Raw genomic sequence first — 57,671 nt, 5'->3', positions numbered from 1 at the left:
GCAGGTATGACTGCCTCTTCACGACCCACTTTGGGTCCTCAATCCGGCACGACCGCAATCAAGGTACAACGGTCACAGGAACGAGCCAGCAGTGCGTTGCGCGCCGTAGCGTGGTGATCGCTGATGCCGACGCTCTTGCGCCGCCGTTGCGCGATATCTAGGTGGATCGGATACAAGTCGCCTTGAGCAACGCTTCGAGCCAATCGGCGAACACGTGGAAGCGCCGCGACAGATGCTGCCGATGAGGATAAAGCAGCGTCATCGGCATGGACGCCGCCCGATATAAAGGCAAGACCTCGACAAGTTCGCCGGCGCGCAGATGCGCTTGCACGTCATAGGCGGGAATCTGAATCAGGCCGATGCCCGAGAGACAGCACGCGATGTACGCCTCCACGTTATTCACGCCCACCCGTTTCTTGAGCGGCATCGTTTGCCGCGCGCCGTTTTCCATCCATTCCCATGGAGCAACCCGTGCGTTGGACGGCGACGTATAGCCGACCATCCAGTGATCATCAAGGTCGCCGGGGCTCTGCGGCACGCCATGGCGTGCGAGATATGCCGGGCTGGCCACGTTGATGAGAGGCAAATCCCCCACCGCCCGCGCAAACAACTCCGAGTCGCTTAGCGCACCCACGCGTAACGCGCAGTCGACACGCTCCTCGACAAGATCGACGGCCCGATCCGTCACGCCGATCTCGATATCTATCTGGGGATAGCGGTCCAGAAAATCGGGCAACGCGGGCGCGACGATCAAGCGACCGATGCGACCGGGCATGTCGACCCGTAGTTTGCCGCCAGGCGTACCGCTTGCAAGGCGAAAAAGGTTCTCGGTGTCCTCCATATCCGCGATCAGAGGCAAGCAGCGTTCGTAGAGTGCAGAGCCGTCATGCGTGGTCGAGACCTTCCGTGTCGTCCGATGTAGCAAGCGCGTGCCGAGCCGGCCCTCGAGTTCCTGGACCGCGGCTGACACCGAGGAGCGCGGCATGCCTAAGGTATCCGCGGCGCGCGTGAAGTTGGCGCACTCGACAACCCGCGCGAAGATTCGAAAGAGATCGATACGGTCCATGCTCGGAAAAGCCCAGGCGCTCATGCGCAATGATGCGCAACCGTCGCTCGTGAATTAGTCGGGAATTCTGTCTAGTGCTGTCAGGATAAGGTGCTTTATACGATTTTTCTGCACTGTACCATTAGCTGAAGACGCGGCTGCAATTCGCAACCGCGAGAACGGAGAAATGTCATGGCAGACCACAGCATTGCGGGCAAAACTGTTCTGATTGCGGGTGGGGCAAAGAATCTTGGCGGGTTGGTCGCGCGCGATCTGGCCAGGCACGGCGCAAGAGCGGTAGCAATTCACTACAACAGCGCAAACTCCAAGTCCGACGCGGACAACACGATCGCCGCGATCAAGGCAGCCGGCGCGGAAGGCGTCGCGTTCCAAGCGGATCTCACGCAGGCGAAGGCGATGGAGCAGTTGTTTTCTGAGGTCGTTGCCGCCGTGGGACGGCCGGATATCGCGATCAACACGGTGGGCAAGGTTCTGAAGAAGCCGTTCACGGAAATCAGCGAAGCCGAATACGATGCGATGAGTGCCGTAAATTCTAAAGCCGCGTTCTTTTTCCTGCGCGAGGCTGGCAAGCACGTCAACGACAACGGTAAGGTCGTGACGCTCGTAACCTCGCTGCTTGGCGCGTTCACGCCCTTCTATGCAGCGTACGCGGGCACCAAGGCGCCCGTCGAGCACTTCACTCGCGCAGCGGCAAAGGAGTTCGGCGAACGCGGCATATCGGTGACGGCCGTTGGGCCGGGTCCCATGGACACGCCTTTCTTTTATCCCGCGGAAGGTGCCGATGCCGTGGCGTATCACAGGACGGCCGCGGCGCTGTCGAAATTCTCTAAAACGGGTCTCACCGATATCGAAGACGTGGTGCCCTTCATTCGTCATCTGGTGAGCGATGGATGGTGGATCACTGGGCAGACCATCTTGGTCAACGGCGGCTATACGACGAAATGAACGCGCGGTAATTCCACCAGTGCGCGAGCCGGGCGCTGTCCCACGCCTCAAGCCGCTCAACTGTCTTTTTGTTTGCGGGCGTCCGCTCTGCACTAGTCCCGATAGTCATAAGTCGAGCGTTGCGAATGCGTCCGGATGTCCGCTGCAACTGGAGAATACGCCATTCAATTACGGTCATCGATGGCCCGGCGAATGACCGAGAGCCGCGGTTCCCAACGTTCGCCAAAAGCGCGCGCCTGGTCAAGCCGCGCATGTCGGTGAAGGGCAGCTTTCCGGCATCAGTGCCCGCAGGTAGCCGTCGGCCACTTTCCGCTGCTCATCCCCTAGTGATTGAACGTCCGCTCCTCCACGGTGACGAGTCGTTCGCTCGTTTCCTTAAACGACTGGAAGGACTAAGAGAGCCCCTTAGCGATGTATCAGCACGCCTCAACGAGAAGGGCGATCGTTCGCATGCTTTTTCTTTGTCGGTCGTTTGCGGCGTTCTTTGTGAAAGCACAACTCTCGGGGCCGGGTTGCCCCCCAAATCTGAAAACTCATTTGCGCCAACGGGTCTACCGAAGCGGCGGCTCCAGCCGTAAATTTCGGTCACTGCTTCGCGGCTTAAACAACACAGCGAAGCGAATCCAGTCACTTCACAGGAGCAGACCATGCTTGATCATACCGATGCGGCCACCCTGGCGGACGACACGAGCGTCACCGCCGATGCGCAATACTTTGAATACACGAAGGCAGCGAATCCGATTGGCGCGAAACTGATTTCGCGCGTCCCATTCAAAACATTTCCGGCTGAACTCTATTCGGACGGGCCGACGCGCGTCGTGCCTTTGGACCTCTCTGGCGAACTTGGTTGCCCGGCGCCCGCGACGGGCCCCGGACTTATCGCGAACTTTGTGCGAGTCCTCGCAGGGGACTGTCTTCGTCTTGACCCATTGGCCACCTCGCAAATCTTCTATGTTATTCGTGGGTCGGGTGCGGCTGTACAAGGCGAGCACAAGATTCCATTCACGAAAGGCGCCTTTTTTTCCTTGCCCGGTGGTCTCGAATCCGCCATTACCGCCAGCGAAGACGTGGCGATGTACTACGTGAGCGACGCACCGTTGATGACCTATTTGGGCGTTGACTCCGTTTCTCCGCGATTTGAACCGACTTTGTATCCCGCTGATCGCGCCGAGGCCGAGCTTCAAAAAATTGCGAATGAAGCTAATGCGGGCCTTCGCAGCCGGATATCCGTGCTGCTGGCCAATGCGCACTTTCCCCAAACCCGCACCGTGACGCACGTTCTTTGGGCCATGTTCGGTCTGCTGCCAGGGAATTCGATTCAAAAGCCACACCGCCATCAGTCAATTGCGCTCGATTTTATTATCGACTGCCCTAAGGGATGCTACTCGCTAGTCGGCACGGAGTTGGACGCCGAGGGCAACATCGCCGATGCCACGCGCGTTGACTGGGCTCCGGGCCTGGCCTTCGTTACGCCGCCCGGGTATTGGCACGCACACATCAACGAGTCCGGAGAGGACGCAAGACTGATTCCTATCCAGGATGCCGGCCTGCAAACCTATCTCCGTGCTCTTGACATCCGCTTCGCGAAGTAACGCGGCTCACAGCTGCATTGGCCCCTCGGTACTGGGGGGCATGAAGGCCCGTCCGCGCGCCCAAGCCGCGGCGGGCGGCAGTGCGCTGGCTTGCTGACCATTCCTGGTCATTCATCGCCATACAGCGACGAGCAACGCAATGAGCGATCGGGGGGGGCCCGCAGCGAGCTTTAGTCCTGGTAAGGGATACGGATATCATTGGGTCGCGTGCCCTCATCGGCAAGAAGGTTTCGCCGCAGTGAAGGCGTCGCTCGTCCCCCTATCCTTACCTTGGATTTCTTCAATGGATTATTTTGCAGCGGTTCGGACATTCGTGCGTGCGGCCGAGTTGGGCAGTCTTACCCGTGCTGCCCAGGAACTATCCATCAAGACATCAACCGCTTCACGACACCTTAGCGAACTTGAGGCGGATCTCCGAATTGCGCTGTTCAACAGATCGACCAGAGGTTTGTCTCTAACCGAAGGGGGCAAGGTCTTCTATGCGAAAATTTCAGAGGTGTTGACGCAATTGAAAGATGCGAGAGAGGCGACTTCGTCCCTCAATCTCAGCCCTTCTGGCGTATTGCGCGTGACAATGCCATTGTCTTTCGGTCGAAAGCATGTGATGCCTCACCTTGGCGAATTCATGGAGCGGTTTAGAGATATCGACGTGGATGCAATCCTCACCGACGATGTACTCAACCTCATCGAGTCGCAGATCGATCTCGGCATTCGGATAGGTGAACTGGAAGACTCGTCACTGATGGGTCGCCGCCTTGCCGCGCAGAGGCACGTGGCGTGTGCGGCGCCTGCATACATTAAAGCAAACGGAATGCCGACCGCTCCTGCTGCATTAAAGGCCCACACATGCCTACTGTTCTCGCGATCCGCGAGTCATTCCTGGTATGCCAGGCAGCGGGGCGGTCCGCCTGCGGATTGGCAAAAGACCTTGGTCACTGGACGCCTCACCCTCAACGATATTGATGCGCTGATGTCGGCAACAGAGAGCGGCCTTGGCGTCGCTGTCTTGCCCACATGGCTCGCGTATGAGCCACTCGATGAGGGTCGTCTCACGAACGTGTGCCCGGCTTGGGACGTTCAACCCACGCCGCAAGAAGCCTCCATATGGGCCGTCTATCCCAGGAAGAAGACCGTTTCGTCGAAAGTCCGGTTGTTCATAGATTTCTTTGCCGAGAAGTTCGGCGAACTGCCGTACTGGGATGCGCAGGGCGCCGTCTCTTCCGGGATTCCACGGACGTGAGTCGGGCGAACGCCTCGTGTATTCACGTCTCGAAGAAGGTGATTATTTCTCTTGATTCGGCACTTGTCCGTTGCTTGAGCGACCGTTGCATGCTCGGAGGCCGTCGTTAAAACGGACTTGGGCGATGGCTCTTCGGGGGCGGAGGACATTCGTTGAAGCGAGAACCGGACGTTCGCGGACGATGCGTGGTGAATGGCAGTTCAGCGGCGCATGGCGGCCACCCCAAAGGTCAATGAGCGACTGCCGGCTTAGGCCGAACTTGAGTCAGTCAGGGTGTTAGGTCATTCACCGCACGATCATCAACATGAGTTTCCATGTCCGCTCTCGCGCAGTCAGCGCACGTTTGCGCGACGCTCGCAGGCGTTGCCTCTCAAGCACATGCACCTTATTTTGCGCGGCCATGAGTGCCGGCAGCAGACCCACCGAACACACTCCAACACCCCATCGACCGGGACAACGCGAACCGCTCGTCAAGCTGCTGCGTTGCACAAAAGTTGACTCTCGACGCCCTACGGACTTACCCGAATGCAAATTAGTATCAGTTTTCGGTTTCAATTTCAGTGGTGAAATATCGGCGACAGGGCTAACTTGCACACATGGCGTGGCGCAATGCGGTTTATGCGAACGCTCCAAAAAAAAGTGGGTCAGGAGGAGGACAGATGGACACCATTCCGAGTGCCACGGAGTGCCGATGCGGAACATGCGACTATTGCCGCGCGGCGCGCACGGACGCCCGGCGCGCCAACATTGTCCAGCCGGACCTGGAACTGGTCGCCGTCCCGCGCGATGAGTCGTTCAAGGTCTGGTCGCACGGTTATCCGTATCGCACGGTGCGCTGGCACTTCCATCCCGAATACGAAATTCAGGTCATTACATCGACGACGGGTAAATACTTCGTAGGCGATTACATCGGCAATTTCGCGCCCGGCAATCTCGTGATGACAGGGACGAATCTGCCGCATAACTGGGTCAGCAATGTGTCGCCGGGCGAACGTGTAGATGAACGCTGTCTTATCCTCCAATTCGATGCCGAGGTCGTCGCTAACGCCATCAAGGTCTTCCCGGAACTCAAGTGCGTGGAGTCCTTACTCGATGCATCGCGTTGGGGCGTGCTGTTCACACCGAAAACGGGTGCAGCCGCCGAACCGATCATGCGCGAGATGCTGGGCGCGCAAGGCATGCGGCGCGTCACGTTGTTTCTTGAATTGCTCGACTTGCTCGTGCACAGCGCAGAACAAGTCAAGCTCGCGAGCGCCGCTTATCGTGCGGACCCGGCGCGCTATGCCGAGACGCGCATCAATCATGTGCTTTCTTATATTGGCAAGAACCTGTCGCAAGAGTTGCGCGAAACGGAGTTGGCCGAACTCGCGGGACAAAGCGCCAGCGCTTTTTCGCGATATTTCCGGCGCCATACCGGCGTTCCATTTGTGCAATACGTGAACCGGCTGCGCATTAACCTCGCATGCCAATTGCTGATGTCGGGCGAACTGACCATCACCGATATCTGCTATCAGGTCGGCTTTAATAATCTCTCTAATTTTAATCGTCAGTTCCTGTTGCTCAAGGACATGTCGCCGTCGCGATGGAGGGCATATCAACAGCTCAACGCTGCCAGCGCGACTGAATCGCCTGACGCTGAGCACGCCCTGGAAGCGTTCGGTTAGCGCGTGGTTTCGCCGGTGATCGCTGAAAGCGGCGCCAACGCAGCATCCCGCGACGCAAGCTCGTCTTTGTAGTTTGCCAAGGATTTAACAGGTTCTTCCATGACGTAGCCAACGTTTTTGCGCGGACTGAACGAATGTATTGTGTAGTACAAAGTATATGGATTGCCACGAAACGAGTGCCCTGTATCTGCGCTAAGGAAGTAGAAGCGCACGCGCACGCTCTGCACTTAGAAGCCTCACCCGAAGCCCAAGCACGGCAGCATCTGCGCCGGAATTTTTTAAAAAAACGGAGACATTCGATGACCAGACTTTCGAACCAACTGATCGGCGCCAGCGTGCTGAGCCTGAGCTTGAACTTAATAAGCAGCACGGCGGCGCTGGCCGCACCCAGTGGCACGGTCGCCTTTCTGATGCCTGACCAGGCATCGACGCGCTATGAACAGCACGACTTTCCCGGCTTCAAGGCCGAGATGGCCAAGCTCTGTCCCGACTGCAAGGTGCTCTACCAGAACGCTAATGCCGACGTCGCGACGCAGCAGCAGCAGTTCAACTCGGTGATCGCGCAAGGCGCGAAGGTGATCGTCCTCGATCCAGTGGACTCCACTGCTGCCGCGTCTTTGGTTCATATGGCGCAGGGCCAGGGTATCAAGGTGATCGCCTATGACCGGCCCGTGCCTTCGACGCCGGCCAACTACTACGTGTCGTTCGACAACGAAGGTATTGGCAAGTCCATCGCGCAGTCGCTTGTCCAGCATCTCAAAGACACGGGCGTACCGACAGCCAAGGGCGGTGTGCTCGAGGTCAACGGTTCGCCGACCGACGCGGCTGCGGGGCTGATCAAGAAGGGCATCCACGCCGGCTTGGCGGGCAGCGGCTACAAGACGCTGGCCGAGTACGACACGCCGGACTGGGCGCCGCCGAAGGCCCAGCAGTGGGTCAGCGGGCAGATCACGCGTTTCGGGTCGCAGATTGTGGGTGTCGTGGCCGCCAACGACGGCACGGGCGGCGGGGCCGTCGCGGCCTTCAAGGCAGCCGGCGTCAACCCGGTGCCGCCAGTGACCGGCAATGACGCGACGCTTGCGGGACTCCAGTTGATCATCGCGGGCGACGAGTACAACACGATCCTGAAGCCGAGCGAGATCGTCGCGGCCGCAGCGGCGAAGGTGGCTGTCGGCTTCCTGTCGGGCCAATCCCCGAAGGCTGAAACGACGCTCTTCAACACACCGTCGCAGCTCTTCAAGCCGGCGGTCATCACGGCGAAGAACCTCAAGGCGGAGGTCGTCGACAAGGGGTTCGCGAGCGCCAAGGAGCTGTGCACCGACCGCTATGCCGACGGGTGCAAGAAACTGGGCATCACGAACTGAACCGGCGCGAACTGGTCCGGCAGCGATGCTGGACGGGATCCGGCTCGTGCCGGGTCCATCCACTTTTAACGAGGTATCCGTCCCATGACTGACAACTCCACAACCCGGTCCACGCGCGGCGAACTGGTGCTCAGCCTGCGCAGCGTCTCGAAGCACTTCGGAGCGGTCTCGGCCCTGACGGACATCGAGCTCGACGTGCACGCCGGCGAAGTGGTCGCCCTGGTGGGCGACAACGGGGCCGGAAAATCAACGTTGGTGAAGGTGCTCGCCGGCGTCCATCAACCCAGCACCGGCACGATCACTTTCGGCGGCAAGGAGGTCACGCTGTCCAATCCGGCCGCGGCGCTCGATCTCGGCATCGCCACGGTGTTCCAGGACCTTGCTCTGTGCGAAAACCTCGATGTCGTCGCGAACATCTACCTCGGGCGCGAGCTGAATCCGCTGCGTCTCGACGAGGTCGCCATGGAGGTCAAGGCCTGGACGCTGCTGAACGAGCTGTCAGCCCGCATTCCGAGCGTGCGCGACGTGGTCGCCTCGCTGTCGGGCGGGCAGCGCCAGACCGTGGCGATCGCCCGCTCGCTGCTGCTCGACCCAAAGCTGATCATGCTCGATGAGCCGACGGCGGCGCTGGGCGTGGCCCAGACCGCCGAGGTGCTGAACCTGATCGAGCGGGTGCGCGACCGCGGTCACGCGGTGATCATGATCAGCCACAACATGGAGGACGTGCGCGCCGTGGCGGACCGGATCGTAGTGCTGCGGCTCGGCCGCAATAACGGCGTTTTCTATCCCGACTCCTCGAATCAAGAGCTGGTCGCGGCGATCACCGGCGCCACCGAGAACGCGGTGTCGCGCCGCGCCGGCCGCCGCCAGGCCGAACAGAGCGCCTAGACCCAAGGAACGATCATGAGCAATGAAATGCAAGGCGCCCCGCAACGCGAAACGCAAGACCCGCCGCCGTCCGCGCTGCTCGACCGGGGCGATGTCCGCGTCAAGCACGCCGCCGGAGTCGGCGGCGCCGTTTCCGCCTTCGTCGAACGGGTGCGCTCGGGCGACCTGGGATCTTTGCCGGTCATCGCGGGCCTGATCATCATCTGGACCGTGTTCACCAGCCTGAACCCGGTGTTCCTCTCGGCCAACAACCTGGTGAATTTGCTATTCGACTGCTCGACGGTCGGCGTGATCTCGCTGGGCATTGTCTGCGTGCTGATGGTCGGGCAGATCGACCTGTCAGTGGGTTCGATGAGCGGCTTCGCGTCGGCCCTGGTAGGTATGCTCTGGGTCAATCACGGCTGGCCGGTGTTGCTCGCCATTGTCGTTGCCATCGCGGTGGGCGCGCTGGTCGGCGCCCTATACGCGCTGCTGCTCAACCGGCTCGGCATGCCGAGCTTCGTCGCGACGCTGGCAGGGCTGCTCGCGATTCTAGGGATGCAGTTATACGTCCTGGGCGCCACCGGGTCGATCAACTTGCCCTACGACGCGACGCTGGTGAACCTCGGCCAACTCATCATCATCCCCGCCGCCGTTTCATATCTCCTCGCGCTGGCGCCGGGCGCCGTGATGATGCTGCTCGGGTTGCGCACGCGTGAGCGCCGCCGGGCGTCCAATCTCTCTGCGCCCTCGGTGGGTAGCTTGCTCGTGCGCAGCCTTGCCATCACCGTGCTTTTGGAGCTTGTAGTTGCCTACCTTAACCAGGGACGAGGCGTGCCTCTGATGTTCGGTGTATTCCTTGGCCTCGCGGTCGCGATGGACTATGCGCTCAAGAGGACGCGATGGGGCCGGTCGATGAACGCGGTCGGCGGCAACCACGAGGCCGCGAGGCGCGCAGGCATCAATGTCAGTGCCATCTACACCAGCGCCTTTGTGCTGTGCGCCAGTTTCGCCGCGCTCGGCGGCGTGCTGACTGCGGCACGCCTTGCCTCGGCCAGCCAGCAGGCCGGCAGCGGCGACGTGAACCTGAACGCCATTGCAGCGGCGGTGATCGGCGGGACCAGCCTCTTCGGCGGCCGCGGCAGCGCGTATTCGGCGGTGCTGGGGATTATCGTGATCCAGTCGATTGCCAGCGGCCTGACGCTGCTGAACCTGTCGTCGTCGCTGCGCTTCATGATTACCGGCGCGGTGCTGGCGATCGCGGTGATCGTCGACTCGCTCGCCCGCCAGTCTCGCGTCTCGCATGGCCGTGCGTAATTTACAGCAACTTAGGATTACAAAATGACTGACATGATGAAGGGAAAGGTCGCCGCCATCACGGGCGCAGCATCGGGTATCGGCCTTGAGTGCGCGCGCACACTGCTGGCGGAAGGTGCGAAGGTCGTTCTGATCGACCGCGCCGAGGACAGGCTCGCCCAACTCTGCGCGGAACTGGGGCCAAACGCCTCGCCACTGACCGTGGATCTGCTGCAGCCGGCGGAAGTTTCCGCACTGTTGCCAAAGATCCTGGACCTCGCCGGCGGCCTCGATATCTTCCATGCCAATGCCGGCGCGTACGTGGGCGGTGACGTGCTGGACGGAAATCCGGACGAGTGGGATCGCATGTTGAACCTCAACATCAACGCCGCGTTCCGATCGGTCCACGCCGTGCTGCCGCACATGGTCGCGCAGAAATCGGGCGACATTATTTTCACCAGTTCCATCGCGGGCATCGTCCCCGTCGTGTGGGAGCCGGTCTACACCGCCTCCAAATTCGCGGTGCAGGCCTTCGTCCACACGATCCGGCGCCAGCTCTCCAAACATGGCGTGCGGGTGGGCGCAGTGGCCCCAGGCCCGGTCGTAACAGCGCTGCTTGACGACTGGCCGAAGGCGAAGATGGACGAAGCGCTCGCCTCGGGCAGCCTGATGCAGCCCAAGGAGGTCGCCGACGCGGTACTCTTCATGCTGACGCGGCCGCGCAACGTGACCATCCGCGATCTCGTGATCCTTCCAAACAGCGTTGATCTCTGAAACGCGTGACAGGGGCGAGTCCGGTTTGTACCCGATGCAGTTCGCCTTCTATCAGAAACGCCTTCTATAACAGGCATTGAGCAGGCAGTGAGCCATGACCTTAGAAAACCCGACTTCCCTAGCGACAGACAGCACACGCGATGTGCGTTATGTCGTCGGCGTGGACGTGGGCACGGGCAGCGCCCGGGCCGGAATCTTCGATCTTGCCGGCCGCATGATGGCCTCGGCCAAGCGCGACATTACCCTGTTCCATGCAAGCGGCTCCATCGTCGAACAGTCGAGCAGCGAGATCTGGAACGCCGTCTGCCAATCCGTGAAGGACGCGCTGTCGCAGGCCGCGGTATCGCCCGATCAGGTCGCGGGTATCGGGTTCGACGCCACCTGCTCGCTCGTCGTGCTGGGTGAGGGCGGACGGCCGTTGCCCGTGGGGCCCTCCGACCAGGCCGAACGCGACATCATCGTCTGGATGGATCACCGCGCCGTGGCGCAGGCGGAGCGCATCAACGCCACGGGCCACGAGGTGCTGAAATTTGTCGGCGGCAAGATCTCGCCGGAAATGGAGACACCGAAACTGCTGTGGCTCCTTGAGAACAGGCCGAGCGTCTTCGCGGCGGCATGGCAGTTCTTCGATCTGACCGACTTCCTGACCTGGCGTGCGACCGGGGATCTGTCCCGCTCTACCTGCACGGTCACCTGCAAATGGACCTATCTGGCGCACGAACGGCGCTGGGACGAAAGTTACTTCCGCAGCGTCGGTCTCGGTGTGCTGGCGGACGAGGCGTTTGCGCGCATCGGCCAGTCTGTTGTCGACCCGGGAACGCCGTTGGGGAGCGGGCTAACAGCGCATGCGGCCGCCGAGCTCGGCCTGCGAGCCGGTACGCCGGTCGCAACAGGCGCGATCGATGCCCATGCCGGCGGAATAGGCACGGTTGGCGCCGATGGTGACCCCGAGTCCAACCTCGCGTACGTCTTCGGCACCTCATCGTGCACGATGACCACGACCCGGAGTCCGGTCTTCGTACCCGGCGTGTGGGGACCTTATTTTTCGGCGATGGTGCCGGATGCATGGCTCAACGAGGGTGGGCAATCGGTGGCGGGCGCCGCGATCGAACAACTCCTTTCGATGCATCCCGCGACGCCCGATGCCCGAGAACAAGCGGAGCAAGCGGGCCAATCCCTGGCCGTCATGCTCGCCGGTCTCGCGGTGGAGACGGCAGACAGTTTGTCGGGGGCCGTGTTGTTGGCCAAGGGCTTGCATATTGTTCCGGAGTTCCTGGGCAACCGTGCGCCGCTGGCCGACCCCCACGCACGAGCCGTGATTGCGGGCCTTGGAATGGAGAATGACCTGAATAGTCTGGTCGCGCTTTACGTTGCCGGCATCTGCAGTATCGGTTACGGCCTTCGCCAGATCATCGAAGCGCAGACCCTGGCCGGCGCCCCGATCGAGCGGGTGGTCATCAGCGGCGGCGCGGGGCGGCTCGATCTTGTTCGGCAACTGCTCGCCGACGCAACGGGAAAGCCCGTGCTTGCCACGCAGGCGGAAGAGCCCGTCCTGCTGGGCGCCGCGATGCTGGGTGGCGTGGCCGGCGGCCTGTTCGACAACGTGCGCTCGGCGATGACCACGATGTCGCACATCAGCAAGACCTACGAGCCGGACGCAGGCAACATAGCGGCACTGCACGAGGCGCGGTATCGCGCTTTCAAGCAGTTGCAGAGCGTGGCCAGGGAAATCCGATAGGCTCACGCGTTAGGCTCACGCGTTAGACCCACGATTCGTGCCGGCAATGCATAGCACCACCTCGCAGCTTCGCATCTGGGCCGCCGTGCATTGCCAATGCGGCGCCATTACCTCGCTCCAATCAATTTTCGGATTGCCCGGAAAACAATAGGCTCCGACGTTTCACCCCAGCTATCGCAAGCGCCCCGAATGCTCTTGCTCGGCTTCGCCGCCAGGCGCTTCAACAATGCCTTCGCTCGTTGATCCAGTCTCGGATCGCCTAGATCCAACGCTTCAAATTCCTCTTCTACCCTAGACCCCGACTTGTCGTTTACGTGTACCCGAAATTCGAGAGTAAATGCGAGTCCGTCATCGTTTACACAACCCCTGGCATCGCAATTCCTGCAACGTACCTGTCTTACGTGCTTCGGTACGAGTTTGCGACTTCTGTGTAACGAGATGGGTTGACAGGGGACCTCTCCAAAGACAAACTCGGCAAGCATTTTAAAGCGCTTATGCGGTTACAACGTGCATCGCACGAGCCGTTCTCATTTGTCCAGCAGGAGCGTCATTATGAAGTTCATTTCTATAAAAATCCTTAAGCAAGCCATTGTTGAAATCGCGTATACGATGGCGTTATCGAGTGCTTTCGCGGCTACCATTTTCAATGCAACCACTACGGTTCAAGTTAGCGGCAAGGTTCAGTCAGTCAACACAAATACGCGTACTGTTACCGTTATTAACGACGCGGGGATCAGGGAGTCGTTCCAGGTCGGCGCGAATGTGCAGGGCCTCGATAAACTGAAGGCCGGTACCAAAGTAGTCGGCAGTGCAAACCGATCGGTTCGTCTCACTGTACTGGATTCATCCCCGCCTGTTGTTCCGCCTTCGCCCAATGGCGACCAGACCATCGCGCGCGTAGCGCATGTCGATAACCAAAACGGCTTTATCACTTTGGTCGATACAACCGGCGCGTCGTTTATCGTACAGACAAATCCGCCTGAGGCGTCCGCTTCGGTCATTCCGGGCACACGCGTTTTGGTCGACCTGATCAGCGCTGCTCCGGCAGCTCAATAAGCAGGGCAATTGCATGAAACGTGGCGTGTGGGGTTCTTTTGCTGCGCAAGGGTTTCTGATTCCGCTCGCCGCTTGGGATTTGGAGCCAGGGTTCGTGATCTTTACGATGGTTCCGGAGAGCTCATTGCGTTATACGCAACTTTCACCTATTCATTGAGCAACGCGCCGGGAAGCCCATAACCAAAGGCGTTCCGTACAAAGGTCGGTCAGAAGCCAGGCTGAAGGTCTCCAAAACGAGCGTTCATAAGTCATTGATTATTCAAGACTCAGTTGACTTGTGTATAACGCAATGCGCTAAACCCTCCCGCGAGGATGCCAGTCGACGAGAGGTCGGAAAAAATCCTCGCAGTGCATATGTCTCATTTCGCGACAGGTACGGTCGCCGCCGCGCGATCAAGCGTCCGATTCTGCGACAGTGGTCGAATTCCCAAATCGGCCGGGGCTGCTACCAATCCACTCAATTCCTTTTGTCCGTCAGGCGCCAAGGGCCCGTTCTGAAGGAGTGCGTGTCATCGGCATGGAGATTGCATAAACGAAAGCGATAAAAACGCGTTGGAAGAACTGGCATGCCTGCCCGTACCATCCAAGGCCGGCAAGTTCCCATGCAAGCCACGATAAGGAGACGAAACGTGAAAGCTGCCGTGCTGCATCAGTACGATGAATCATTGAGCCGTGACGAGTTCGTGCGTTATGAGGAGGTCCCTGATCCGAAGATCGGGCGGCCCACCGACGTGATCGTGCGGATTGGCGGTGCGGGTGTCTGCCGCACGGACCTGCACGTTGTCGAAGGCATTTGGCGCAGCAAGGTCGACGTGGTCTTGCCGTACATCATGGGCCACGAAAACGCCGGCTGGGTCGAGGCGGTCGGCTCGGCCGTCGAGAGCGTCAAGGTGGGCGACGCGGTGATCTGCCATCCGCTCGTGACAAGCGGTTACTGCCTGGCGTGCCGGCGTGGCGACGACATGCATTCAACCGACAGCAGTTTCCCGGGCATCAATGCCAATGGCGGTTATGCCGAATACCTGCTGACCGGCGAACGGTCGCTGATCAAGCTGCCCAAGTCGCTGGCGCCCAAGGATGTCGCGCCCTATACCGATGCCGGATTAACCGCTTACCGTGCTGCCAAGAAGGCGTCGCGCCACTTGCTACCCGGCCAGTTCGCCGTCGTGATCGGCGCCGGCGGCCTGGGACATATCGGCATCCAGGTATTGAAGGCTCTTTGCGCTGCCGAAATCATCGTGGTCGACCGCTCGGAAACCGCGTTGCAACTGGCTAAGGAATGCGGTGCGGATCATACGGTCAAGGGCGGCGGCGACGAAGTGCAAAGCGTGCTCGAGTTGACCAGCGGTAATGGCGCGGAGGCAGTCATCGACTTTGTCGGCGAAGGCGACGCGGTCGCCAACGGCCTTGCCATGACGCGCAACGCGGGGTTCTATTACATCGTCGGTTATGGCGGGAAGATCGAGTTGCCGACTATCGACATGATCACCAGCGAGAAAACCATTGTCGGCAATCTGGTCGGCACCTATCCCGAGCTGGTCGAGTTGATGGCGCTGGCCGATCGTGGACTCGTTCATCTGGCGACGAAGGAATACCGTTTGAGCGAGGCGAACCAGGCGCTCAAGGACCTGCATCACGGCAAGGTAAGGGGCCGCGCGGTGCTGATTCCATAACGATGGATCCGACCAGGGAGAGCGCCGTGTCGCCGCAGCAAAATCCAATGCCGATTCCCGAACGCGTGCGCCTGGTCATTGCATTGACCGAGGTGAATTCCCGTTACCTGCGCGGCGAAAATCGCTGCGCGGGCGCCGAGATCGAGTTGGCATGCGCGCTGGCGTGCGAGAAGCGCGAAGGCGCCACGCCCGACCGGACGCGGGACATTGTGCAATTGCGGGCGCGGCTGGACGCATCGGAAAACGAGTTGCTGGCTATTGAAGCCGAGCGTGACTGGCTTGAGAACGAGCTGGCGAATTTCGACACAACCGAGTCCGGCAGGAAACCCGGAGATCTGCAATGAATCGAATTCCGGTCACTGTTCTTACCGGGTTTCTCGGCGCAGGCAAAACCACGCTGCTCAATCGCATACTGCGCGAGCAGCACGGCCGGCGTTACGCGGTGATCGTCAACGAATACGGCGAACTCGGTATCGACGGTGGCCTGGTGGTGGGCGCTGAAGACGAGGTAATCGAGCTCAATAACGGCTGCGTATGCTGCAAGGTGCGCGGCGACCTGATTCGCGTGGTCTCGGGACTAATCAAGCGCAAGGGCGGCTTCGACGGGATCCTGATCGAGATGTCGGGATTGGCGGACCCCGCACCGGTGGTTCAGACATTCTTTGTCGACGATCTCATCCGTCAGCGCACCCGGCTCGACAGCGTGATCTGCGTGGCCGATGCGTTGCATCTGAAAGCGTGTCTCGCCGACAGCCGTGAGGCCGCGGAGCAACTGGCACAGGCAGATATCGTACTGCTTAACAAGGCCGATCTTGTCGATGCAACGGGTCTGGCTTCGGCAGAGGCGGTCATATGCGGAATCAACCCGACAGCGGAGTTGGTGCGCAGTGTCCGCTGCGCGGTGCCGTTGGCTTCACTACTTGATCGAGGTGCGTTCGATCTCAAGCGCCTGCATCTCGCCAACTCAGTCGAGGATACAGATGAGCCGGCCCCTGATGAACGGCCCTTTCGCCATATATCCATTGGTCCCGGACGTCATAGCCATGGCATAGATTGCGTGTCGCTGCGCGTCGAGAAGCCCCTGGAACGCAGCCGCTTCCTTTCGTGGCTGCAGCAACTGGTGGTCGAGCAAGGCCAGGATCTGTTGAGAGCCAAGGGGATCGTTGACCTGGCGGGATCGGATCGCCGCTTCGTGTTCCAGGGGGTACATATGACCATGAATACGGATTTCGACCGGCCGTGGCGACTGGACGAAGTACGCGATAGCAGGCTGGTGTTTATCGGCCGCAATCTCGACAGGCGTGGATTGCGGGAGAGTATCGGGCACTGCAAGACCGACCCATGAATGCGCCGCCGTCTTTGATCGAATTGCTTGGGGCCCGTTGGGTGACGGAGGCTCCCGTTGTCGCGCTTGCTTGGGATGTTGCGGGACTCCAGGCGGGATTTGCGCTGGGTGACGGCACCGTGGCGCTCGCGACCGGTGAGTGGCCTGGCGGCCCGGCGCTCAAGCCACGGCAGAGTGGTGGCGTCGAGTTCGTGCAGGCGCGCGAACCCCCGGCGCCAGTGGCTCGCTTCAGTGTGCATGACGGCACCTGCCTGGCCCTTGCCGCCGATCCTGAAGGAGGTTTTCTCAGCGGTGGGGACGACGGCCGGCTGGTCCATCTGAAGGCGGACGGCACGAGCGATATCCTCGTCGATGTACACGGTGAGTGGATCGATCTCGTGGCAACGAGCGCGGGCGGTCGGGCCTATGCAACCGGCCGCCGGGTTCACTGGCTGGGAGCCAGGCCGGCGAGCCTCGCGTTAGCGGGTTCGGCAACCGCTCTTGCTTTCAACACCACCGGCGATCAGTTGGCGATCGCACATCACGGCGGAGTCACGCTATGGCCGGTGGACACGCATGTTCCCCGCTTGCTGGGATGGCCCGGCTATCACCGAAGCGTCGCATGGAGTCGCGACGGCCGCTATGTCGTGAGCGGCATGGAGGAGAACGCTCTGCACGGATGGCGGTTGCCGGACGGCGGCGACATAGAGATGGGCGGTTATCCCGGGCAACCCCGGTCGCTATCGTTTTCGGTGGACGGCCGGGTGTTGGTCACGAGCGGTGGTTTGCGGGCCGTTTGCTGGCGATTCGACCCGCCCGGCAGCGACGGCCAGCCGCGGGAATGCGGCATTGCGGGCAAGGCCCCGGTCACTCAGGTGGCTTGCCATCCCACCCATCCGTTGATTGCCGTTGGCTACCACAATGGCGCGGTACTGCTGTGCCAGTCGGGCGGCACTGATGTTCTATTCGTCAAAGGGGCTGACGGCAGTCCTGTCAGTGCCATTGCCTGGTCGCCCGATGGCGGACGGCTGGCAATGGGTACGGAGGCCGGTGAGATCGGCCTGGTGTCGTTGCCGGAGGCGCTGTTTCATTTTGGCAGTCCGCTGTGAAGGGGCGGGCAACACTCATTACATAAAGACGGAGACAACCATGACCAGTGAACACCTCTCAAAGGATCAGTTCTTCGAGCGGCTTGGAGCGATTGGCGACGAAATGATCGCAGCTTACGGCAAGGACTTTGCGATGGGGGCCCTGGTCTTAGCCGCGCGTTTCATCGCCGAAAGGAAGCCGAATGGTGATGACACGCAGAGCGTGATCTATAAGGGCGACAAGCGTGGAGGCCTGGGGTTGTAGGTGGTCGTGTATCGAGGCTCAAGGTTAGTCGATCTGGCGTCGATGCCGCTGCAGGTGAATGGCGAAGGCTGCAATCAAGACCGTCTTTTCTGTATTCATATAAATGATTTGGCATCCTGATTGATAGGAGGATTGCGCAGTGCTTCCGCTTCGTTGCCAGACATCTTTTGAACAGCAGCACGTGGCGGCCAGCAGCGTCCCAATATCGGACAGGTCCGCTGAATGCGAATGTCGCATAACAAAACAGAATTCGGCGCCGGCGTCCTGCGCAAACGACGCTGTATACCGCACAGCCTTATGAGGCGGTACATGAGCCTCGTTGGCACGCTAATCGCTCTACGAGTACAGATCAAGACCCAAGTGTCGATGATCCGAAGTACAAGAAAAAAGACAGGAGGCATGGATCGTGAAGACTAGACCGGAACATCAGTCTGTTCAGCATTCACGCACCAGTTTTTGTTCGCGACCGTGACCTCCGGCCCGTGTTGTTGATTGTTGACTCTGGCCGTGGCATCAATCGGCCCCTGCCCGTAACGCCGCCCTATGACGATGAAACACGACGTTGAAATACGACGGTGACTCGTGAAATGAAAAAGGAGAGCTCAATGTCTGACGGATTAACCCTCAACAAGATCACGTCTCAGCGCGGGATCAGCATCGGCGAGGCGGCACGCCGTGTCGCCGATCTCGGCTGGACGCCCAGTTACGTTCAGGAAGCGATGACCTTCCCGACGGACTACAAGATCAGCAAGGCGCCGCGCGACCCGATGAAACAGGTGCTGCGCTCCTACTTTCCGATGCAGGAGGAGAAGGATAACCGCGTCTACGGTGCGCTTGACGCGGCGTTGCGCGGCGACATGTTCCGCAACGTCCAGCCGCGTTGGGTCGAGTGGATGAAGCTGTTCCTCGCGATCATTCCGTTCCCGGAAATCTCGGCGGCGCGTTCGATGGCGATGCTCGGCCGCCTCGCCCCCGGTGAAGAACTGCGCACAGGCTTCACCATGCAGATGGTCGACGAGTTCCGCCACTCGACCATCCAGATGAACCTCAAGAAGTGGTACATGGAGAACTATATCGACCCGGCCGGGTTCGATATAACGGAGGCGGCATTCGGCAAGTGCTATGCGACCACGATCGGTCGTCAGTTTGCCGAAGGGTTCCTCACGGGTGACGCCGTCACCGCGGCGAACGTGTTCCTGCAAGTGGTCGCGGAAACGGCGTTCACCAACACGCTGTTTGTCGCCATGCCGTCGGAAGCCGCGCGCAACGGCGACTATGCGTTGCCGACCGTGTTCCTCTCGGTGCAGTCCGACGAAAGCCGGCATATCGGCAATGGCCATTCGCTGGTGATGTCGGTCATCAATGATCCGGACAATCATCTTTTGCTGGAGCGTGACCTTCGCTACGCCTTCTGGCAAAACCACGCCATTGTCGATGCGGCAATCGGTACATTCATTGAATACGGCACCACCGACCGGGACAAGAACAAGGAATCGTACGCCGAGTTGTGGCACCGGTGGATCTATGAGGATTACTACCGTACGTACATGCTGCCGCTGGAGAAATACGGCATCAAGATTCACCACGATGACGTTGCGGCTGCCTGGGACCGACTGGTCAAGAAGAATTACGTCCATAAGGTCGCACAGTTCTTCTCCGTGGGCTGGCCGGTCAACTTCTGGCGTATCGAGGCGCAGACCGAAAAGGACTTCGAGTGGTTCGAGCACAAGTACCCGGGCTGGTACGCCGAGTTCGGCGACTACTGGAAGTGGTACGCGAAGAAGAGCGTGCCTGGCGAGACCAACATGCTGTTCGACCAGGAGAACGGATATGTGTACCCGCACCGCTGCTGGAGCTGCCTGGTGCCGTGCCTGATCCGGGAAGACTTCGTGGTCGACGAAGTGGATGGGCAGCTGTACACCTATTGCTCGGAGTTGTGCCACTGGACCCACAAGGTAGCGTTCGCCTCGGAATACGAAGGGCGGCCGACGCCGGCCATGGGGCGCTTCAGCGGACGCCGCGAGTGGGAGGAGTGCTACCACGGCTGGGATCTGGCCGATTGCATCAAGGATCTCGGTTTTGTGCGCAGCGACGGCAAGACGCTGGTGCCGCAACCGCATCTGCGGTTCGACGACCGCAACATGTGGACGCTCGACCATGTTCGCGGCAACATCATCCAGAGCCCGATCGTTCTGCTGCGGGGAATGACGCCGGAGCAGCGCGAGAAGCACATCGCTGAGTATCGAGCTGGATTCAAGATCAATCCGGTGAACTGACGAAGCGATGTCGTCCGGGAGTCATTGAGTGAATAAAGCTCCCGGACGAATCAGGAGGGCACGATGAGCAGCACGACCGATACGCAATGGAAGAGGGATGCCATGCCGGAAACAATCGACTACCAGACGGTTCATATAGTGCGATTCGAGCCTGTCGGCGTCGAGATGGAGGTCGCGGAGGGTGAGACCGTGCTGGATGCCGCGTTCCGCCAGGGCATCTCGGTGATGCACGGATGCAAGGAAGGACAATGCAGCAGTTGCAAGTCCCTGTTGATCGAGGGCGACGTCGAGTTGAAGAAGTACTCAACCTTCGCGCTGCCCGACTATGAGCGTGAGACGAATCACATCTTGCTGTGCAGGACGCTCGCCTTCAGTGACCTGACAGTGGAACTGCTGAATTACGACGAAGACCTGATGCGCCGCTCAATTGCGGTGAAGGAATTCGGGGCAACGCTGACGAAGATCAGCGCGCTGACGCACGACATCAGGCTGCTCGAAGTGGAACTGGACCAGCCCCTGCGGTTCTGGGCCGGCCAGTACGTTGACTTGACTATTCCGGGGCTGGACATCACACGGTCGTTCTCCATGGCGAGCGTACCAAGCGAGCCAGGGGGCCAGACGAGCCTCGCGTTCATTATCAAGAAATACCCCACTGGTGCTTTCTCTTCTCAGCTCGACGACGGCCTCAAGCCCGGTGACCGGCTGGTGGCGAAGGGACCGTACGGCACCTGTTTCCGGCGAGAGGAGCAGCCGGGGCCCATGGTGCTGGTGGGCGGCGGTTCTGGAATGTCTCCCTTGTGGTCGATCCTCAACGATCTTGTCCAGAGCGGCGAGCAAAGGCCGGTACGTTTCTTCTACGGCGCCCGTACCCGTGGCGACTTGTTTTATCTCGACGACTTCGCCGAGCTCACGGAGAAACTGCACGACTTCCGCTTTATCCCGGCGCTTTCGCATGCTGAAGCCGGCGACGACTGGACCGGCGAGACCGGCTTTATTCACGAGGTGCTCGGACGGACCTTGCGCGAGGAAGCGCTTGCCGGCGAGATCGACGCTTATACGTGTGGTCCGACACCCATGATCGACGCGGTGATGCCCGTACTGCAAATGGCCGGCGTTTCACCCGAGCGGCTTTATTTCGACAAATTTACCCAGGCCGTCCGCTGACCGCCCGTCGCAGGGCTGCAGACCCGAAGTTCCGATAACTGAAAGACGAAGGAGGATCGACATGAGCACCACGATAGAGCAACCGGCACCGCTTGCATCAGGCGCGGCCGGCGCGGCCCAGTTTGCTGGCTGGGACAGTCGCAAGTACAACTACTTCGAGCCCAAGGGGCGCAAGGCATCCCACTACGAGGACATGACCGTCGATGTTCAGCCGGACCCGAAGCGTTACTTGCTGCAGGACTGGATCATCTCGTTCGCCGACGGCACGCCGACCTATTCGGAAACATGGACCGCAGCCAAATGCACGGACTGGCACAAGTTCCGCGCGGTCGATGAGGAATGGGAGCGCACTCACTACCAGCGCCAGTCGACTATCATCGGCATGATCAGCAGCGCTATCAGCAATGCCCGGCGCTCGGGCGCGGTGAAGCGTTTCGACAAGGCGTGGCTCAAGGTGCTGGAGCAGCATCTTGGCGCCTACAAGCATGCAGAGTTTGGTCTGGGTACCGCGACCATGCACGCGCAGCGCTACGGCGTGACGCAGATGATCAACAGCGCCATCCTCACGAATGCATCGTACAAGCTGCGCTTTGCGCAGGACCTGACGCTGTACCTGGGAGAAGTCGCACTGGACGCGCCGAATCTCGACCTCGACGCCGGCAAGTCACACTGGCTGAACGATCCGATCTGGCAGGAAACGCGCCGGGCAGTGGAGGCTATTGGCGGCGCAACTGACTTCCTCGAAAAGTACTTCGCGGTGAACGTGGTCTTCGAGCCGTTGGTGGCCGACCTGTTTCGCAGCGGTTTCATCATGCAGATGGCGGCGTCGCAAAACGACTTCCTGACGCCGACGGTAGTTTCCGCGGCCGAGGGCGACTATGAGCGCAACCTGGCTAACGCGGTCGAGCTATTTCACATGCTTGCCAACGACCCGAAGCATGGGGACGCCAATCGAAAATTGTTCGGCGAGTGGCTGGAAAAGCACGGCGCCCTTGCATCCGAAGCGGCGAAGCACTTGCAACCGATCTGGTCGATTCCGCATGTGAAGGTGGTGCAATTCAACGACAGCCTGAACAGTTCGATAGAGCGCGCCGAAATGATCGCTCGCGAGATTGGCATTCATTTTCCACTGTCGATCCGGGCCTGAATCATCCCTTGGTGATCCTTTGTCAATCCGTTTGTAATCCGAGCTAACCGGGAAGAGGAGTACACGATGTCAGTGCATACCGACAACATCTTCAAGTCGATGAAGGACGTTCGTTTCGAGCAGACCATTTCTCATCAGTGCGGCGTCACCATGAACGATAGTGTCGAGGCACGCGCTATTGCGGATTTAATGGCGCAAAAGCCCGGCATCAAGGTGACCTACCTGCCCGCGATGATCCGTATAGACGGGCAGGGGAAGATCGAGTTCAAGATGAGTGAGATCAGTGAATCGCTTGGCCGCGAAATGACCCCGCATCTGTTCGAGATTTCCACCTCGACCCATTACGGGCGGATGGTGATGGTCGATGACGACACCGTCGTGCTGTTCGGCAATATGGACGACGCCATGGCTTATGAGTGACCCCTGGCCCTACCGTACCGCCATTCGCGACCGGCATTGCATGACCTTTGCGTGACATGTTGCCGGTCGCTTTTCGCACAACCATGGAGACAATGTCATGTATCGAACCACGGACGGTGACGAGATTTTCATTATCGACGGGCACGTTCATCTTTGGGACGGCAGCAAGGCCAACCTGAAGAATGTGCACGGCCAGCAGTTCATCGACTGCTTCTATGCCTATCATTCAAACCTGAGTCCCAAAGAGTATTTGTGGCCCAAGGAGAAGTTCGACAAGTATGGCGAGGAAGCCATGTACAACGACCTGTTCGTCACAGGGTACGACGACATGGCGATCTGTCAGCCGACGTACCTGACGGACTTCTACAAGAACGGCTTCAACACCACCGAATCCAACTACGTGTTGAAGGGGAAATACCCGCATCGGTTTATCGTCAACGGCGCGTTCGACCCACGCGACGGCGAGGCCGGGCTCGATCGCCTGGACGAGTTGTCCGAGCGCTACAAGATCCAGGGCGTCAAGCTCTATACCGCTGAATGGCGCGGCGACAGCAAGGGTTACAAGCTTTCAGACCCGGGCGTACAGAGATACTTCGAACGCTGCGAAAAGCTGGGCATCAAGAACATCCACGTCCACAAGGGCCCGACAATCCTGCCGCTCAACCGCGACGCCTTCGATGTTGCTGACGTCGACGATGCAGCGACGAGCTTCCAGAACCTGAACTTCATTGTCGAGCACTGCGGCTTGCCGCGCCTGGACGATTTCTGCTGGATCGCGACCCAGGAAACCAACGTCTATGGCGGCCTCGCGGTGGTGTTGCCGTTCATTCATACACGCCCGGAATATTTCGCTCACGTGATTTCGGAGCTGCTTTTCTGGATCGGCGAAGACAAGATCCTGTACGGCAGCGACTACGGTATCTGGTCTCCGAAGTGGTTGATCGAGAAGTTCATGGCGTTCGAACTGCCTGAATCCGTCAGCAAGGAAACCGGCGTTCAACTGTCCCTGACAGCGAAGAAGAAAATCCTTGGGCTCAACGCGGCGCGGTTGTATGGAGTCGATATAGAAGCGCAGAAGAAGCTGCTGGCTGACACGCGTCAGACGGCCACGGTATGACCATCATGCGAGCCGAAGCGACGATTGAGCGGGCCGCGGAGGTGTGGGCGCGGCTCGGATCTGTTATCGACCCCGAGCTCGACGAATCGGTGACGGAACTGGGGTTCGTCACTAGCGTAGAGGTCGATAACGGCGGAGAGGTTCGCATCGATTTCAGATTGCCGACCTATTGGTGCGCCGCGAATTTCGCGTTCCTGATGGCTGACGACATGCGTATTGCCGTCGCGGCCTTGCCGTGGGTCAAGAAGGTCACGGTGGGGCTCGGCGAGCACATGTATGCCGACGAGATCAATCGCGGGGTCGCGGCCGGGCTGTCGTTCCAGGCTACTTTCGGCAGTGAAGCCAGCGGTGAACTGGAGGAAGTTCGCCGGACCTTCATGGTCAAGGCCTTCCAGCGAAGGCAGGAAGCGCTCCTGACGCATCTGCTGGATCACGGGCATGAGTCAGCGGTGCTGCTGCGCCTGAGCGTGGCGGAACTTGCCGCGCTGCCTTGCGATGCCGCGGGCCATCGCCTGGTCGTTCGCTATCTGGAACGACGCCCGGTCGTTGGATCGCATGCTGATGAACTGGCCTTCGTCGACCAGGATGGCGCATTGCTCGATGCCGGCCAGATCCACGCTTACCTGCGCGCCTTGCGACGGGTTGGCGTCAACGCCGAATTCAACAGTGCGCTGTGCCGCGGTTTGCTGGCGACCCGATACGGCGCGGAATGCGTACCTCAAGTGGAGGTCAAACCGGTGCATTTCGTTCGTTCCATCGATGTGGCCAGATCAACTTAAAATGGTTTGTTATCCGAACCAATCATAAAAGGAGACACGCAATCATGCCGAATATCATGTTGCACGACGATGAGGCCCGCATGGCGCTCGGCCGCGGAGTAGCCAAGCTCGCCAAGGCGGTACGTGGCACGCTCGGCCCGCGTGGGATGAATGCGATCATCGACCGGCCGATCGGCACGCCGATCATCTCCCGCGATGGCGTGAGCATCGCCAATGAGATCGAACTGGAGGACGTGTTCGAAAACATCGGCGCGCAGGTCGTCAGGGAGGTATCGAAGCAGACCAATGAAGTCGCCGGCGACGGCACCACGACGGCGACCGTCCTGGCCGATGCACTGGTGCAGGACGGCCTTGCCTGTCTCGCGGAAGGGGCCAACCCGGTCGAGCTGGTCCAGGGCCTGGAGGCCGCTGTGACAGAAGTAATCGCGGCGCTCAAACGCACAGCGACTCCGCTGCGCGGAAGCGAGGAGGTGCGTGCCGTTGCCATCGTGGCCGCCAACGACGAGGTCACGGGCGCAATGGTGGCCGAAGCGCTGGAGCGGGTCGGTCCTGATGGCATCGTCGACGTCGAATATGGAACGACGGTCGAAACGCGCCTGGAAGTGGTCGATGGCATGGCCTTCGATCGTGGCTACCTGTCTCATCACATGGTCACGGACCTCGAAAGAATGCAGGTGGTGCTCGATAACCCGCTCATTCTGATGACCGATCAGCGGCTGCAGTCGGTAGAAGAGGTGGCGGCCATCCAGGCGCTCATAGCCGACAGCAAGCGCCCGCTGTTGATCATTGCCGAAGAGGTTGCGCCCGCCTGTGTGGTGAGCCTGCTCGCCTGGCGAGACAACGGCGGGGTCCCCGTGGCGGCTATCCATCCGCCTGAATACGGGCATTGGCGCAAGGCGATGCTGGAGGATATCGCCATCGTTACGGGAGGCCGGGTGATCGCCCGCGACCTCGGCGGAAAACTCGAGACCGCGGAACTGCGGGATCTCGGCAGCGCCCGGCAAGTACGCATTTCCGCAAACCAGACCATCATTACGGCCGGTGGCGGCGATCCGGTCGGCGTCGTTGCGCGTCGCCAGCAGGTGGCACGCCAGTACGAGATGGCGCCGGAAAATGTTGAACGGGACAAGTTCCAGGTGCGCCTCGCCAAGCTATCCGGGGGTACCGCAATGATCCTCGCCGGCGGGGCCACACCGGTTGAACAGAAGCGCCGGCTTCATTTGATCGAGGATGCGATCAACGCGGCGCGCGCGGCTATTGCCGAGGGAGTCGTACCCGGAGGAGGAATGGCGTTGCTGCGGGTGTCGTCCGAACTTGAAGGGATCGTTTCACGAACCCAGGGAAGTGTCCAGCAGGGCGCGAGACTGCTGCAGCGGGCCCTGACGAAACCGCTGTTTCACATCGCGACGAACTGCGGCCTGAACGGCGAGGCGATCGTGGCTGAGGCCGTGCGATCAAGACTGGGCATGGGACTCGACGCACGCACGGGCGCCTTCGTGAACCTGATAGAGGCGGGCATTATCGATCCGGTGAAGGTCAGCTATAGCGCGGTGCGCAATGCCGCGTCGGTTGCAGGATTGATCCTGACCACCCAGACCTTGATTGCCAAGAAGCCGGAGACGATCGATCCCACGGCTGGCCCTGCGCTTGGCGGTGGCGCTGAATTGTTCGGCCGGAAATAATCGTGGTGTACCCGGTTGCCATGCGGATACCGGGTACAGAATGTAAAATAATTCGGAATCCGAATCAGATGGCGAAATTAACTTTAAAGAACTTGGCAAACGTGCATTGCTGGTTGGCCCGGTTTCCGGCTTGGACTAGCTTACAACGCATCAAGTCCGCTTTATGTGAGCGCGTGGCGGGACTGAGCACGCTTTGTAATAGCGGGCTATTACGTCGATGACCGTTGAGTCATTTCCGCCAAGAATAGCGCTGCAAGGTCTCGGTCTGTGCCTGCTATGCGTCTTGCAAAAGAATAGTTGGTCATGTTGGCCGGGCCGTGTTTTCCCGAGCGGACCTGATCAAAAGCTAGGCATATACTAGTCCGTGGTGTTGCTGCCAGCTTACAGAATTGAATAGCGAGAAGCGCCAGCCGCAATGCCAGAAAAGCGAGTCGCGACGAAGCCTGCCGTAGAAGGGTTTCGCGTTGACCAATCGCATCGGAGGAGACTTGTGGCGAGACACCAAATTGAGAATGCATCGAGTCCTGGCGATCAGTCTGTGATGCATGGACTGATGGCTCAGGCGCAGCGCGCCGACGTCCTCCACTCTGACCGCGACACCATGCGCGCATGGGAGCGTTTTCTGGCGGGCGAGTCATCAGTAGCGGTTCCCTCGGCTCTTATTGCATCCTGGCAACGTAGTCTCGCGTCCGGCGTTAATCCTTCTGCGAGCCTCGCGCCGTTCGCGGTACACGGCGACGCTGTCGACGCTTTGCGTTGGCGTCATCGGGAGTTGCTGGCGGCCGCCGATCGCCTTTTCGCCGCGACCGGGGATCTGTTCGCGGATTCACACTCCATACTGCTTCTGACCAACCAGGACGGTGTAATTCTCAAGGCGGCAGGTGACCTGCGCACATTGACGGCCGGGGAGAAGATTCACTTGACGACCGGCGGCGACTGGCGTGAAGCGATGGCGGGCACCAACGGCATCGGCACCGCGCTCGCTACCGGTGAGCCAACCTATATTCATGGTTCGGAACACTTCTGCGAAGGGATCAAGTCCTGGAGTTGCGCGGCGGCGCCGATTTGCGAACCCGGAACCGGTGCGATCATAGGTGTACTCGATATTTCCGGTCCGCCTTCGACTTATCAGATCAATAACCTGACATTGGCGATTACGGCGGCGCGGCAGATTGAAATGGTGCTGGCCGAGCAGTCCGCCCGTCAGCATATGCGCTTATTGGCCTTTTGCCTGCAACGGCTCTCATCGTCCGACGCAGCGGGGATGATTGCCATCGACCGGCGCGGCCGGCTCGTACACACTACCGGCCGCGTGCCGCTTCCCGTCGGCATAGGAGAGCGGTTCCCCGGCATGGACGAAAGTTCCGCGGTGGCAGACTGGGCCCGGCACCTGCCGCAAGGCTTGCGTGCCGAATGGTTCAACCCGGTTGTCGTTGAAGGCAGCACGATCGGCGCAATGCTCGTTGTTCCCGCGATCCGGTCGCGCTCCCCCGGCAAGCGGACAGCCGAGCGCATCAACGTGCCAGGAAGCGCAACGGCTGGCGGTGAGACGGGTAGTGAGGCCGGAAGCGAGGCGGACCCGCAACGCAATTGTTTCGCCCAGATACTCGGGCAGAGCGCTGTCATGCTCGCCGCCGTCAATCGAGGCCGCCAGCTTGCCCGCAGACGCGTACCGGTGTTGATCGAGGGCGAGACCGGAGTCGGCAAGGAACTGTTCGCGCGCGCAATCCACGGAGAGGAAGGTGGTGGCGGATCTTTCGTCGCGTACAACTGCGGGGCGGCGTCGAAGGAGCTGATTGGCAGCGAGTTATTTGGCCACGTGCATGGCGCATTTACGGGAGCGACTGCAGAGGGGCGACCCGGCCGGTTCGAACTGGCCCACGGCGGCACACTGTGTCTCGATGAAATCGGCGAGTTGCCGCTCGAACTGCAACCCATCTTGTTGCGCGCGCTTGAGGAGGGCGTTGTCTATCGATTAGGAGACACGCAGCCACGGCGTGTCGATGTGCGTCTGTTGGCGATGACCAATCGTAATCTGCATGACGAAGTAAAATCCGGCCGATTCCGCGGTGACCTCTACTACCGCATCAGCGTCACCCGCATACGAATCCCGCCGCTGCGCGAGCGGGATATCGACATTGATCTCCTGGTCGAACATTTCAACCGCCGACTGGCGCTCCGCCACGCGGTTCCGTTACGGCGGCTGAACCCCGAAGTCATGGCCGTGCTGCGCGCTTATTCCTGGCCGGGCAACGTCAGGGAGATGCGAAACATCATTGAAAACTTACTGTTGACGTCACGCGAAGAGGAGGTAGGGCTCGACGAATTGCCTGCGGAACTGCTTGCCGAAACGGTGACTGTCGGCACGGAGGAACCGGTGCCGCTTCAGTCAACCAGTCTGGAAGAAACAGAGCGCGCAGCCATTGCTCGTGCAGTGCATGGCGCTCATGGCAATCTCGCCCAGGCTGCCCGTTCGCTCGGCGTTTCCCGCAGCACGTTGTATAGAAAGCTGGAAATCTATCAATTGGAAAGCATTGTCAAACCAGCCATGGAATGACGGCTCCCGGGTTGCAAACGGACGGCTAACGAGTGGCAAACCGCTATCGGCGAGATTGAAAACTCCAATCGGGAGCCCCGATTCACCTGCTAGATTTAAATGGGACCGTGCAGCTTCGCGCGACTGCATGGCGAGTCATAGAGACGACCTATATTACAACCGCGCATCCCCAATACAGGCTTGCAAGGAGGCTCAGATGTCGCAACTGAAGGGTTCGAAGACTGAAGAAAATCTGAAGGCGGCGTTCGCCGGCGAATCTCAGGCGAATCGTCGTTATCTATATTTCGCGGGCAAGGCGGATGTCGAGGGTCAGAACGATGTGGCAGCGCTATTCCGCTCGACAGCGGAAGGTGAAACGGGTCATGCGCACGGCCACCTCGAATATCTGGAGGCGGTGGGAGATCCTGCCACCGGCTTGCCGTTCGGTTCGTCGCGTCTGAACCTGCAAGCGGCGGTTGCCGGCGAAACGCACGAATACACCGATATGTATCCGGGCATGGCGAAGACGGCGCGCGAAGAAGGTTTCGATGAAATCGCCAACTGGTTCGAAACGCTGGCCAAGGCGGAGCGTAGCCACGCAAATCGTTATACCAAAGCGCTCGATGCGCTAGTCGACTGACGAGAGGCGCGCTGGCGGCAGCGCCGGCGTTCCTGGTACCTATCGCGCTCGCGGGTGTGGCCAAGCATGCGATGTCGTTTCGCAGGTTGCCGCTCGCGCCTGCGCGATGCGTAGGGCATGGCGCCGCGGGTCTGCATCCCCGCGGCACCTCGCGGCACCTGTCCGGCGTCAATGCACAAAAGTAGAAAATCACAACAGGAGCATGATGTCATGCCCCATAAAGAAGGCAGTCTCGAAGCGCCCACGCGGCATCCGCTCGACTGGCTCTCGGACGGGTTCTACGACCAGGACGCGCTCGATCAGGAACTGGCGCGCGTCTTCGATATCTGTGCGGGGTGCCGGCGTTGTGTGTCGTTGTGCGGTGCGTTTCCCACGCTATTCGACCTGGTTGATGCAACCGATACAGGCGAAGCACACGAAGTCGACAAACACGAATTCGGCAAGGTGGTCGACCAGTGTTACCTGTGCGACCTGTGCTATATGACGAAGTGTCCCTACGTGCCTCCGCATCCGTGGAATGTCGATTTTCCGCATTTGATGCTGCGCGCCAAAGCGGTCGACTACAAACGCGGTGACGTGAAGCTACGCGACAAGTTTCTGTCGAATACCGATGCGCTAGGTCATTTCGCGGGCATTCCTGTCATTACGCAGACGGTGAATGCGGTCAATCACACTGCCGCAGCGCGCGGCCTGATGGAAAAGGCGCTTGGCGTAGACAAGGACGCATGGTTGCCTGATTTTGCGGCGCGTAAATTCCGCAGTGCAGCGAAAAAATCGAAGGTGTCACAGTCACAGGCGGTCACTGGAGAGCGTACGCCCGGTAAGGTCGCGATTTACGCCACGTGTTATGTGAATTTCAACGAACCGGGCATCGGTCACGATCTGCTTGCCGTGCTCGCTCACAATGAAGTGCCTTACGAACTCGTTGCCAGTGAAGCGTGTTGCGGCATGCCGCTGCTGGAGCAGGGCAACCTGCAGGGCGTCGCTGACAAGAAAGAAAAGAACCTGCCGGTGCTCGCGAAATATGCGCGCGAGGGTTATGCGATCATCGGCGCGATTCCGAGCTGCGTGCTGATGTATAAGCACGAACTGCCGCTGATGTTTCCTGACGATGCCGATGTGCGCGCCGTCAGCGCAGCCTTTTGGGACCCGTTCGAATACTTTGTGTCGCGTCATCGGGATGGACTCCTGAAGACTGACTTCAAGACCGGGTTGGGCCGGGTGTCGTATCACGTGCCGTGCCATGCGCGGGTGCAGAATATTGGCCGCAAGACGGCAGAAACCTTGGGGCTGGTGCCGGATACGCAGGTGAACGTAGTTGAGCGCTGTTCCGGGCATGCCGGCACGTTCGGCGTGAAAAAGGAGTTTCATCGCACGGCGATGCAGATTGGCACGCCGGTATTCAAGGCGATGGCGCAGTCGCAGCCCGACTACATTTCGTCGGATTGTGCGCTGGCCGGCCATCATATCGAACAGGGGCTCGATGAAAACGGCTTGCCGAAGGCGGAGCTTGCGCATCCGCTGACGCTGTTGCGCAAGGCCTATGGTCTCTGATATTTCGCACTGCAAGGACATCCGATGAGCATCACTCGCCATTCGCTGTTGTCGCTCGAGAACTATTCGAAGTCGCGCATTACGATGCGCAATCAGGTGATTGAGCATAAGAAAGAGCGCACTGTGCCGCTAGGCAATCATGTCACGTTCCTGTTCGAAGATGAGTTGACGATCCGCTATCAGATCCAGGAAATGCTTCACATTGAAAAGATCTTCGAAGAGGAGGGTATTCAGGCTGAACTGGATGCCTATCTGCCGCTTGTGCCGGACGGCAGCAATCTGAAAGCGACGATGCAGATTGAATATGCGAACGAAATCGAGCGGCATGCGGCGTTGGCGCGGTTGATTGGCATTGAGGACCATGTGTTTATTCAGGTTGTGGGTGAACCGCCGGTGTATGCAATTGCTGATGAGGACCTGGAACGCGAGAATGAAGAGAAGACCTCGGCGGTGCATTTTGTACGGTTTGAATTCACGCCCGCGATGAAGGCGCAGTTGCGGGACGGAGCCGCGTTGCGGATTGGATGCGATCATCCGAATTATATGGTGCCTACGCAGATGATAGAGTCGCGGGCGCGGGCTTCGGTGTTGAAGGATTTGACATGAAAGGGAGGGGGTGCGCGCGCTTGGGGGCGGGGTTGATGGTGGGGCGGTGGTAGTGGTCCGGGGTCTATGCTGGGGTGCCTGGTTCCGGGGTTAGCGGTCTGAGTCAATATCGGGTTGCTGCTTTCGGCGTTAGTGGTCTGCGAGAGTCGGATTTTCTCTTTATCACTATTAGCCACTGTGCGTGGCGGCACGTCATTTCTTTGTCCAAAGCGACAAAGAGACGAAGCAAAGAAAACGCTTTTAAACACGCTACCCTAAGTGTCCACAGCGTGCAGTTTTCATTCATGGGTGCCCCAAAAGCACGGTGCTCGCTAGAGCGGAGGATGTGTGAACCCCTCTTTCTCCGAACACGGATACCCACAAGCTTCGCCACCAGTGATTGAACCTGTCCAAGGGGCACCCCGCGCTATCCGCGGACGACCACCCACCAATTTGTACGCATGACGAACCATGTCGGTAACCCACCAAGAAACGGGGCCGCGCGGATGTATGAGGTCTTAGCCGGCGAAAAGAATTGTGCATGCTGCGCAATAGCCCACCAAACATGAAGCCGTAAGTATGCGTTCGGCCGTATAGCCCACCAAAAAAAACAGTGCACGCTTGGCCAACGCTCCAAGAAACGCGGCAGCGAATACGCGTGAGGCCGTGCGGGTTCCTCGGCAATTCGTGCTTGCCCGAGAGCGTACGGGGCGAAGCGTGTTCGTGTCAGGATTCGCGAGAAGGAGGGGTTCAAACATCTTTCGCTCTGGCGAGCACCGTGCTTTTGGGGCACCTATGAATCAAAACTGCACGCTGTGGACACTTAGGGTAGCGTGGTTTAAAAGCGCTTTCTTTGCTTCGTTTCTTTGTCGCTTTGGACAAAGAAATGACGTGCCGCCACGCACAGTGGCTAATAGTGATAAAGAGAAAATCCAACTCTCGCAGACCACTAACGCTGAAAGCAGCAACCCGGCATAGACCCAGAATCGCTAACCCCAGAACCTAGCAACCCGGCATAGACTCCGACCACCACCCCTGCAACCCACCCCCGACCAAGCGCAGCCCCCACCCCTGATCATATTCTTGACGGATTGTATGATAGACATATAATAAGTTAAAAACCCGAATCCAAAAAAGTAGGCTGCACCGCAGCAAACCCCAGGAGACAAACGTTGATGCTAGCCGAAGCCAGTATTGGATATCGTCTCGACCGATTGCCGCTCTCGCGCTTTCACTGGCGGCTGCTCGGCCTCGTCGCCGCAGGCATGTTCTTCGATTCGTTCGACATCTACATTGCCGGCTCGGTGCTCGCCGCGATGATCCACAGCGGCGAATCAACACTGCAGCTCAACGCGGGTTTTGTCTCCGCAACCTTCATCGGCATGATGGCAGGCGCCTGGCTGTCGGGCCTGCTCGGCGACCGTTTCGGACGGCGCTTCTCCTACCAGTTCAACCTCGGCGTGTACGGCTTTGCATCGATCGCCGCAGCTTTGTCGCCGAATATCTACTGGCTTATCTTCTTCAGACTGGTAATGGGCCTTGGCATGGGCGCGGAGATCGTGGTGGGCTACGGCACGCTCAGCGAATTCATCCCAGCGACATGGCGTGGACGCTTCGGCACTATTCTGAACCTGATCATCAATACGTCGCTGTTCTTCTCCACGTTCATCGGCTGGCTGATCATTCCCCATTACGGCTGGCGGTGGATGTTCGCCATTGCAGGCGTCGGCGCACTGATCGTCTGGTTCCTGCGCAAGTCGATGATGGAGTCGCCGCGCTGGCTGGCATCGCGTGGACGGACCACGGAAGCCGAGGAGATCGTGACACGGATCGAGACCGCTTGCGGGGTGAGCGCGGGCTCACCGGACTATCCGCACGTGTCCGTGGACCTTCTTTCGCGTGACACCGCACCCGAGACGCCGGCGCGCCTGGCCGATCTCTTTTCACGCCGGCTGATCAAACGCACAATCACCGGCATCACCGTGCTGATCGGACTGTTCACGGTCAATTACGCATTCGTCAGCTGGATTCCGACCTTCCTGGTGAAACAGGGACATAGCGTCTCCAACTCGCTGGGCCTGACCACATTGATGTTCGCGGGCGGCCCGTTGGGCTCGCTGATCGCCTTCGGACTCGCAGAACGTCTGGGCAGGAAGTGGGGCATTGTCGCGTTCTCCCTGATCGGAATCGCATTCGCCGTTGCGTATCCGTTCGCGCAAACGCAGACCATGATCACGGCCTGCGGCTTTGCAATAACCGCGTGCATCTACGTGCTGTCGTCATTCAGCGTGGCGAGCTATGTGCCCGAACTCTTTCCCACGGAAGTCCGCTTACGCGGCTCGGGGCTGTGCAACACGATCGGCCGCGGCTTCAACATCCTGGTTCCGTATCTCGTCGCCATGGCGTTTGCATCGTTCGGCATAGCCGGCGTGGTGTCCATGATTGCCGGCACCTTGCTGCTGCAAGCGGTGATCGTGGCGGCCATTGGCCCGGAAACCAAGAATCGTTCGCTCGAAGAGATTGCGGGGGCAGCGACAGTCGAAACCCCGCCCGAAGCGGACGCGAGCCCGGCCAGCGCGCTCAAATAGCCTCCGCTCGAAAGCCATCCGCAAAGAAAGGAATCCCAGCTCATGCCAACGCCTGAAAACTATCGCATCTTCGCCGTGAAGTACGCGCACCACGCGCGCCGTTCCACCGAGAACTTCATTGGCGGCGATCCGCACGATGTCCCCATGCCACTCGATTATTTCGTATGGGCGGTCGTTGGCGAGTCCCGCGCATTTATCGTGGATACGGGGTTCGACACCAGCATGGCGCAACAGCGCGGACGCACCATCACCAACCCGGTTGAAGCCGGTCTGAAACGGATCGGCATCAGGCCGGAATCGGTGGACGACGTCATCCTCACGCACATGCACTACGACCACGCGGGCAACCGTGCGCTCTTTCCGAAGGCGCGTTATCACGTGCAGGACAAGGAGATGGCTTATTGCACGGGTCGCTGCATGTGTCATCACGCACTGAGTCATCCATTCGAACCGGAAGACGTCAAGGCGATGGTCGGCCGGGTGTTCGATGGCCGCGTGGAGTTTCACGACGGCGATTCGCAACTCACGCCCGGCTTGAGCGTGCACTGGGTCGGCGGTCATTCAAATGGCCTGCAGGTGGTACGCGTTCACACGGAGCGCGGCTGGGTCGTGCTCGCCTCCGACGCCTCTCATTTCTACGCAAACATACGCGAGAACCGGCCGTACCCGATCGTCTATAACGTTGGCGACATGCTGGAGGGTTTCAAGACCGTCATGCACCTGGCGGACTCGCCCGATCATGTCGTGCCGGGTCACGATCCCGAAGTACTCAAGGTCTATGCACCGCATGACCGCGAAACCGAAGGCTGGATCGCACGCCTGGATGTGGCGCCGCGTTGAATAGCCCTCACTCTGATTCTTACCTGACGGAGAGCAAGACCATGATTGTAGAGATGCGCGTTTATCACTGCCTGCCGGGCCGTCTGCCGGCGCTTCAGGAACGGTTCAGCACCACGACGCTGGGCTTTTTCGAAAAATATGGCATCGAACAGATCGGTTTCTGGACCACGCTGATCGGGCCCAGCAATCATGCGCTTACCTACCTGCTGAAGTGGCAAAGCCTCGCCGAACGTGAGACCAAGTGGAACGCATTCCAGGCCGACGCGGACTGGATCGCCAAGCGCGCGGCGAGCGAGGCGGAGAAGATGATCGTCGAGCGAATCGAGAACGTGTTTCTCACGCCCACGGCTTTCTCGGCATTGAAGTGAGGCAGGGAAAACCCGGATGAATTGTCTATCGACTGATTGTCATACAATCGTATAGACTTATTTCATGGATGCGGCGGGTATTGCCGCTCGTCGGATTTGAGCTTTAGTCACGAAGGCAGGACAGATGATGCGACCGCAACGAATTGGTTTTATCGGACTGGGAATGATGGGCACGCCCATGGTGCAGTGTCTGGCGAAGGCCGGCTTTGAACTTTTTCTCGCCGATGCCGACGTGTCCCGTGCCGATGCGCTGGCGAAGGAAGTTGGCGCGGCGCGGCTGGATGCTGACAACGCCGCATCGCTCGATGCACTGATCACCATGCTGCCGAATTCGGCGATCGTGGAGAGCGTGCTGCTCGATGGCGACGCGAAGGCGTGGGCGCGTCTCCTGCCCAAAGGCGCGGTTGTAATCGACATGAGTTCATCGGAGCCGGAGCGCTCGCGCAAGCTGGGCGCGACGCTGGAGAAGATGGGACTCGACTATCTCGATGCGCCCGTTTCCGGCGGTGTGAAGAAGGCGAAGGAGGGCACGCTCGCGATCCTCGCCGGTGGCGACGCAGCCGTGCTGGACACTTGCCGGCCGGTGCTCGAGGCCATGGGCAAGAGCGTGCTGCATATCGGCACGGCAGGCTCGGGACACGCAGCTAAGGCGCTGAACAATTACGTCTCGGCGGCCGGATTGATGGCGACGGTGGAGGCGCTGCATATTGCGGAGCGTTTCGGGATTGACCCGGCTTCCATGACGGACGTCCTGAATGCATCGACGGGACGCAGCAATACCTCGGAAAACAAGGTCAAGCAGTTCATGTTGTCGGGCTCCTATGCATCCGGTTTTGCGTTGCAGTTGATGAACAAGGACCTGAAAATCGCACGCGCATTGTCCGAAGCAGTGGGCTATCCGATGAAGCTCGGCATGACATGCACGTCGGTTTGGGACGAGGTGTCGCAACGTTCGACGCCCGCTACGGACCACACCGAGATGTATCGGCTGCTGGTGAACGACGAATGAACCCGCAAACGGAGAGGACGAACATGTCTCGTGCGGCTCAGTTTTATATCGATGGACAATGGACCGATCCGGTCTCGCCGGCCTGGTTCGACCTGATCGATCCGGCAACTGAAAGCAGGATCGATCGGCTGGCGTTGGGCAATGCGGTCGATGTTGATCGTGCGGTCGCTGCGGCTCGTAAAGCATTTGCCGCTTACTCGGCAACGTCGGTGCAAGAGCGCATCGACTTGCTGCGGCGGATCGTTCAGGTCTATGAGCGGCGATACGATGAATTCGCCGAAGCAATGCGCATCGAGATGGGCTCACCGATCGCGTTTGCGCGCAAAGGTCAGGCAGCGCGCGGTCCCGCGCATCTGAATGCATTGATCGGCGTGCTGGAGAATTTTGAGTTCGAGGAACAGCGCGGGACCACGCGCGTGCGTCTCGAACCCATAGGTGTTTGCGGACTCATCACGCCCTGGAACTGGCCGATCAACCAGATCGTGGTGAAGATCGCGCCTGCACTGGCCGCGGGTTGCACGATGGTGCTCAAGCCGAGCGAATACTCGCCGCTGAGCGCGCTGTTGTTCGCCGAAGTCGCGCATGAAGCCGGGGTTCCTCCGGGCGTGCTGAACGTGGTGAATGGCGATGGACCGGGCGTGGGCGCGGCGATCGCGTCGCATCCGGATATCGACATGGTCTCGTTCACCGGCTCGACGCGCGCCGGCATTCTGGTCGCAAAGATGGCGGCGGAGACGGTCAAGCGCGTGGCGCAGGAACTCGGTGGCAAGTCCGCGAACATCCTGCTCGATGACGTGAACCTGGACGATGCCGTCACGCGCGGCGTGGCCGCGTGCTTCACCAATTCCGGACAATCCTGTTCGATTCCCACCCGCATGCTCGTGCCGCGTCACATGATGAACGACGCGGCACAGATCGCGAAAGCCGCGGCATCGGGCTATAGCGTGGGTGCAACGGACAGCGAGACCACGCAGCTCGGACCGCTTGTCAACCGCAACCAGTTCGAGCGCGTGCAGGTGCTGATCCAGAAGGGTATTGACGAAGGCGCGCGGCTCGTTACCGGAGGAACGGGGCGGCCGGACGGGTTATCGAAGGGGTACTACGTCAAACCGACAATCTTCGCGGATGTCACGCCCGACATGACCATTGCGCGCGAGGAGATCTTCGGACCGGTGTTGTCCATCATGGGTTATGACACCGAGGACGAAGCGGTCAGGATTGCTAATGGAACGGAGTACGGTTTGGCGGCGTATGTCCAGTCCGGCGATATTGAGCGCGCCCGGAAAATCGGCCGCCAGCTCCGCGCGGGCGGCGTTCACCTGAACTATCCCGCAGCCGACTTTAACGCGCCCTTCGGTGGCTACAAGCGCTCGGGAAATGGCCGCGAATGGGGCGAAGCGGGCCTGCGCGAATACCTTGAGATCAAGGCGATGGTCGGCTACGGTCACGCCTGACGCACCCGGAAATGACGTAACACCAGAGGATGACAAGCTATGGAAAATAACGCACTGTTTGACAAGGGTTTCGAGAACCGCAAGGAAGTGCTCGGCGCACCGCATGTCGAGAAGTCCTGGGCGAACGCGGACGACTTCAACCGGCCGATGCAGAAGCTCGTCACTGAATACGCATGGGGCGAGATCTGGGGCGATCCCACCTTGACGTTCAAGACCCGGAGCATGCTCAACATCGGCATGCTGACCGCCATGAGCCAGCATCACGAGTTGTCCGTGCACGTGAAAGGCGCGCTCAAGAACGGCGTCACGAAGGAGGAGATTCGCGCGGTGCTGATGCAGGCCGCCGTGTACTGCGGCGCCCCCCTCGCGCTCGCGGCCTTCCGGGTCGCGACCGATGCGATCAAGGCCTACGAAGCCGACGCCGCCAAGGGCTGAGGTTCAACGTTCCCGGGGTTCGACGTTCAATAAGCATCCGCGAGCGATGCAACACGACATCAATGGAGACGAGCATGGAAGCAGTCACGACACACGGCGCAGCAAGGGCGGCTACCGGGCAGTCCGTCGATGAGAAACGCAGGAACGCGATCAAGGGCGCGTTCTTCTCCGAATTCATCGACATGTTCGACATTTACCTGCCGGTCGTCGTGCTCGCCCCGGTGCTGTTCTTCTTCCAGCCGCCGCATCTCGCGCCCGGCATGGAGGCAATCCTCGCTTCCCTCGTTTTCATCACCACCTTGTTGGGCCGCCCGATTGGCGCGCTGCTGTTCGGCATGGTCGCGGACCGGGTAGGGCGTCGCCGGGCGTCGATTCTCTCGGTCTCCGGATTTGGCGTCGTCACATTGCTGATCGCCCTGCTGCCGGGCTATGAAACGCTGGGTATCGGCTCCTACTGGCTGCTCGTGATCCTGCGGTTTATCGACGGCATTTTCCTCGGCGGTGGCTACACGGGTGCGATGCCGCTTGCCATCGAATACTCGAAGAAGGAGCAGCGCGGCTTCGTCGGGGGACTGATCATTGCCGGTTTCCCCGCGGCCTACGTGACGATCAACCTGGTTGCCATGGTGATGTTCGCCGTGTTTCCACTCAACGGCCTGCATTCGCCGTATGTGCAGTGGGGCTGGCGCATTCCGTTCGTCATTGGCTCGGTCTTGGCGGGCGTTCTCGCGCTGTACTACGTTCATAAAGTCTCGGAGTCGGAGATCTGGGAGAGCGAGACCGGCGAAAAGAAGCCGGAGAAACTGCCGCTCTCCGATCTGCTTCGCGGCAAGAGCGGACGCAACCTGCTGCAGGTCCTGCTGATGATGTCGGGCTTCTGGCTCACGCAGAACATCATCACGATCTTCATGCCGACTGGCCTGCTTGTGCACACGCTGCACCTGTCCGGTTTCCAGATGTCGCTTACGTTGCTGCTGTCGTATTTCGTGCTGTTTTTTAGCTATATCGGCTCGGGCATGCTCGGTCAGAAAATCGGGCGGCGCACGTTTTTCGTGGTGGTGGGTCCGCTGATCGCGACTGTGGGCGCCGTCATTCTCTATGTGCTTTCCAACGTGGACGGCCTGTCTTTGCCGGTCATCATGCTGCTGGTCATGCTGCTCTCGGTGCTGGTCACTTCGCCATGGGGCGTGATCGTGACTTACATCAACGAGCGGTTCGTGACAGATGTCCGCGCCACTGGTTTTGGCGTGGGCTTCAGCCTCTCGGTGATCATCCCGTCGTTTTATGCGTTTTATATGAACTGGCTGGGTGCGTTCATGCCGTTGCGGCTCACGCCGGTGGTCCTGCTGTGCATCGGTGGCGTGATTGGTACGGTCGGCGCGCTGATGGGACCGGAAACGAAGCACGTCGACTTTTGAACTTACGGTAGAGACTCATGAATACACAACGCATTGGCTTCATCGGTTTGGGCAACATGGGCGGCCGCATGACTCGCCGTCTGGTCGGGGCGGGCATTGAAGTGCTGGGCTTCGATACCGCCCCCGAACGCGCGCCGGCAGTTGGCGCGCGGGCGGCGACGTCGATCGCTGAAGTGACCCGGTTCGCCGACGTCGTGCTGCTGTCGCTGCCGGATAGCAAAGTGGTTGAAGCGGTGGTGGAGGGACCGGACGGCATTCTCGCCTCGTGCCGCGAAGGACAGACCGTGGTCGACCTGAGCACGGCCGCTGCAAGCTCTACTATTCGACTTAACGCGCTGTTCAAGCAGCGTGGCGTGCAGTACATCGATGCCGGTATTTCCGGTGGCGCCGCTGCAGCGGAGAAGGGCACGCTCACGCTGATGGTTGGCGGCGACGCCGCCGCGATCGAAGCAATCCAGTGGGTCTTCAAGCCGATCGCCACCAAGACAATCACCATGGGCGAGAGCGGCGCGGGCCATACGACCAAGCTGCTCAACAACTTCCTGAACGCGGTGAGTTTGTCGGCGACCGCCGAGGTGATGGTCGCGGGCAAGAAGGCGGGGCTCGATCTCCATCGTTTGCTCGACGTCCTCAACAGCAGCAGCGGCGTGAACTTCGCCACGCAGAACCGCTTTCCGAAGATTGTCGATGGTGACTACCTGGAGGGCGGTTTGACCAGCAGGCTGATGACGAAGGACGTCGTGCTTTATATCGACCGCGTGCGCGAGCTGGGCGTGTCCTCGCTGAATTCGTCGGGTCCGCTGGCGAGTTTCGGGCTGGCCACCGCGCTGGGTTACGGCGACGTGATCAGCAACCGCGTAGTCGATGCGATCGGCGACGTGTCGGGCGGCGTACGTCTCAAGGATGGCAAAAATTCTTCAACAGGAGAACAGTAATGAAAGTGTTTCGCGGCAGGGCTGACGGTGCAGTATCGGAGCAACGCTCGGCTACGTTCAGCGGCGTCGTGTGGGCAGATTCGATCATGCCGACGACCGACAAAGTCACCATCGCGAACGTATTCTTCTCGCCGGGCGCGCGTACCTTCTGGCACACGCATGAGCAGGGGCAGATCCTGCAAGTGACATCGGGCAGCGGGTTCGTGTGCGTCGATGGCGGCGAGCCGCAGGCGATCCGCACAGGCGACGTGGTGTGGATCCCCGCTAATGAGCGTCATTGGCACGGCGCAGGACGCAACAGCTACATGGTTCATACGGCGACCTCGCTCGGGAAGACGATCTGGGAAGAAGAGGTTGCCGAAGCGGTGTACCAGAACGCGGTGGGCTGATGTCATGACTACTCCCCTGACACAGCGGCAGCAGCAAGCGAAGGATGCCTTCACGCATGTGCACGGCACATGGAGCGATGGCTGGGAGAGTTTGTTGCGCCTCGACGCCAGCTTCTTCGAGGCTTACGTGGCGTTCTCGGCGGTGCCGTCGAAGAAGAATCATCTCGAGGACAAGGTGAAAGCGTTTGTCGCGATCACCGCCTGCGCGGCCGCGACTCACCTTTACGCGCCGGGCGTGGCGCAGCATGTGCGCGCGGCACTTCGCGCGGGTGCAACGCGTGCGGAGTTGGTCGAAGTGATCCAGCTCGCGAGCACCGTGGGTATCCACGCTGCGAACGTGGGCGTCCCCGTGCTGATCGAAGTGCTCGAAGAAGAGGGAAAACGCCAGGGTCCGGCGCCGCTCGATGCCCGCCGTGCCGCGCTGAAGGAAAGCTTCATCGAGAATCGCGGGTATTGGCATCCATCGTGGGAAGGCTTTCTCGAACTCGATCCTGATCTGTTTGAAACCTACGTGGCATTTTCTTCCGTGCCGTGGCGTGAGGGCGTACTGGAACCCAAGGTCAAGGAGTTCATGTACTGCGCATTCGATGCCGCCGCGACACACCTCTACGTGCCGGGCCTGAAACTTCACATGCGCAACGCGCTTCGTTACGGCGCGACGGCCGAGGAGATCATGGAAGTGCTGGAAATTGTAAGCACCATCGGCATACACGGCGCCGTACTGGCCGCACCGATCCTTGAAGCTGCCTTGGATGAGTTCGAACACAACAACGCGTAGGTAACGTCCGACCGCGCAACGTCTTGCGTAATGGCGGTTTCAGTTGGGACTTCGAGTATCATGGCTCACTGGTAAATCGTCTGACGGGAATACAATCATGCCATCCGATATGGATTTGATACGACCGGAAACATTACGGCATCAGGTCGAGACTGTCCTTCGCCAGGCCATCATGTCCGGGCGTTTTGCACCGGGCGCGCGCCTGGTGGAACGCGAGTTGTGCGAGACGCTTGGTGTGAGCCGCACGTCGATTCGGGAAGCATTGCGCAGGCTCGAAGCCGAGAAGCTGGTCTGCAGCGTGCCGCACAAAGGACCTATGGTCGCGGTCATTTCGAAGAGCGAAGCGTCGGAGTTGTATGCCATACGCGGGCTTCTAGAGGGGTTTGCCGCGGGTGAGTTTGCGCGGATAGCGAGCGACGCCGCTATCGTGCAGTTTGGAGAAGCGGTGAAGGCGCTGAAGGTGAAGGCCATGACGGGCGACCAGGCCGGCGTGCTGGCAGCGAAGACGGATCTGTATGACGTGTTGCTCGACAATTGCGGCAACGCTCTGGTGAAAGAAATCCTAACCAGTCTTTATTCGCGGGTGAACCTGCTCCGCGCGACGTCGCTGATGCACCCCGACCGGCTGCCGTCGAGTCTCAAGGAAATCGACAAGCTGTTCAAGGCGCTGAAGGCGCGAGATGCGCAGGCGGCCGAGGCCGCCGCGCGCTTGCATGTGGCGAATGCAGAGAAGGCGGCCAGGCGGATGCTGGAGGAAACCGCGAGCGTCTAGGCGTTTGCCCGGGCGTTCGCGCCCGGGTTGTCGTCGCAAAGCTCAGGTGGGAAGGTTCTCATTTGATTAGGATTACTTTTTATGAAAGGAAAGTCCGCACTGGTCACCGGGTCGTCAAATGGGCTTGGACTTGCGATGGCCGAAGGTCTCGCCCGTTCGGGTTGTAATGTCGTTCTCCATGGACTTGAAGCGCCGGAGAGCGTATGTGATTCCATAGCCCGGATCGAGCAGGATTACGGCGTCAAGGCCGCCTATGTTCAAGCGGACCTGACCAACCCTCACGCTGTCTCGACCCTGATGGACACGGCGTGCGAACGTATGGGCGGTATCGATATATTGATCAATAACGCAGTTGTCCGGCACTTTGCGTCGATCGAGGATTTTCCTGCGGACCGATGGAACCAGGCGCTGGCAGTCAACCTGACGGCAGCGTTTCAAGCTATTCAGCTGGTCCTGCCCGGCATGCGTGCGCGTGGCTGGGGTCGAATTTTCAACATGACGTCGGTGTATGGGTCACGGGCCACGCCGAATCGCGTCGACTACGTGACGACCAAGACAGCGCTGCTCGGGTTGACGCGCGCGGTTGCAGTCGAGACGGTTCATCAGGGTATTACGTGCAATGCGATCTGCCCGGGCACGGTGAAAACGCCGAATATCGAAAGCCGGATTGCGCAGTTGATGGAGGAGAAAGGTCTTGGCCATAGTGACGCTGTGAAGCAGTTCCTCGCCGGCAAGCAACCCACCGGCGAATTCGTCAGCGCGTCACATGTAGCAGAACTGGTCGTGTTCCTTTGTTCAGACGCGGGCAGTCAGATAACAGGGGCCATGATGCCGATGGAAGGCGGCTGGCTCGCCGGCTGAACGCCCCGTCTCGGTACGGAGGGAGGAGACATTCATGAAAGACATCACGCGTACGCTGGCCTCGTTCGTCGCGCAGACGCAGTGGGAAGACATTCCGCCGAAGGTTCGTCACGAGGCGAAGCGCGCGCTGGTGAATTACTTCGCAGTGGCGCTTGCGGGGTGCTCGGACCCGGGCATCAGTAAAGCCGTGAACGTGTACGGCCGTTTCAGTTCGGGGCATGAAGCGGGGCTTGTCGGACGCGGGGAGAAGACCGACATCCTGAATGCGGCCGCGCTGAACGCGATGAGCGCGAACGTCTTCGATTTCGACGATACCCACTTGCCCACCATCATTCACCCTACTGCGCCGGTGGCCGCGCCGTTGTTCGCGCTCGCTCAGGAGTCACTGCTGAGCGGCCGGCAATGGTTGCTGGCGTTCGTACTCGGCGTGGAAATCGAGTGCCGGTTGGGCAATGCGGTGTCGCCGGGGCATTATCAGCGAGGCTGGCACATCACCTCCACCTGCGGTGTGTTCGGCGCGGCGGCGGCCATTGCGAAAGTCCTGAATCTGGACGCTGCGAAAATCGGCTGGGCCTTTGGCCATGCATCGGCGCAATCGTCCGGGCTGGTCGAAACGCTGGGCAGCATGTCGAAGAGCATCAGCGTGGGCAATGCCGCCCGTAACGGCCTGCTCTCGGCGCTGCTCGCGCAAGAAGGGTTGGCCGGACCCGAGCGGCCCATCGAAGGCGAGCGCGGCTTCCTGCGCGTGCTGAGCGAAGCCACCGACGCCAGCGTGGACGCAGCATTCGCCACAATCGGCCGCGAATGGGCGCTCTTATCGAATACGTACAAGCCTTACCCGTGCGGCGTCGTGCTTAATCCGGTGATTGAGGCGTGCCTGGGGTTATCGGCGACACCGGGCTTCTCTTTCGCCGATGTCGAGCGCGTAACGCTGAGAGGTCACCCGCTGCTGCGCGCACGAACCGACCGGCCGAACATCACGCTTGGCCGCGAAGCACAGGTCAGCGCGCAACACAGCGTGGCGGTCGCGCTTGCCCGAGGCCGCGCAGGTCTCGCTGAATTTACCGATGCCGCAGTGGCTGATCCACTGTTGCGGGCCTTCGCCAGCCGTCTGGATTTCGTCGATGGCCCCGCATATTCCGTCGAAGCTGCGCAGGTGACGCTCACGTTGCGCTCGGGCGAGACGATGTCGCGCCGTATCGATGCAGCGCGCGGCAGCCTGCAAGCGCCGCTCGCGGACACTGACCTGGAAAACAAGCTCAGGGAGCTAGCTGAATACGGCGGCTCTGGTTGCAAGCCGAACCCATTGATCGACGCGCTATGGGCGCTGGAAAGCGCGCCTGATGCGTCCTTGCCCATGCAGCTCGCCTGTTTGTAAGTCTATAAGCGCGCATATGGCAAGTACACCATTCATCACTGTCAAGGAAGCATCATGTCGGAGCATATGAAGTTGGGCTTTGTGGGTGTTGGCGTCATGGGGCGTCCCATGGCGCGTCGTTTGATCGAGCACGGTCATTCCCTGGTGATCTACGATCGCGACGCGCATGCCCTGGCGGAGTTATCGGCTATCGGCGCGCAGGTGGCAAGTAGCGCGCGCGAAGTGGCCGATAGCGCGCACGTCGTCTTCACGAGCCTGCCCACGCCCGCGATCTTCAAGGAAGTCGCATTGGGTGCAGACGGTTTGGTAGATGGCAAGACGATCAGGATCCTGGTCGACCTGTCCACCGTCGGCTCGCGCACGGAACAGGAAGTGGCGGCGGGACTGCTTGAAAAAGGCATCGAAACCGTCGATGCCCCCATCAGCGGCGGCGCGGCCGGCGCGCAAAAAGGCACGCTCGCCGTCATGGCCGCGGGCAAGCCGGAAGCGATTGCTCAGGTGCGCGAACTATTCGATATCTTCGGGAAGGTGTTCATCGTAGGAGAAAAGGCAGGTCAGGCACAATTGCTCAAGCTGCTGAACAACATGCTTTCGTCGACGGCGTTTGCGATTACCTCTGAAGCGTTCGTAGCCGGGGTGAAGGGCGGACTCGACCCGGACGTGATGATGTCGGTGTTCAACGCGGGCAGTGGCAAGAACGGCGCGACACTCGATAAATTTCCGAAGCAGGTGTTGCCGCGCACGTTCGATTTCGGCTTTCCGATCGGCAGCGTCTGCAAGGACATCGGACTCGCGGTGGAAGAGTGCCAGGCGCTTGGCGTGCCGATGTGGTTAGGTAACACCGCACGTCAGGTATGGAATTACGCGGCAATGCAGGACGGCAAGGCTCGCGACATGACTGAACTCGTCAAGTATGTTGAGAGCTGGTCGGATGGCAAGGGTATCGCTGGTTAGACGGTGCGGTAGATATCCTGGCGTTCATTGGGAGAGCCGTTTGCGCCTTCGCGACGCGGGGCTGTTGCTTGGTCGAGGACTGCGGGGAAGTTGAGTAAGTGGGGCAATGGGCCGATGATGCCCTGTATGCTCACTTAAAACAAATTTCCGAAGCGTGGCGTACTTTAACTTCCTTTTCGTCAAATTTCCCCTTCTTCAGCCATGGCCATCGCCTTCGAATCACCCGATCAGCCTGACGTAATCGCCCTCGTTGCCGAGCTGGACGCTTACCAGGACACCCTGTACCCGCCAGAGAGCCGGCATGCCCTGGACTTGGCATCGTTGAAGCAACCCGACGTCTTGTTTGCCGTTGCGAGGGATAGTACGGGCCAGGCAATCGGCTGTGGGGCGATTGTCCTCTGCCCTGAATTTGGCGAACTCAAACGCATGTATGTCAGTCCTCGCGGCCGGGGGCAAGGCGTCGCCAAAAACCTCCTGGCTCTGCTCGAGTCAGGGGCAACAGGCTCTGGCTGCAAGTTACTCAAGCTTGAAACCGGGCCGTACCAACATGAGGCGCTGGCTCTCTATGCCTCAGCCGGCTATGAGCGCCGGGGACCGTTTGGCGATTACACGAACGACCCACTGAGTGTGTTCATGCAGAAACACATCGCGGCCTGAGGCTTGGTTTCGTGAGTCAATTCGCCCTATCAACTTCATCTCGGCCGGAACTGTGCATCAAACTAAAATCGGCGGTGTAGTGTTCCTTGGCGGTTATACGATTGGGTGATCAGAATACAGAGTGCGGCGGCGCGATTGAAGCCGTGCATCGAGGAGACAGGAGATGGAAGCAAACGCAACACCAGGCGAAGCAGTCAGCGCGTTACGGGAAGCGCTCGGCGCACAGGTTGTGGCGTTGCCGAGTGAGTTTGGCGATCGCCGTGTCGAGGACTGGAGCGGACTGCCGAGCGCGGTGCCGCTGGCGCTCATCAGGCCGCGCGACACCCGCGAGGTCGTGGCTGCGCTCGAGATTTGTACTCGCTACTCGCAGCCGGTCGTCACGCAAGGCGGACTGACAGGATTGGTAGGCGGCGCCAATCTACGCGGCGACGAGGTCGCGCTAAGTCTTGATCGCATGAACCAGATCGTGGAGATCGACGCGGTGTCGGGCACCATGACGGTTCAGGCCGGCACGCCGCTGCAAGTGGTTCAGGACGCGGCCAGCGCGGCCGGCTTCTATTTCCCTCTTGACCTTGGCGCGCGCGGCAGTTGTTCCATTGGCGGCAACCTCGCCACCAACGCGGGCGGCAATCGGGTCATCAAGTACGGCATGATGCGCGACCAGGTGCTGGGCATCGAGGCCGTGCTGGCGAGCGGCGCGATCGTGGGCGGCCTCAACAAGATGATCAAGGACAACAGCGGTTACGATCTGCGCAACTTGCTGATCGGCAGCGAAGGCACGCTCGCGGTCATCACCCGCGCGGTGCTGCGTCTGCGTCCAAAGCCCACGGCAACGGCGACAGCATGGTGTGGATTGCCCAGTTTCGACGCCGTCACCACGCTGCTGCGGCGCGCTCAGGCAGGGCTGGCTCCAGGTGTATCGGCGTTCGAGGTCATGTGGGCGGGTTATCACGATACCGTGCTTGCCAACCTGGACAATTTGCGTGCCCCGCTTGACTCGCCGCATCCGTTCTATGTGTTGCTGGAAAGTGTTGGAACCGATCCCGTCCGGCACGGTGACGCGTTCGAAGAGTTCCTGGCCGCAATGCTGGAGGAGGGCGTAGTGACCGACGCCGCGCTGGCTTCGACCGAGGCGCATGCGCAGGCATTCTGGGCAATCCGCGATGCACCCGGCGAATATCAGCGCTTCATCCCGAATCACGCGGCTTACGACGTGAGCTTTTCCATTGCGCAAGTGGGCGAGGCCGCGTCACGCTGCGAGGCGCAACTGCGCGCCCAATGGCCGGACGCCACGATCATGATCTACGGCCATCTTGGCGATGGGAATATCCATATTGTGGTGGACGTGCCTCGCCTGCCGAAGCACGATCACGATGCAATCGACCAGGTCATCTACGACGTGACGAGAGACTTCCGGGGATCCATTTCCGCGGAGCATGGCATAGGAATCAAGAAGAAACACTTCCTGCACTTGACGCGTTCGGAGGCGGATGTAGCGTCAATGCGCGCGATCAAACAAGCACTGGACCCCGCACGCATCCTGAACCCCGGCAAGATTTTTTAGCGTGGCAATGCGAGCGCTTACAGCGTAAAACCGTCGAGCGGCACTGCCGGAGGGCGCCGTGCGATCAGATCTGCAATCGATCGGCCGCTTGCAAGCGCGAGTGTAAAACCAAGTGCACCTTGTCCGAGGTTGAGCCAGAGGTTTTCGTATTGCGTTGAATCGATGATCGGGGTGCTGTGCGGCGTGGCGGGCCGAAGGCCGCACCAGACGGTGGCTTCATCGAAATTACCGGCGCTCGGAAACGCCGCAGCCGATTCAGCGCGTAGCGTCGCGACGCGAGACGGATCGATATCCGCTTGACGACCGGTGACGTCTGCCATGCCGGCGATCCTCAGCCGGTCGCCGAGCCGGGCATAGACGATCTTGCGTTCAAAGTCGGTGATGCTGATGTGCGGCGCGTTGCCGTGCGGGTCGACCTGGGCGGTCAGGCTATAGCCCTTCAACGGATAAAGCGGAACCCGCAGACCTAGCGGCTTGAGCAGCGCGGCACTGGCGGCGCCGGCTGCCAGCACGATTTGATCAGCATCGATGGTCTTGTCGTCGGCCACTGCCTCGACCCGTTGGGCGCGAGCCTTCGCGCGACGCAAGGCCGTGACCGTCGTACCGAGCCGGAATTCCACGCCGCGTGCTCGCAGCAGACGGCTCATCTCGACACAAAACTGATAGCAGTCGCCACTGTCTTCGCTGGGCGTGAAGATGCCCCCTTGCAACTGCCCAGCGAGATGCGCCAGCGCTGGTTCTTTCTGCACACACTCACGGGTATCGAGCGCTTGCTGTTCGCAGCCGAGCGAGCGTTGATAATCGAGCAGACGCAACGCGGCGTCGAATGAAGCGCGCTTGCGGTGCACCACCAGCTTGCCGGCATTCGAATGGCTGAAGTACAAGCCTGGCTCGCTAGCCTGCAGTTGCCGCATCAAATCACGGCTCAGGAACGAGAGCGCCAACAATCTCCGGGTAGACAACTCGCTTTTACGCTGCGTGCAAGCACAGACAAACTGCGCAAGCCAACGCCACTGGTCCGGGTCGAGGCGCGGTCGAAAGCGGATCGGCGAGTCACGGCGCAACAGCCAGGACGGCAGCTTTGACAGTACCCCCGGACCGGCGAGCGGTGCGACATAGCTGTACGAAAGCTGTCCGCCGTTAGCAAAGCTGGATTCGAGTGCAACGTCCTCATTGCGTTCTACGACGGTGACGGTGTGGCCGTCCTCCCGCAGATACCAGGCCGTGGCCAGACCGGTGACTCCGGCTCCAAGTACGAGCACATGCATGGGATATAGGTCAGTGGTTGGTTGAGCTGGAGGACATTGTTCTGCAGCTCGCAAACGGCGTCCAATATCGACCAGCGCTCGCGCTATAGCCGCTGGTTATAGCGCTCGCAACGGCATCTAACTCCGCGACGACTCGCCGGTCGATGTCCTGGCCGATGTCCTGGTCGACGACCCGGGCGCATCGTCACGCAGGAACTGGATGAGCCGCTCCGCTGATTGCGGCGGCGGTCGCGAGTGTTCGGTCACTGCGTACACCTGCAGGGTTTCGTTAATCGCGAGCGGCCGGATCTGGATGTCCGGATGAAGCTGGGGATAATTCGCCGTGAACGAATCGACTATCGCGATGCCGATGCGCTGCTGCACCAGCGACTTCGCAAGCGGATAAGTCTGCACCGACAAATTGCTGACTGGGGGCTGGGCGGCCTCATCGAGCCACGCGGAGAGGATCGCCCCAAGGTAGTCGTCTGGATCGATGGTGATCAGCGGTTGCCCTGCCAGATCGTCTGCTGTCAGCGGCTGGTCGAGCAGGGTGTCCGCCCACCAGCCGGCCGGTGCAATGGCGCACAGCGTACTTTCGCACACGGGCGTGGCAACCAGGTTGGGATGGGAGACGGGCCGCATGGTCAACCCGAGTTCGATCTCGTCGAACAGCAGCGCGTGTTCGATCTCGCGGGTGTGCGCGACGCTCAGTTCGCACTTGGACTGCGGGAACGCGCGGCACCAGCGCGCCATGACCTGCGGCAACGCGTGGTGTGCAAGCGCCGGCGTAGCGGCTACCCGCAACGGTCGGTCAGCGCCGTGCGCCAAGCTCGTGACAAGACGCCGGATCCGCTTGAGTTGTTCATCGAACGGGCCGAGTTCTTCGCGCAGCCGCAGCGCCTCGGGGGTCGGTACAAGTTTGCCTTTGCTGCGCAGGAACAGCGCGAAACCGGCGGACTGCTCGGCGTGCTGCAGCATTTTGCTGACGGCGGGCTGCGAGATGTGCAGAAGCTGGGCCGCGCCGTTGGTCGAGCCGGTGAGCATGATCGCACTGAAGATTTCGATATGTCGCAAACGCACCTGAGTCTCCCTGGATTGACATCGCCATGCAGCTTACGACACACACCGATCGTTTGGAACAAGGCTCTCGGGCAGAGCCGCCTGCGAGTTATATAAGCCGCCCTTATCACCACGCATACTTGACCCCTGCGCGCACGACATACGCGTGATAGTTCTGCGCGCCCCATGCGCCACTCACGTTGCTCCAGGCGCTCCAGTCCTTGCCAAGATCGCCATTGAGCCCAAGCTTTACCTCATAGCGATTCTCTGGATAAAGACTACCTGCCGGTATCTGATTAAACGAGATCGAGCTATCGGTACTCGTGTGCCACCAGTTCGCCGTGGCGTAGAACTGCATTTTCTTGTTGGCGCTGCGCTGGAAGGTGCGTTGCAGCCGCAGTCCAAGCCGGGTAATCACACCGCTGGAATCGGCGCCATTCACATGCGTGCCATTGGGCTCGGTCAGTGAGTCTTCCTGATAGTCGACGTAGATCAACTGGCCTTGGGGTTCGAGCACCCAGTTATTGAGCGGCGTAAACGCATAACCCAACTCACCCGAGATCGCCCAGCCGCGCGCGTTGTAATTCACCGTGGGCAAGTCTTCGCCTGAAACGCTATTGTTAAACCAGCCGTATTGCAACGACGTATCAGCATAAACGCCAAGCCGACTTTCATCGTTCTGATACCAGGTCGCATAGGCGCCAACGCTATAGCCCGCGACGTTGCCGCGCGCAGTCGCCGGGTTGCCAGCGGCTTCTGCGTTGCTTTGGGCGGTCTCGTAAGTTGCCATCAGCCCGAGATGCAGCAGATCAGCGCCGGGTGTGAGCTTTTTCTGGGCGACTTCCGCACCGCCTTGCATCAGGAACGAATCGGTGTTTACGTGGAAGGTGCCATCACTGCTATCGCTGCCTTCGTTACGCCCCTCCATGTGCAGCCAGACTGAACCGGGACGACCTGCGCCATCGCCGTTCACTGCGCTTTGCGAGGTTCCGCTCGCGCGATCATCCAGACTATGCACGAACATTTCCCCGGCCACATGCTGGTTCGCCAGATAAGCGGCCACTTCGGGGCGGAAAAGCGGTTGCGGTGGGCTAGGGGGAGTGGGAGGCGTTGGTGGCGAAGGCGGCGTGGGAGCTTCAGAGCGCAGATACCAGTTGCCGTCCGCACTTTGCTCACCACCCTGAAAGAGCTGATATTCATACGGACCTGCCACTACCCGTCCACTCAGCATGAACGCGCCAGCGGCCGAGTGCGTGGGATCCTGAACCTGAACCACCATGATGCCGTTATCGACGCCCGCCGCTCCGGCACCGCCGATATTGTTCACCGTGAGTTGCGTGGCGCCCTTGGCACCGACGGCAGTGGCGCCAGCAATCAGTAAATCGGAGTTCGATGCGCCGCCGCCTTCGTTCAACACAGTATCGATCATGAGCTTGCCGCCGTTGGAGGTATACGTGCCGCCTACCGTCATGCGGTCGCCCGCTGTGCCATTAGCCATCGTCACGATGCCGTGATTGTCGAGGTTGCCGGCAACCGTAAAGCTCGCATCGGGGCCATTGGCGAAAGCGGGCAGCGCATTGCCTACGCCAATCAAACCATCATTAATCACCGACCCGGTGACCGTGCCATAGCCGCCCAACGCACCCGCTGCGCCGACCGTGACCAGGCCGCTGCCCGCTAAATTGGCGTTGGTGTGCGCAGCGTCGCCGATGGCGAGCGTGCCAGTATTGACGTTGGTATTGCCACTGTAAGTCTGGATGCCATTGAAGACCAGTTTGCCGGTGCCGTCCTGGGTGACTGATCCGGTGCCGCTGATGACGGAATCGAAAATTAAGCTATCCGAATGATTGAAGATCAAGGCGGCGTTATCGGTGATGTCGCCCGAGACTGAGCCGGTGGTGCCGCCGTTGCCCAGTTGCAGGGTACCGGCGCTGATAGTGGTGCCACCGGTGTAGGTGTTGGCGCCGGTCAGGATAGTCGTGCCATTGCCCGCTTGAGTCAGTGAACCGGTGCCGCTGACCGCTCCGGCATAGGTCGTAGCGTCACTGCGGTTAAACGTGAGTGCTGCGTTGTCCGTGATGTCACCAACATAGCTGCCCGTGGTTCCACCATTGCCAATCTGCAAGGTCCCGGCGCTGATCGTCGTGCCACCGGTAAAAGTATTGTCACCGGTGAGAATCAGCGTGCCACCGTTCGCATTCAATGCGCCACTGCTGCCGCTGATGGCGCCGCTGAAGACGCCGCCGTTGTTAATCGTCAGATTACCGGCATCGATGTTAAGCGTGCCTGCGCCACCGAGCGCGCCGATCGTCTGCGTCTTGCCATTGATATCAGCCGTCGTGCCCGCATTGAGGGCGAGTAAAGATGTGTTGCCCAGTGCGTTGTCGCTGCCAAGCACCAGCGTGCCGCCGCTAACAGTGGTGGTGCCGGTGTAGTCATTGGCGGCATTGATCAGAGTGATGCTGTTTGTGGCATCGATTGTGAGATTGCCGCTACCGGTGATCTGCGCCTTCATGTCGGCGCCCCCGGCGGGGTTGGGGGTGTCGCCTGCGAGCGTGAGGGTCTGGCCGGCTTGCAAAGCAAGCTGGCTAAGGCCGTAACCCGCATACAAGCCAGTGTTGGCGCCGGTACTGAGCGTAAAACTGTAAGTGCCGACAGCAACCGTGTTGCCGCCTTGGGTAATGTTCCCGGTCGAGGTGGCGAGCGGGTTGCCCGCCAGATCGGTGAGCGTGAACCCAGAAGTATTGCCGGTGACGCCGGTTGCGCTAATCAGTTGCGTGTTGGCGCCATCGTCTTGCGTGAGCAGGTTCCCGGTGGGGTCGACAGCACTGCCTGGATCGATGCGCACGGTGCCGCTATTTAAAGTGAGTGCGCCGGTGCGGATGGTGCCGGAGAGCAGGTTTGCGAAGGCGAGCGTATTACCGTTAAGCGCCAGGTTGCCAATGGTTTGCACGCCCGCGCCCACTGTCGTGGTGTTGCCAGTATTCAGTTGCAGGGTGGCGTTCGTGAGAGCGGCGGTGTTATTGGCAGAGAGATTAAAGGTGCTTTGATTGAGCGTGACATTGCCGGTAAAGGTGCTGCCCGCGCCAGTGCCGAAGTCGAACGTATTGGTGGCGCTGCCAAGCGACACGGCGAGCAAGCCAGTGCCGGTAAGCGCGTTATTGAACGCGTAGTTGCCACTGACGGGGGTTAAAGCGAGCATGCCGGCACTGGCGATATTGACTGCACCACTGCCGATAGCGCCGGTGCCGGTCAGTTGGAGCGTGCCCGCGTTGACGGTGGTGCCGCCGGTGTAGGTATTGTTGCCCGTGAGGGTGGTGGTGCCGGTGCCGGCTTGCGTGAGCGAACCGATGCCGCTGACTACGCCCGCATAAGTCACCGCATCCGAGCGGTTAAACGCTAACGCTGCGTTGTTGGTGATATTGCCGAGAATCGAACCGGCGGTGCCACCATTGCCCAGTTGCAAGGCGCCTGCGCTGATCGTAGTGCCACCGGTGTAGGTATTGTTGCCGGTGAGGGTTGTGGTGCCACTGCCATTTTGCTTCAGTGACCCTGTACCGCTGATGCTGCTACCAAAGCTCAATGCATCCGAGCGATCAAAGGCCAGAATGCCACTATTGCCGACACCGCCTGAAGGGGTGACGCTACCGCTGGTGCCGCCATTGCCTATTTGCAATGTACCTGAAGTTATTGCCAAAGAGCCTGAATAGGCGCTGTTGCCAGTCACGATAAGCGTGCCGGTACCGGATTGTATTAGCCGTCCTGTCCCGGAGATCGCTCCGCCGTAAACTAGCGTGTCTGAACGATTAAAGGTCAGGCTTTGACCTTGATTGCTCACGTCTCCAGTAATACTGCCGCTGGTACCACCATTGCCGATTTGCAGCGCCCCATTCAATGTGGTGACACCCGTATAGGTGTTGTTGCCAGTCAGGATCAATGTGCCAGATCCGGCTTGGGTAAGGCCGCCGGAACCACTGATAACGTTGCCATAAGTCAGGTTATCGGAACGGTTAAAACGCAATTGACCGCCGCTATCGACCAGCACATTGCCGCTGACACCACCCGTGGTGCCGCCGTTACCAATCTGTAACGTGCCGCCGCTTGAAATGCTCGACCCGGCTCCTGCCCCGGCATTCGTCACTTGACCCGTAATGACCAGCGTACCGTTTTGCACGTTTAACGCCGCTGCACTGGGGGCCGTTGTTCCCACGTTACCGCTCAATGTCCAGGTGCCACTGTTCAGGGCAGAGACGGTGGTAAAGCCGCTAAACGCGTTGCTCGCGGTACCATTGCCTTGTAACACGAGCGTGTTGCCCGCGCCTGTGCTGGTAACCGCGCCGTTCAACACGCTGCCGGTTTGCAAAATAACCTGGGTGTTACTACCACTAATACTGATGGCAGTGCCGCCTGTACCGGTAATCGTTCCGGAATTGGTCAGCGTTCCTCCTCCGCTGCTTTGCAGTGCGACGCCGCTGCTGCCGCCTGAAATGGTGCCGCTGTTCACCAGGGTCTCGACCCCTGTACCGCGTAACAGTGCACCATAGGCAGAGCCGCTGATAGCGCCGGCATTGTTAATGGTGATTGACCCGCTGTTATTCAAAATACCAACGCCGCTGGTGCTACTAATGGTCCCGGTGGCACTTTGCGTGACAGACCCGCCAGCAAGTACCAACCCACCTGAAGAGCCAGAAATAGCGCCATCGTTTACCACGTTGATCAATGCAGTGGCAGGGCCTCCACTGTAAGAGATGCCATAGAAGCCCGCAGAGCCAATATTCGCTCCGTTGTGGTTGGTAACCGTACCGCCATTCGGCAGAAAGATGCCAGCCGAGTTCGGACCGGCACCTTTGATGGTGCCGAAGTTATCTATCAGGGCTGCATTGACCGTAGCCGAGCTGAGCAAAATCCCCGCCGTATTGCCATTACCGTTTGCTGTAATCGAGCCGTTGTTGGTCAGTTGCCAGTCTTTCGAAGTATCACCGGAAATAGCGGTGCCGCTAACGGTGACCGTGGTTGTTACTGGTGCAACGAAGATAGCGGTGGTGGGGTCGAGCGTTTGTAAGACAACAGGATTGGTTGAACTATTGATGGTGGTGGCGTAGAGACTTCTTGAGGCAGTTGAGCTTAATACAAACGGAACTCCGATAAGCAGCGCTTTGATCGCCGCTTTTATCAATGGATAACGTAACCGAAGAACTAATATTTTTCTTGAGGAATTCGTTTTTTTCATTTCCGCCCCATGTAAAACCACTACACCTTCATAGATCAAAGCGGCCACTGTTCAGAATATTCCGGCACTACGAAGCAATCAGGGAAAGTAAGTATTTTTATATTTCAGCGCTTTTCCACGGAAACATATTTATTCGTTATGCGAAATAAAACCTACCTCGTGCCGCTGGTCATAGAGTGTTAAGTCAAGCGCAAACAGTCAGGCTGGCCTACCTTCAAGAAAAAATAGTTTTTCAAATGTACTGCATCATGACGAGAAAGGCGAGGCAATGAGCATTGCCGTTAGCTCGCATGAAACAGTTGCCAGTTTTTGCATAAATTTGTCAACGCCCTACTGAAATCTGGTTTAACAGTTTCAAAAACGAGCGATTTGATGGCATGCGTTACGTCACGCATGCCGAAATAAAGGCGGCGAGTTTTGACTATATTGAAGTCTTTTACGCTCCCGAAGGAAGTCCTCTTACGGGATAATCGAAAACGGCTGCATTTGACGCTTGGACTAAAGCTCACCAATCCAGTATCTCGACCGCCGGATCAGCGAACAAAATCAGGAGGAGCGGGTTGCATAAAATCCACTTCCTGGAAGACGAAATATCGAGGGAACTTCACCGCTCCTGTTTCCGGGGAGCGGTGAAGTTCGACATGGATACATATTTGGAGGGAGGTCTTACGCGGATAGCGCGGGGTGAACCTTCTGCAGGTTCAATCACTGGTGGCGAAGCGTGTGGGTATCCGTGTTCGGAGAAGGAGGGTTTCACACATCGGTGGCTCTGGCGAGCACCGTGCTTTTGGGGCACCTATGAATAGAAACTGCACGCTGTGGACACTTAGGGTAGCGCGTTTTGAAAGCGTTTTCTTTGCTTCGTTTCTTTGTCGCTTTGGACAAAGAAATGACGTGCCGCCACGCACAGTGGCTAATAGTGATAAAGAGAAAATCCGACTCTCGCAGACCACCACGGCCGAAAGCACCAACCCGGCATAGACCCCGACCACTACCCCAAAACCCTCCCACACCAACTTACTGCACCGCCCGCGCCGCAGCAATAATCGCCGCAGCAACCTCCGCTGGCTTTGACAGCATCGCGACATGGCTCGCATCAACCTTGACAACAGTCGCACCGATCTGCTGCGCCATTGCGGCCTGCAAAGCCGGCGGAATCATGCGGTCCTTTTCCGTCAATACGAACCACGATGGCTTGTTATGCCACGCAGCCTCCGACACCTTATCGTCGGTGCAGCCCGCGAACCAGGGACCTTGAGTCGCGGCTACGAGACGGGCTTGTGCAACAGGCAAATCCTGGGCGAAGTCGTGAATGATTGCATCGGTAGAAAGTGTCAGGTATCCGGCGGAATCTTTCTGCAGTGCGGACGCCCACGATGGCGCCGGTTTCCCCTTCAAGATGTCGTTGATCGACTGGTCCTTGTCGGGCGCAAAAGCGGCAACGTACACCAGCGCTTTCACCTTGTCGTCATTGCCGGCTTGCGTAATGACTGAACCGGCCCAGGAATGGCCGACCAGTATGACGGGGCCGTCCTGTTGTTCGATCACCCGCTTCGTCGCCGCTGCATCGTCATCGAGCGACCTGAGCGAATTTTGCACCGCCACCACGTGCAAGCCTTTTGCCTGAAGAATCGGGATAACCTTATCCCAGCTCGATCCATCGGCGAACGCGCCGTGCACCAGCACCACGTTTTTGCCCTTCAGGTCATCAGATGAAGACGCGGCGCTGGCTGGGGTGAACGCGGTAAGCGACAACAGCCCTCCAAGCAGCAGCGAAGCGGCCAGGCATTTTTTGAGCAGGGTGTTCATAATGTGAATCCTCTTGAATAAATCGGGTTAGGAAGGAAATCAGTGTGCGGATTGGAGAATGCGCTGATTGGGCG

Annotated in this window: 48 protein-coding genes and 1 pseudogene; 43 read left to right on the top strand and 6 right to left on the bottom strand. The window is 59.7% G+C overall.

Annotated features, from left to right (window positions below; all coding sequences use genetic code 11):
• Positions 1–157: 157 nt before the first annotated feature.
• Positions 158–1,066 (bottom strand): LysR family transcriptional regulator, encoded by a 909-nt coding sequence (locus HB376_RS19920; RefSeq protein ID WP_213765458.1) that lies wholly within the window; start codon positions 1,064–1,066, stop codon positions 158–160.
• Positions 1,067–1,237: 171 nt separating this feature from the next.
• Between HB376_RS19920 and HB376_RS19915 the strand changes: the two genes are divergently transcribed.
• The 9 genes from HB376_RS19915 (at position 1,238) to HB376_RS19875 (ending at position 12,546) form a co-directional block, all read left to right on the top strand.
• A complete protein-coding gene (locus HB376_RS19915; protein ID WP_213765391.1) occupies positions 1,238–2,011 on the top strand; it encodes an SDR family oxidoreductase in 774 nt (257 codons plus the stop codon).
• 647 nt (positions 2,012–2,658) lie between these two features.
• Complete coding sequence (locus HB376_RS19910; RefSeq protein ID WP_213765390.1) at positions 2,659–3,603, top strand: cupin; 945 nt, start codon at positions 2,659–2,661, stop codon at positions 3,601–3,603.
• Between the two features lie 283 nt (positions 3,604–3,886).
• On the top strand, positions 3,887–4,843 hold the full coding sequence (locus HB376_RS19905) for a LysR family transcriptional regulator (RefSeq protein WP_213765389.1): 957 nt from the start codon (positions 3,887–3,889) through the stop codon (positions 4,841–4,843).
• Between the two features lie 659 nt (positions 4,844–5,502).
• The gene (locus HB376_RS19900; protein WP_213765388.1) at positions 5,503–6,507 is read left to right on the top strand and encodes an AraC family transcriptional regulator; all 1,005 of its coding nucleotides are present in this window, start codon (positions 5,503–5,505) and stop codon (positions 6,505–6,507) included.
• Positions 6,508–6,806: 299 nt separating this feature from the next.
• The gene (locus HB376_RS19895) at positions 6,807–7,871 is read left to right on the top strand and encodes a sugar ABC transporter substrate-binding protein (RefSeq protein ID WP_213765387.1); all 1,065 of its coding nucleotides are present in this window, start codon (positions 6,807–6,809) and stop codon (positions 7,869–7,871) included.
• Between the two features lie 84 nt (positions 7,872–7,955).
• A complete protein-coding gene (locus HB376_RS19890; protein WP_213765386.1) occupies positions 7,956–8,759 on the top strand; it encodes an ATP-binding cassette domain-containing protein in 804 nt (267 codons plus the stop codon).
• 15 nt (positions 8,760–8,774) lie between these two features.
• On the top strand, positions 8,775–10,055 hold the full coding sequence (locus HB376_RS19885) for a sugar ABC transporter permease (RefSeq protein ID WP_213765385.1): 1,281 nt from the start codon (positions 8,775–8,777) through the stop codon (positions 10,053–10,055).
• Between the two features lie 24 nt (positions 10,056–10,079).
• Entirely contained in the window at positions 10,080–10,808 is a 729-nt protein-coding gene (locus HB376_RS19880) for an SDR family oxidoreductase (RefSeq protein ID WP_213765384.1), read from the top strand.
• A 94-nt stretch (positions 10,809–10,902) separates the two neighbouring features.
• A complete protein-coding gene (locus tag HB376_RS19875; RefSeq protein ID WP_213765383.1) occupies positions 10,903–12,546 on the top strand; it encodes an FGGY-family carbohydrate kinase in 1,644 nt (547 codons plus the stop codon).
• A gap of 107 nt (positions 12,547–12,653) precedes the next feature.
• Here HB376_RS19875 and HB376_RS41075 read toward each other — a convergent pair whose 3' ends face one another.
• A complete protein-coding gene (locus HB376_RS41075) occupies positions 12,654–13,028 on the bottom strand; it encodes a transposase (protein WP_255631448.1) in 375 nt (124 codons plus the stop codon).
• A gap of 70 nt (positions 13,029–13,098) precedes the next feature.
• Here HB376_RS41075 and HB376_RS19865 point away from each other — a divergent pair, with 70 nt between their 5' ends.
• The 33 genes from HB376_RS19865 to HB376_RS19705 all read left to right on the top strand — a co-directional run bounded on the left by HB376_RS19865 (position 13,099) and on the right by HB376_RS19705 (position 48,252).
• Positions 13,099–13,602 carry a hypothetical protein gene (locus HB376_RS19865; RefSeq protein WP_213765381.1) on the top strand — a complete coding sequence of 168 codons (504 nt, stop codon included), beginning with the start codon at positions 13,099–13,101 and terminating at the stop codon, positions 13,600–13,602.
• Between the two features lie 629 nt (positions 13,603–14,231).
• Complete coding sequence (locus HB376_RS19860; RefSeq protein ID WP_213765380.1) at positions 14,232–15,275, top strand: alcohol dehydrogenase catalytic domain-containing protein; 1,044 nt, start codon at positions 14,232–14,234, stop codon at positions 15,273–15,275.
• Positions 15,276–15,322: 47 nt separating this feature from the next.
• Positions 15,323–15,619, top strand: a complete 297-nt coding sequence (locus HB376_RS19855) for a hypothetical protein (protein WP_218627317.1) — start codon at positions 15,323–15,325, stop codon at positions 15,617–15,619.
• Positions 15,616–16,620 (top strand): GTP-binding protein, encoded by a 1,005-nt coding sequence (locus HB376_RS19850; protein WP_213765378.1) that lies wholly within the window; start codon positions 15,616–15,618, stop codon positions 16,618–16,620. The genes HB376_RS19855 and HB376_RS19850 overlap by 4 nt, the downstream gene beginning before the upstream one ends.
• A complete protein-coding gene (locus HB376_RS19845) occupies positions 16,617–17,708 on the top strand; it encodes a WD40 repeat domain-containing protein (protein WP_213765377.1) in 1,092 nt (363 codons plus the stop codon). The genes HB376_RS19850 and HB376_RS19845 overlap by 4 nt, the downstream gene beginning before the upstream one ends.
• A 40-nt stretch (positions 17,709–17,748) precedes the next feature.
• Entirely contained in the window at positions 17,749–17,952 is a 204-nt protein-coding gene (locus tag HB376_RS19840; protein ID WP_213765376.1) for a hypothetical protein, read from the top strand.
• Between the two features lie 605 nt (positions 17,953–18,557).
• Positions 18,558–20,228: an aromatic/alkene/methane monooxygenase hydroxylase/oxygenase subunit alpha gene (locus HB376_RS19835; RefSeq protein ID WP_213765375.1), complete on the top strand. Its 1,671-nt coding sequence runs from the start codon at positions 18,558–18,560 to the stop codon at positions 20,226–20,228.
• A gap of 102 nt (positions 20,229–20,330) precedes the next feature.
• A complete protein-coding gene (locus HB376_RS19830) occupies positions 20,331–21,392 on the top strand; it encodes an FAD-binding oxidoreductase (RefSeq protein ID WP_213765457.1) in 1,062 nt (353 codons plus the stop codon).
• 61 nt (positions 21,393–21,453) lie between these two features.
• Positions 21,454–22,539 (top strand): toluene hydroxylase, encoded by a 1,086-nt coding sequence (locus tag HB376_RS19825; protein WP_213765374.1) that lies wholly within the window; start codon positions 21,454–21,456, stop codon positions 22,537–22,539.
• A gap of 66 nt (positions 22,540–22,605) precedes the next feature.
• A complete protein-coding gene (locus HB376_RS19820) occupies positions 22,606–22,959 on the top strand; it encodes an MmoB/DmpM family protein (RefSeq protein ID WP_213765373.1) in 354 nt (117 codons plus the stop codon).
• Positions 22,960–23,056: 97 nt separating this feature from the next.
• Positions 23,057–24,076, top strand: coding sequence for an amidohydrolase family protein (locus HB376_RS19815; RefSeq protein ID WP_213765372.1), 1,020 nt, complete (start codon positions 23,057–23,059; stop codon positions 24,074–24,076).
• Complete coding sequence (locus HB376_RS19810) at positions 24,073–24,855, top strand: iron-sulfur cluster assembly protein (protein ID WP_213765371.1); 783 nt, start codon at positions 24,073–24,075, stop codon at positions 24,853–24,855. The genes HB376_RS19815 and HB376_RS19810 overlap by 4 nt, the downstream gene beginning before the upstream one ends.
• Positions 24,856–24,899: 44 nt before the next feature.
• Positions 24,900–26,537, top strand: a complete 1,638-nt coding sequence (locus HB376_RS19805; protein WP_213765370.1) for a molecular chaperone GroEL — start codon at positions 24,900–24,902, stop codon at positions 26,535–26,537.
• Between the two features lie 490 nt (positions 26,538–27,027).
• A complete protein-coding gene (locus HB376_RS19800; RefSeq protein WP_346730531.1) occupies positions 27,028–29,094 on the top strand; it encodes a sigma-54-dependent Fis family transcriptional regulator in 2,067 nt (688 codons plus the stop codon).
• A 196-nt stretch (positions 29,095–29,290) separates the two neighbouring features.
• Positions 29,291–29,713 (top strand): rubrerythrin family protein, encoded by a 423-nt coding sequence (locus HB376_RS19795; protein ID WP_047897154.1) that lies wholly within the window; start codon positions 29,291–29,293, stop codon positions 29,711–29,713.
• Between the two features lie 210 nt (positions 29,714–29,923).
• On the top strand, positions 29,924–31,267 hold the full coding sequence (locus HB376_RS19790; RefSeq protein WP_213765369.1) for a heterodisulfide reductase-related iron-sulfur binding cluster: 1,344 nt from the start codon (positions 29,924–29,926) through the stop codon (positions 31,265–31,267).
• A 24-nt stretch (positions 31,268–31,291) separates the two neighbouring features.
• Entirely contained in the window at positions 31,292–31,873 is a 582-nt protein-coding gene (locus HB376_RS19785; RefSeq protein ID WP_213765368.1) for a DUF3501 family protein, read from the top strand.
• 1,154 nt (positions 31,874–33,027) lie between these two features.
• Positions 33,028–34,440, top strand: a complete 1,413-nt coding sequence (locus tag HB376_RS19780; RefSeq protein ID WP_213765367.1) for an MFS transporter — start codon at positions 33,028–33,030, stop codon at positions 34,438–34,440.
• A gap of 42 nt (positions 34,441–34,482) precedes the next feature.
• Positions 34,483–35,280, top strand: coding sequence for an N-acyl homoserine lactonase family protein (locus HB376_RS19775; RefSeq protein ID WP_213765366.1), 798 nt, complete (start codon positions 34,483–34,485; stop codon positions 35,278–35,280).
• Between the two features lie 41 nt (positions 35,281–35,321).
• On the top strand, positions 35,322–35,648 hold the full coding sequence (locus HB376_RS19770) for an NIPSNAP family protein (protein ID WP_213765365.1): 327 nt from the start codon (positions 35,322–35,324) through the stop codon (positions 35,646–35,648).
• A gap of 124 nt (positions 35,649–35,772) precedes the next feature.
• A complete protein-coding gene (locus HB376_RS19765) occupies positions 35,773–36,657 on the top strand; it encodes an NAD(P)-dependent oxidoreductase (RefSeq protein WP_213765364.1) in 885 nt (294 codons plus the stop codon).
• Between the two features lie 23 nt (positions 36,658–36,680).
• A complete protein-coding gene (locus tag HB376_RS19760) occupies positions 36,681–38,111 on the top strand; it encodes an aldehyde dehydrogenase family protein (protein ID WP_213765363.1) in 1,431 nt (476 codons plus the stop codon).
• A gap of 39 nt (positions 38,112–38,150) precedes the next feature.
• Positions 38,151–38,546: a carboxymuconolactone decarboxylase family protein gene (locus HB376_RS19755; protein WP_213765362.1), complete on the top strand. Its 396-nt coding sequence runs from the start codon at positions 38,151–38,153 to the stop codon at positions 38,544–38,546.
• Positions 38,547–38,620: 74 nt separating this feature from the next.
• Positions 38,621–39,964 (top strand): MFS transporter, encoded by a 1,344-nt coding sequence (locus HB376_RS19750; RefSeq protein WP_213765361.1) that lies wholly within the window; start codon positions 38,621–38,623, stop codon positions 39,962–39,964.
• A 17-nt stretch (positions 39,965–39,981) separates the two neighbouring features.
• On the top strand, positions 39,982–40,899 hold the full coding sequence (locus tag HB376_RS19745) for an NAD(P)-dependent oxidoreductase (RefSeq protein WP_213765360.1): 918 nt from the start codon (positions 39,982–39,984) through the stop codon (positions 40,897–40,899).
• Positions 40,899–41,288, top strand: coding sequence for a cupin domain-containing protein (locus HB376_RS19740; protein ID WP_213765359.1), 390 nt, complete (start codon positions 40,899–40,901; stop codon positions 41,286–41,288). The genes HB376_RS19745 and HB376_RS19740 overlap by 1 nt, the downstream gene beginning before the upstream one ends.
• A gap of 4 nt (positions 41,289–41,292) precedes the next feature.
• Positions 41,293–42,066 carry a carboxymuconolactone decarboxylase family protein gene (locus HB376_RS19735; protein WP_213765358.1) on the top strand — a complete coding sequence of 258 codons (774 nt, stop codon included), beginning with the start codon at positions 41,293–41,295 and terminating at the stop codon, positions 42,064–42,066.
• Positions 42,067–42,163: 97 nt separating this feature from the next.
• A complete protein-coding gene (locus HB376_RS19730; protein WP_213765357.1) occupies positions 42,164–42,838 on the top strand; it encodes a GntR family transcriptional regulator in 675 nt (224 codons plus the stop codon).
• A gap of 81 nt (positions 42,839–42,919) precedes the next feature.
• On the top strand, positions 42,920–43,699 hold the full coding sequence (locus HB376_RS19725) for a 3-hydroxybutyrate dehydrogenase (RefSeq protein ID WP_213765356.1): 780 nt from the start codon (positions 42,920–42,922) through the stop codon (positions 43,697–43,699).
• Between the two features lie 34 nt (positions 43,700–43,733).
• Positions 43,734–45,077, top strand: coding sequence for an MmgE/PrpD family protein (locus HB376_RS19720; RefSeq protein ID WP_213765355.1), 1,344 nt, complete (start codon positions 43,734–43,736; stop codon positions 45,075–45,077).
• Positions 45,078–45,131: 54 nt separating this feature from the next.
• On the top strand, positions 45,132–46,031 hold the full coding sequence (locus HB376_RS19715; RefSeq protein WP_213765354.1) for an NAD(P)-dependent oxidoreductase: 900 nt from the start codon (positions 45,132–45,134) through the stop codon (positions 46,029–46,031).
• A gap of 201 nt (positions 46,032–46,232) precedes the next feature.
• The gene (locus HB376_RS19710; RefSeq protein WP_213765353.1) at positions 46,233–46,688 is read left to right on the top strand and encodes a GNAT family N-acetyltransferase; all 456 of its coding nucleotides are present in this window, start codon (positions 46,233–46,235) and stop codon (positions 46,686–46,688) included.
• 163 nt (positions 46,689–46,851) lie between these two features.
• Complete coding sequence (locus tag HB376_RS19705; protein ID WP_213765352.1) at positions 46,852–48,252, top strand: FAD-binding oxidoreductase; 1,401 nt, start codon at positions 46,852–46,854, stop codon at positions 48,250–48,252.
• Positions 48,253–48,269: 17 nt separating this feature from the next.
• Here the strand turns inward: HB376_RS19705 and HB376_RS19700 are convergent, their stop codons facing one another.
• The 3 genes from HB376_RS19700 to HB376_RS19690 form a co-directional block, all read right to left on the bottom strand.
• A complete protein-coding gene (locus HB376_RS19700; protein WP_213765351.1) occupies positions 48,270–49,520 on the bottom strand; it encodes a D-amino acid dehydrogenase in 1,251 nt (416 codons plus the stop codon).
• Positions 49,521–49,637: 117 nt separating this feature from the next.
• Entirely contained in the window at positions 49,638–50,579 is a 942-nt protein-coding gene (locus HB376_RS19695) for a LysR substrate-binding domain-containing protein (protein WP_213765350.1), read from the bottom strand.
• 106 nt (positions 50,580–50,685) lie between these two features.
• Positions 50,686–55,788, bottom strand: a complete 5,103-nt coding sequence (locus HB376_RS19690; RefSeq protein ID WP_213765349.1) for an autotransporter outer membrane beta-barrel domain-containing protein — start codon at positions 55,786–55,788, stop codon at positions 50,686–50,688.
• 329 nt (positions 55,789–56,117) lie between these two features.
• Here HB376_RS19690 and HB376_RS19685 point away from each other — a divergent pair.
• Positions 56,118–56,278 (top strand): annotated as a pseudogene (locus HB376_RS19685) (IS3 family transposase); the annotation flags it as partial.
• A 527-nt stretch (positions 56,279–56,805) separates the two neighbouring features.
• Here HB376_RS19685 and HB376_RS19680 read toward each other — a convergent pair.
• The gene (locus HB376_RS19680; RefSeq protein ID WP_213765347.1) at positions 56,806–57,597 is read right to left on the bottom strand and encodes an alpha/beta hydrolase; all 792 of its coding nucleotides are present in this window, start codon (positions 57,595–57,597) and stop codon (positions 56,806–56,808) included.
• Positions 57,598–57,671: the final 74 nt, after the last annotated feature.

Origin of the sequence: Caballeronia sp. dw_19, from assembly GCF_018449515.1 — a bacterium.
Lineage (GTDB): Bacteria > Pseudomonadota > Gammaproteobacteria > Burkholderiales > Burkholderiaceae > Caballeronia.
The sequence above is the reverse complement of the archived record's forward strand: the minus strand, read 5'-3'. Positions and strand labels throughout refer to the sequence as shown.

What these genes read in the sequence shown, in the direction of transcription:
- HB376_RS19680 (WP_213765347.1), bottom strand. Translation starts at nt 57,597, where the DNA reads ATGAACACCCTGCTCAAAAAATGCCTGGCCGCTTCGCTGCTGCTTGGA.
- HB376_RS19740 (WP_213765359.1), top strand. Translation starts at nt 40,899, where the DNA reads ATGAAAGTGTTTCGCGGCAGGGCTGACGGTGCAGTATCGGAGCAACGC.
- HB376_RS19725 (WP_213765356.1), top strand. Translation starts at nt 42,920, where the DNA reads ATGAAAGGAAAGTCCGCACTGGTCACCGGGTCGTCAAATGGGCTTGGA.
- HB376_RS19915 (WP_213765391.1), top strand. Translation starts at nt 1,238, where the DNA reads ATGGCAGACCACAGCATTGCGGGCAAAACTGTTCTGATTGCGGGTGGG.
- HB376_RS19755 (WP_213765362.1), top strand. Translation starts at nt 38,151, where the DNA reads ATGGAAAATAACGCACTGTTTGACAAGGGTTTCGAGAACCGCAAGGAA.
- HB376_RS19895 (WP_213765387.1), top strand. Translation starts at nt 6,807, where the DNA reads ATGACCAGACTTTCGAACCAACTGATCGGCGCCAGCGTGCTGAGCCTG.
- HB376_RS19700 (WP_213765351.1), bottom strand. Translation starts at nt 49,520, where the DNA reads ATGCATGTGCTCGTACTTGGAGCCGGAGTCACCGGTCTGGCCACGGCC.
- HB376_RS19920 (WP_213765458.1), bottom strand. Translation starts at nt 1,066, where the DNA reads ATGGACCGTATCGATCTCTTTCGAATCTTCGCGCGGGTTGTCGAGTGC.
- HB376_RS19900 (WP_213765388.1), top strand. Translation starts at nt 5,503, where the DNA reads ATGGACACCATTCCGAGTGCCACGGAGTGCCGATGCGGAACATGCGAC.
- HB376_RS19795 (WP_047897154.1), top strand. Translation starts at nt 29,291, where the DNA reads ATGTCGCAACTGAAGGGTTCGAAGACTGAAGAAAATCTGAAGGCGGCG.
- HB376_RS19710 (WP_213765353.1), top strand. Translation starts at nt 46,233, where the DNA reads ATGGCCATCGCCTTCGAATCACCCGATCAGCCTGACGTAATCGCCCTC.
- HB376_RS19735 (WP_213765358.1), top strand. Translation starts at nt 41,293, where the DNA reads ATGACTACTCCCCTGACACAGCGGCAGCAGCAAGCGAAGGATGCCTTC.
- HB376_RS19835 (WP_213765375.1), top strand. Translation starts at nt 18,558, where the DNA reads ATGTCTGACGGATTAACCCTCAACAAGATCACGTCTCAGCGCGGGATC.
- HB376_RS19855 (WP_218627317.1), top strand. Translation starts at nt 15,323, where the DNA reads ATGCCGATTCCCGAACGCGTGCGCCTGGTCATTGCATTGACCGAGGTG.
- HB376_RS19705 (WP_213765352.1), top strand. Translation starts at nt 46,852, where the DNA reads ATGGAAGCAAACGCAACACCAGGCGAAGCAGTCAGCGCGTTACGGGAA.
- HB376_RS19805 (WP_213765370.1), top strand. Translation starts at nt 24,900, where the DNA reads ATGCCGAATATCATGTTGCACGACGATGAGGCCCGCATGGCGCTCGGC.
- HB376_RS19745 (WP_213765360.1), top strand. Translation starts at nt 39,982, where the DNA reads ATGAATACACAACGCATTGGCTTCATCGGTTTGGGCAACATGGGCGGC.
- HB376_RS19880 (WP_213765384.1), top strand. Translation starts at nt 10,080, where the DNA reads ATGACTGACATGATGAAGGGAAAGGTCGCCGCCATCACGGGCGCAGCA.
- HB376_RS19830 (WP_213765457.1), top strand. Translation starts at nt 20,331, where the DNA reads ATGCCGGAAACAATCGACTACCAGACGGTTCATATAGTGCGATTCGAG.
- HB376_RS41075 (WP_255631448.1), bottom strand. Translation starts at nt 13,028, where the DNA reads ATGCTTGCCGAGTTTGTCTTTGGAGAGGTCCCCTGTCAACCCATCTCG.
- HB376_RS19730 (WP_213765357.1), top strand. Translation starts at nt 42,164, where the DNA reads ATGCCATCCGATATGGATTTGATACGACCGGAAACATTACGGCATCAG.
- HB376_RS19850 (WP_213765378.1), top strand. Translation starts at nt 15,616, where the DNA reads ATGAATCGAATTCCGGTCACTGTTCTTACCGGGTTTCTCGGCGCAGGC.
- HB376_RS19750 (WP_213765361.1), top strand. Translation starts at nt 38,621, where the DNA reads ATGGAAGCAGTCACGACACACGGCGCAGCAAGGGCGGCTACCGGGCAG.
- HB376_RS19815 (WP_213765372.1), top strand. Translation starts at nt 23,057, where the DNA reads ATGTATCGAACCACGGACGGTGACGAGATTTTCATTATCGACGGGCAC.
- HB376_RS19905 (WP_213765389.1), top strand. Translation starts at nt 3,887, where the DNA reads ATGGATTATTTTGCAGCGGTTCGGACATTCGTGCGTGCGGCCGAGTTG.
- HB376_RS19810 (WP_213765371.1), top strand. Translation starts at nt 24,073, where the DNA reads ATGACCATCATGCGAGCCGAAGCGACGATTGAGCGGGCCGCGGAGGTG.
- HB376_RS19890 (WP_213765386.1), top strand. Translation starts at nt 7,956, where the DNA reads ATGACTGACAACTCCACAACCCGGTCCACGCGCGGCGAACTGGTGCTC.
- HB376_RS19840 (WP_213765376.1), top strand. Translation starts at nt 17,749, where the DNA reads ATGACCAGTGAACACCTCTCAAAGGATCAGTTCTTCGAGCGGCTTGGA.
- HB376_RS19865 (WP_213765381.1), top strand. Translation starts at nt 13,099, where the DNA reads ATGAAGTTCATTTCTATAAAAATCCTTAAGCAAGCCATTGTTGAAATC.
- HB376_RS19775 (WP_213765366.1), top strand. Translation starts at nt 34,483, where the DNA reads ATGCCAACGCCTGAAAACTATCGCATCTTCGCCGTGAAGTACGCGCAC.
- HB376_RS19760 (WP_213765363.1), top strand. Translation starts at nt 36,681, where the DNA reads ATGTCTCGTGCGGCTCAGTTTTATATCGATGGACAATGGACCGATCCG.
- HB376_RS19785 (WP_213765368.1), top strand. Translation starts at nt 31,292, where the DNA reads ATGAGCATCACTCGCCATTCGCTGTTGTCGCTCGAGAACTATTCGAAG.
- HB376_RS19690 (WP_213765349.1), bottom strand. Translation starts at nt 55,788, where the DNA reads ATGAAAAAAACGAATTCCTCAAGAAAAATATTAGTTCTTCGGTTACGT.
- HB376_RS19825 (WP_213765374.1), top strand. Translation starts at nt 21,454, where the DNA reads ATGAGCACCACGATAGAGCAACCGGCACCGCTTGCATCAGGCGCGGCC.
- HB376_RS19885 (WP_213765385.1), top strand. Translation starts at nt 8,775, where the DNA reads ATGAGCAATGAAATGCAAGGCGCCCCGCAACGCGAAACGCAAGACCCG.
- HB376_RS19770 (WP_213765365.1), top strand. Translation starts at nt 35,322, where the DNA reads ATGATTGTAGAGATGCGCGTTTATCACTGCCTGCCGGGCCGTCTGCCG.
- HB376_RS19715 (WP_213765354.1), top strand. Translation starts at nt 45,132, where the DNA reads ATGTCGGAGCATATGAAGTTGGGCTTTGTGGGTGTTGGCGTCATGGGG.
- HB376_RS19820 (WP_213765373.1), top strand. Translation starts at nt 22,606, where the DNA reads ATGTCAGTGCATACCGACAACATCTTCAAGTCGATGAAGGACGTTCGT.
- HB376_RS19765 (WP_213765364.1), top strand. Translation starts at nt 35,773, where the DNA reads ATGATGCGACCGCAACGAATTGGTTTTATCGGACTGGGAATGATGGGC.
- HB376_RS19845 (WP_213765377.1), top strand. Translation starts at nt 16,617, where the DNA reads ATGAATGCGCCGCCGTCTTTGATCGAATTGCTTGGGGCCCGTTGGGTG.
- HB376_RS19720 (WP_213765355.1), top strand. Translation starts at nt 43,734, where the DNA reads ATGAAAGACATCACGCGTACGCTGGCCTCGTTCGTCGCGCAGACGCAG.
- HB376_RS19790 (WP_213765369.1), top strand. Translation starts at nt 29,924, where the DNA reads ATGCCCCATAAAGAAGGCAGTCTCGAAGCGCCCACGCGGCATCCGCTC.
- HB376_RS19780 (WP_213765367.1), top strand. Translation starts at nt 33,028, where the DNA reads ATGCTAGCCGAAGCCAGTATTGGATATCGTCTCGACCGATTGCCGCTC.
- HB376_RS19910 (WP_213765390.1), top strand. Translation starts at nt 2,659, where the DNA reads ATGCTTGATCATACCGATGCGGCCACCCTGGCGGACGACACGAGCGTC.
- HB376_RS19875 (WP_213765383.1), top strand. Translation starts at nt 10,903, where the DNA reads ATGACCTTAGAAAACCCGACTTCCCTAGCGACAGACAGCACACGCGAT.